Raw genomic sequence first — 52,684 nt, 5'->3', positions numbered from 1 at the left:
GGCACAGTCACCGACCGTGACGATCGGCTCTGCTCGTGCCTCAGCATCGTATCGAACGATCCTCGACGGCAGCCGCAGCGGGTGACGCCTGTTCCCTTCCGCCACCGATGGGTGAAGGATGGGCGCATGCCCACGACCGCGCAGCCCTTCGAGAGCCGCCCCGCGCCGCGCCGACTGCGGCCTGGTGCGATCGCCGTGGGAGCCATCGTCGGCGTCGCCGGAGTGCCTCTCTGTTACCTGATTCTCAGCGCACTCGGAGTCACCATCTCTGACACCGGGCTCATCGCCTGCCTGGTCGCACCCACGGCGACGCTGCTTCTCGTCAGTCTCGTTCCACGAGCGCGCGGCTGGGCCCTGCAGGCAGCGGTAGCGTCGGCGCTGGCATCCGTCGCTCTCGTCGCGTTCGTCGCGGGCGGCATCGCGCTGATCTCAGGTGTGCTGTCGGATCCGGCCTAGGCCCAGTTTCTGATTACAGGACGATGTGGCCCGGTCGCGGCGTTTCCTCTAGTGACACGCCGCGACCGGGCCACATCGTCCTGTAATACGGAAACCCGCTGAGCTAGGCGCGCAACGACGCCGCACAGGTCGAGAGCATCGCGCGAAGAGCGTCTTGATCTTTCGGCGACAGGTGCGACTTCATGCGGTCTTCGACCCCCTTGACCGCGGCACTCGCCGTAGCGAGCTGGGCGCGACCCGCTGCGGTCAGCTGCGTTGGCAGCGCTCGCCCGGAAGCGGGCTGCGCGGAACGCGTCACGAGCCCGTCAGCCTCGAGCGCCTGCAACAGAACGTTCATCGCCTGACGGGTCACGAAGGTTCCGCGGGCGAGCTCGGAGTTCGAGAGCCCGGGCCGTTGGGCGAGCAGTTCGAGGCACGAGTAGTGGGTCACACTCATCCCGAGCGGGCGCAGCACGGCCTCCATCGCCGCGCGCAAGGCACTGGCGACCTCTTTCATCAGGTACCCCAACGACGTGCCCAATTCGATTCCCGACGCACCTTGATTCATGTCAATATTCTGACATACTGGATATGTCAACTAACTGACATCGACAAGGAGAATCTCATGACCGCATCCGGCCCCGGCTTCATCTCAGTGCAGGTCCGCGACATCGAGGCATCTGCCGCCTTCTACGAGAAGTACCTCGGCTTCACCCGACAGCCGGGCCCGCCCCATGCCGTGGTGTTCGCCACCACTCCCGCTGCATTCGCGGTACGCGACGCACTGCCCGGCGTCGACCTGCACTCGGGCGCCCAGCTCGGCCTCGGCATCGGCGTCTGGATGCACGCGCCCGACGCACAGCAGATCCACGACACCCTCGTGACCGACGGATTCACCATCACCTCGGCACCCGTCGACGGTCCCTTCGGCCGCACGTTCACCTTCTCCGACCCCGACGGCTACGCCATCACCCTGCACGATAAGGTCTGATCCATGACTCGACTCGAGACCGTTCACGACGTTGTCGGGCCCTGGTCGCTCGCCACCACCAAGCGATTCTGGGAGGGTTTCGCCCCCGGCAGGCTTGCATCCCAGACGCAGACCGAGGGCATCCACACCGCCTTTCTCTGCGACACCGACTGGCAGCGAGTAGATGCCGTCATCACCCAAGACGGGCCGTCGGTGCGCATCGTGGTCGAGGGCCCGGGCGAGCTGGATGCCGCGACCGAGCAGGTGCGCCGGCTGCTGTCGATAGACATCGACGGGCGCGGCTGGCCCGATGTCGCGGAACGCGATGACGTCATAGCGGATGCGCAGGCTCGGCTCCCGGGGTTCCGACCGTGCGGCTTCTACTCGCCCTATGAGGCAGCCGTGTGGTCATTGCTGTCGCAACGCACGAACATGCGGCAGGCCGCAGCCATGAAGACGCGGCTCACTCAGCAGCTCGGCGATGACGGAGCCTTTCCGTCTCCGGCCACCCTCCTCGGAGCTCAGCTCAGTCTGCCCGGACGCAAGGCGGAGTACCTGCGTGCTGTCGCCGAGGCTGCTCTCGACGGCCGACTCTCCGGCTCCTACCTGCGCTCGTTGCAGCCGACCGACGCTTTTACCCAGGTGCAGAGCATCCTGGGCATGGGACCGTTCTCGGCAGAGCTCGTGGTGATTCGCGGTGCGAACTTTGCCGATGTGCTGCCGCGCAATGAGGGCCGACTGAGCGACGAAGTCACGAAGCGCTACGGCTCCGACCGCTCGATCGACGAGATCGCCGAGGCGTGGAAGCCGTTCCGTTCGTGGGCAACGGTGCATCTGCGCGCACTGCAGGGCATCGCGGAGTAGCTGGGCTTCGCTCCCGCGCGTCAGGCGGCGGCCTGCTCCACGACGTCTCTGATCTCGGCGGCGCTGAGGTTCGCCCCGAAGAGCTCGCGACCCGGCTGCAGCACGGCGCCTTCCGCGAGCGGGCCCAGATCCACAGCATCGAAACCGAGAGAGTCGATGAGGTCGGCGGCCACCTCGTTCGCCGCGACGTCGTCTCCCGAGAGGGCGATCGCCTTGCGATCCGGGTCACCTGACGGGCGAGGCCCCTCGTCGAGGTCGTGATAGCCCATGTGATTGAACGCCTTCACCACGCGAGAGCCGGGCAGCAGGGCGGCCACGAGCTCGCTTGTCGTCGCCCCGGAGTCGGTGAGGTCGGGGCGCTTTCCGTCGACCTCCCACCAATAGTTCATGGCGTCGATCACGATCTTGTCGCGCAGTTCGCCAACCGGCAGCGCCTGGTGCCCATCCCGCGGCACCGCCTTGCCCAGCGGAAGAGCCAGGATGACGAGATCGGCCCGGCCCGCAGCATCCGAAGCCGTGGTCACCTCGGCGCCGTGCGCCAGCACGTCGATCGTCAGTGCGATCGCGGCGGGCGGCCGCGAGCTCGCGATGAGCACGCGGTAGCCGGACGCGACGGCGAGGCGGGCGAGCACGGTGCCGACCTTACCTGCACCGAGGATTCCGATGGTCGTCGGACGAGAATCGGACCCGGAGTTCGTGAGAGTGTCCATCGATCCTCAGATTAGCGAGCAGCCGTTCGACAGGGCGAACCGAGGCTCAGTCGCGCACCCCGAACAGGCCGTAGCCGTGCTTCACCAGCACGTCGTAGGCGTCGGCGTAGTTGTCGGGCACCGGGGCATCCGGCTCGTACTTGGCGAGCAGAATGCCGATGAGTCCGAGGGCGGGCGGGGTGAGGGGGCGCCTGCGGTCCTTCTCTTTGTCGGAGCGCGGCTTCGCCTCGGGATTGGGCGGAACGTATGCGGGCGTGACCGTGGGCCAGAGCGCGGGCTGGCGTGGCTTCTTGAGATTCACGGCGTTGAAGATGGGGGTCGCGGATGCGTCGCGCTCGGTCAGCGGCTCGAGTCCGTGCAGCTCGGCAATGGTCTTGGCGAGAGAGCCGTGGTGCATCTCGTCGTTGATGACGGTTCCGGCCTTCGTGTAGGCCGACACCACGATGGTGGGAACCCGCAGACCGAGACGGTCGAACGCGAAGCCCATCTCACCCGGAGCCTCATTCTTCACGGGAGGAACAGCAGCCGGCGGCGCAACGTGGTCGTACAGGCCACCGTGTTCGTCGAAGGTCACGAGCAGCACGGTGTTCATCGCGTTCGATCCGGTGGTCGAGGGCCCGTCTTTGATCGACGTGTAGACCTCGCCGAGGAGCTGCTCGCCTGCCCGCATATCCGAAAAAGCAGACTCCATCTCCGGCGTCTCGGGGTCGGTCTTGTCGCGCGCAGGCCGCACGACCGGCGGATGCATGTCGTTGTGGTCGAAAACCATGCGCGGCTCGACGAAGGCGTAGTCGGGCAGATTTCCCTTGGCCGCGTCGTCATGGAACTGCTCCATGCTGCGGAAATTGCTCTTCCAGTACTTCTGCAGCGACGGCGCACTCAGCAGCCCGGTGAGCGAGACCACCTGCTGGGCGTCGTAGTACACGCGCCACGACTTGCCCGCCTCTTCGAGCCGACTGAACACGGTCGGCACGGCCGGAGCATCCAGCCATTTGCCGATGCCGCCACCCTCGACGTTCGTGACGAAGCCGTGCGAGGTGCTCGCGTGAAAGAACGAACGATTGCAGAACGTCTGCGACGGAACCGCTGCGTGCCAGTGATCGTAGACACCGAAGCTCTTCGCCAGGGTCGACAGCACCGGAAGCATCGCGGGCGAGAACCCGCCCATCACCACCGCATACTCCTCGGGCGTCGGCGCACGCCCCCGAGAGAGCGTGGAGTTCACGATGTAGTCCTTCACGAAGCCGTCATTCTTCGGCTTCGATGGATCTGTCGGCAGGTTCCACGGCTCCTGCAGGGGGTTCTTCAGATCGGAGTTGCTCTCGGGGTCGATCGTTCCGAACAGCTGCGTGTTCACATGCGGATAGAACTCGCCCGGGTCGGGATCGGGCTGGGCCATGATGCGATCCGTCGCACCGCTGTAGACATGAGCCGGCACGGTGTCGCCCGAGGGCCCAGGGTTGCTGTACTTCCCCTGATGCAGGCCGTCGAACGTCTGCCCCGCGGGTTCCTGCCCCGACTCGTAGAGCCAGCCCAGCATGTGATCGAACGACCGGTTCTCGAACATGATCACGACCACGTGGTCGAAGCCGGGCTCATGCCGCACCGGCAGCGGCGAGAAGCCGAGTTCGTCGTCATCGGTGTCAGACGATCGGATGCCGGCGGTCACGCCGCCGACCGCTGCGCCACCCACCGCAAGACCTGCGACCCCGATGCCGGCCGTGCGCAGAAAGTTGCGTCGCGAAGCGCCGCGCGCGGCCTTCTCGCCGTCGCTCTCGTTCTTTCTGGCAGCCATCTCGGTCCCCTCCCGATCTCGCCAGAATACCTCTGCGCAAGCACGCTCTCGAGTGATATAGTAAGCGCACTTACTACCTGCACCTACTACTAGGAGGATTGCCATGTGGACCACCAACTACGAGCAGACGACCGCGGCCAGCCCATCGGCGGTCTGGGGTGCGCTGGAGAAGCTGCACTCCGGCACGCCGCTCGGTCCCGCCTCTGACGCTTTCGAGCTGCACGGCCCGTTCGCCGTCGGCACGACGCTCACGATCACGCCGCAGGGCCAGGAACCGATGCAGTCGACGATCGTCGCACTCGTTCCCAACGCCGTGTACGCCGACCGAACTGTCTTCGGCGAGCTGCAGCTGACCTTCCGGCACGACCTCGCCCCGACGGCAGACGGTGGAACGACGGTCACTCACACCCTCGTCATCGATGGACCCGGCTCCGACGATGTGGGACCGGAGCTCGGGCCACAGATCAGCGGCGACTTCCCCGTGGCAATGGCGGAGCTACTCTCCGCGGCAGAACATCCCGCAGAGTAGTCACATGCCTGGCGACCTCGACACCCAGTACCCGGATGCACAATCGAGTCCCGGGCTCGCTCTGTGGCGCGCGAGCAACGCGTGGCAGAGGCGGATCCGAGCAGCTCTCGCCCCTCACGACTTGACGCACGTCCAGTACGTGCTTCTGGCTTCGCTGACGTGGATGGATCGCACCGAGCCGGTGACCCAGCGCGATCTCGCGCGGCACACCGAACTCGACGTGATGATGACCTCGCAGGTACTCCGCACTCTCGAAACCAAGGGCTGCGTTCGCCGCGAACCCCACCCTCACGACAGGCGGGCGATCGCGTTGCACCCCACTGCCCAGGGCATCGAGCTGGCGAACCAGGCCACCCACGACGTGGAGTCCGCCGACGCTGCGTACTTCGCCGCGCTGACTACGACTCAGCGCGAATCGCTCACCGACGGTCTCCAGCAGCTGGCCTCTCGAGCGCGCCTCCCCTAGAAGGGAGTCCCCGGGTGGGTGGTCTCGGTACGCCGACTCGTTCCTCAGGCGGCTACTCGACCGACGCATCCGCTTCGTCCCACACATGAAACTGTGAGCTTCTCCTCCCGTCGTCGCTGGTAGCCTCGCTCCCGAGGGCCACCGCGCCGACTACACCGAGAAGCACCGCCTTCGGAGTGATCGCGACGAGAGGCATCCCATGACTAACTCCAACACCCGCACCCCTCAACTCGGCCGTTTCGCGCCGACACTCGCTGTCACCGACATCGATCGTTCGATTTCGTTCTTTCGAGAGTTCCTCGCCCTCGAGGTGCACTTCACGAACGGCCAGCCCACGGGCTTCGCGATCGTGCGCAACGGGCCTGCGGAGCTGCATCTCACGCTCGTCAAGAACCACCGCGGGGGCAGCCACAATGTCGCCCATCTGCTCGTCGATGACGCGGCTGCGCTCTATTCGACGATGGATGCTGCGGGGGTTCGCATGATCAAGGGGCTCCGCGATGCCGACTACGGCTTGCGTGGATTCGTCTTCTGCGACCCCGACGGCAACCGCATCGATGTCGGCCAGTCGATGCCTTGACCGCTTATTCGCGAGGCATCAGCCTCCGCATTCGAGGGTATTCTTCGTCCCGCCCGTACGAACGGGAGGAGATACGCGCATCCGACGCGAATAGTGCATTGATGTGCCACATCTCCTCCCGTTCCGGCGATAAAAGGCCGTCTTCTAGAAGGGAGCGACGCCGTCGCGGTTGACGAATGTGCCCGTCGGCCCAGCGCCACCCCGAGTTGCGAGCTCGACGATCGCATCCGTGCCCTCGGTCACCGTCTGCGGACCTCTGTGGTTGTTGAATTCGGTGGCCGTGTAGCCGGGGTCGGCGGCGTTGACACGAATCTCGGGAAACGCCTTGGCGTACTGAACGGTGAGCATGGTCACCGCCGACTTCGACGCTTGGTAGAGAGGCGCGACGATCTGCGACTCGACGTGCTCCGGATCGAGCACGAACGAGAACGAGCCCATTCCGCTCGTCACATTCACGATCGTCGCCTCGTTCGAGCGCAGCAGCACAGGGCGGAACGCCAGCGTCATGCGCACGATCCCCAGCACGTTCGTGCCGAAGACGAAAGCGGCGTCGTCGGCGGTGAGATCCTCGGCGGCAGCGAAGGGGCCGCTGACTCCCGCGTTGTTGATGAGCACGTCCAGACCACCCGCGGCCTCGATGGCCTTGACAGCGGCCGCGACGGAATCATCGCTCGTCACGTCGAGCTGAACGAACCGGCCGCCCAGCGCGTCGGCGGCGGCTCGGCCGCGGGTCTCGTCTCGTGCGCCCATCCACACGGTGTGCCCGGCCTCGATGAGTCGACGGGCGGTTTCATAGCCGAGGCCTTTGTTGGCCCCGCTGATCAGTGTTGTTGTCATGTTCAGAAGTTTGCGGCGGTCGCGGCGCGCTGTCGTGGCCCGCCTCGGCGTATGGACGCGCAGTACCACCCACGACGCGTCGGCCACTGGCACACTGAATGAATGACGGATGCGCACGGCGATCTCGGAACGGTCCTTCGGGCGTGGCGCGACCGCTTGTCGCCGCTCGACGTCGGCTTTCCCGCCGGCGACTCCCGCCGGGCCGCGGGGCTTCGACGCGAAGAGCTGGCCGCTCTCGCCGGACTCAGCGTGGACTACATCGTTCGCCTCGAGCAGGGCCGCGCCCGTCACCCCTCTGAGCAGGTCGCCTCGGCTCTCGCCCGCGCGCTTCAGCTCACCGATGCCGAACGTGATCACCTCTTCGTACTCGCCGGCCTCCTTCCCCCGTCGCCCCACGAGGTTCCCGCACACATTCCTCCCGGAGTGCAGCGCCTGGTCGCGCGACTGGGCGAGATCCCGGTCGCCGTCTTCACGGCATCATGGGATCTACTGAGTTGGAGCCCTCTCTGGGTGGCGCTTCTCGGCGAGCCCGTGCGGCCCGCCTCGGGCCGACCCAATCTGCTGCGCGCGCACTTCGGAAACCTCTCGCTCGGCGATGGCGGCGGGCGCATCGTCAGCCGGTCCGGCAGCGTGGATGCCTTCGGCGCATCTCTCGTCGCCGACCTCCGTCGCGTGGTCGGCCGGTATCCCGACGACCGCGGGGTGCGGGCCCTCCTCGCCGAACTCCTCTCGACGAGCGAGGAGTTCCGGGTGCTGTGGGAGAGCGGAATCGTGGGCGAGCACCAGTCGGAGAGCAAAGTCGTGAGCAACGAGCTGGTCGGCGACATCGAGCTCGACTGCGATGTGTTCAGCGTTGCTGGCACCGATTTGCGCATCGTCGCCTATACCGCTCCGGCAGCATCGGAGGCGGCCGCGAAGATCGACTTCCTCCGCGTGGCCGCTCCCGCGGCCGTCGTGCCCTAGGGACCAACATGGCGCTGGTCGAGTAGGCCGCCCGCGGCCGTATCGAGGCCACGGGTGGTCTCGATACGCCGGCTCGTTCCTCGCGCGGCTACTCGACCGGCGGAGTGACGCGGCTACTCGACCGGCGAAGGCGCGCGGCTACTCGACCGGCGCAGAGATCAGCGCGGCGAGCGGGTTCGTCGGCAGGGCGGTCCAGCCCTCGCGGCGCGCGCGGGCGAGGTGCTGTGCTGGCGGCGGTTCGTAGTGGCCGAGAGCCGCACTCCGCGAAGCGAGAGCGGCGATCACCGCGTCGAACGCGTCGCCCGAGCGCACCATGAGCTCGGCGTGACCCTGCAGATCGAGCCAGGGTGCGGCATCCAGAACCCGTGTCAGAAGCAGCTCGCGCGCTGCCGCGCTCACGCGATAACCGGTCGTATCGAACCCCCACAGTCGGAGGCTCGCGCCGGGATAGATCTCGACGACGACGCCGGAGCCCGAGCGGTCGACCGCGACGCCCCGCGCTTGAATGCGTGCAAGCAACCCGGCGCAGCGCATCGCAGTGAGACCGAGCCGATCGGTCGACACGCTGAGCGGCCAGCGACCTGTCTTGGCCCGCACGTCGCGATCGGTCTCGCGGTAAGCGAGGGTGCGTCGCCAGTCCATGCCGCCATCGACGGAGAGCGCGTCGATCGACTCGTGGTCGGCGTGGGCGACGACGAAGCTCACGAACTCGTCGGGCCAGCCGAGGGCGCAGTCGATTCCGAGCTTGTCGACCGTCGTGGCGGCCTCGGCAATGGCGTCGTCGCCCACGCCGAGTCGGAGGTCTGTCAGGGTCGCAGTAGGCCCAGACCAGTCGACGACCGCGAGCGCCGTGCCCTTGTTCTCGGCGGCAAGGTCGACCCCGGCAGTGAGCATCAGGCCAGCGTAGTCGCGAAGGTGGACCGCAACCTCAGGGAAGTAGCGCACCTCCCGCGACCAGCAGTCGGTACCACTCCGGCCTGGTGAGCTCGATCTCTGATCCTGCGGCCGCTTCACGCAGTCGCGAACCCTTGGTCGTTCCGAGCACGACCTGAATACGTGCCGGATGCCGAGTGATCCACGCCGCCGCGATCGCGGTGGGCGTCACGCCGTAGCTGGCCGCGAGCTCGTCGAGAATGTCGTTCAGCTCGGCGTAGTTCTCGCGGTCGCCGATGAAGACGCCCCCTGTCGCGCCCGACTGGAACGGAGACCACGCCTGCACGGTGATGTCGTTGAGGCGGCAGTAGTCGAGCACACCGTTGTGCCGGTCGACGGACTGCTCAGCGTGAGCCATGTTCATGGCGAGGCCGGAGGTGATCGAGGGAGCGTGGGTGATGCTCAGTTGCAGCTGGTTCACCACGAGAGGCTGACGCACCGACCTCTTCAGCAGCTCGATCTGCCCGGGCGTGTGATTCGAGACACCGAAGTGGCGAACCTTGCCCTCGGAGTGCAGCTGGTCGAAGGCGGAAGCCACCTCGTCGGGTTCGACGAGCGCATCCGGCCGGTGCAGAAGCAGAAGATCGAGATAATCGGTCTTCAGCGCCTTCAGCGAGCCGTTCACCGAGTCGAGGATGTGCTCGGCAGAGAAGTCGAAGTACCCGGGGCGGATTCCGCACTTGGTCTGCAGAATCATCTGCTCGCGCTCGGCAGAGGTGTAGTTGAGAGCGTCGGCGAACAGGCTCTCGCACACATGTTCGGGGCTGCCACTCGACCCGTAGATATCGGCGTGGTCGAAGAAGGTGATGCCTTCGGCCTGGGCATCGCCGACCAGCGTTCGAATCTCGGATGCCGACAGCTCGGTAATGCGCATCAGCCCCAGAATGTGCTGCGAAACAGTCAGATCGGTTGTTCCGAGGGTCACGTTTTTCATGCTTCGCAGGCTATCGCTCCGCACTGACAGCCGACGTGTGACGTGAGTCGCTGGCGAGGCGTATCGTCGAAGCACACCATCCGATTCTCACGAGGAGCCGCCATGACGAAACAGCTCGACAAGCCCGCATCCAAGGGTCGCACGGCGGCACGCATCGCTCTGGGCGCCATCCTCGTTCTCGCCGGAACGAGCCACCTCACCTTCGGCCGCGAAGACTTTCGGGCCCAGGTACCCGAGTTCGTTCCCCTGAAAGAAGACACCACCGTGCTGTTGAGCGGCGTCGCCGAGATCACGCTCGGTGCCTCGCTGCTCTTCGCCCCGCGCTCGCAGCGGGCGCGCGTCGGTGGCCTCGCCGCCGCATTCTTCACCGCGATCTTCCCGGGCAACATCGCGCAGGCGATTCACCACAGGGATGCGTTCGGTCTCGACACCGACGCCAAGCGCGTCGGGCGTCTGTTCGGCCAGCCCCTGCTGGTGGCCTGGGCGCTCTGGTCGACCCGCACCGCGGCGAAGTGAACCGAGGCCGCGTAGCCCTCGCGGTAGGCGGCGTTCTTCTTGTCTCGGCCTACGCGGCTCTGATGGCCGTGGAGTCGCTCGTCTTGGATCCGCTCGCCGCCGTTCCCGGGGCGACTCTCGGTGAGATCCATGCGCGACTCACGGCTGCGGGCGAGGACGTCGCCAGCGATATCGCGTGGGTCATCGTTACGGCGTCTGTGGGCGTGGTACTTGCTGTGAGCGCCTCGATCATCGGGCTGTGGCGGCGGTTCTCGCTGTCGACGATGGCGATGATCTTTCTCGCCATCGTCGCGGCGGGCGCAGTGCCCGCATTCCTCGACGGCTTCCGTCTGGGCATGGACATCGCCGACACCTACGGCATCGGCGGCGGAGCGCACACGATCTGGGCGGGGGTGCTCTACCTCACGAGCCTCGCAGCCGTTGGCGGAATCGTCACAGTGGGGATCTACAAAGTTCGCAGGCGTGCCCCGCTCGATGTTTGAGAGAGCGGGAGCGACGGCTAGGACTTTTGGCTAAAGGTTCATGCTTAGGACGATTCGGCGGATGCTTCCGCCGCGGTCGTCGTCGACTCGGTGCATCCCGATCTTCTCGGCTACCCGCTCGGATGCGCGATTGTCCGGGTGAATGATCGCAATCAGTTCCTGTGCGCCGATGCGCTCGCGGGCGAAGTCACGACAGGCCGCAGCAGCCTCGGTTGCCATGCCGTGGCCTTGCCACGCAGTGGCGACGTGGTAACCGACCTCGAGCTTGCTGACTGCGTTGACGTCCTGCCAGGTCAGCCCGCAGTCTCCGACGAAGTCGCCCGCGAGTGTCTCGACGATCCAGAGGCCGTAGCCGTGCTCGGCGTAGTTTCGCTGGTTCCATGCGATCCAGGCGGCTGCCTGATCGCGAGTCTTCGGCGCGGGGTAGTAGCGCATGACTTCGGGGTCGCCCAGCATGCCAGCCATGGCGTCGAGGTCCGAGGTCGTCATCTGGCGGAAGCGAAGCCTTGCTGTATCTCGAGGAAGCACCTCAGTACGATAACCGAACGGTTTTAGCAACACGCCCTAGTAAGCCGCGCCCTCGGGCGCTGCCTCTGCGAGCGCGGCCCGGTCTTGTTTCAACCACTTTCGACCGAGCGTCACTCGGTAGATGGCGGCGACCGCCACGACGATGAAGAGAAGCCACGGACCGACCCCGCCGAACACGGTAAGGGCTACAGCGGCGACCATCGCAAGCATCAGAACCACAGACAGAGCAACTCGAGACGGACTGCCCCACAGAACGGTCGAGGGAACCCACCAGATCTGGTCGATGTCTGCCTCTCGTTCATTGTGCCGCTCGACGACCAACTGAATGAGGCAAAAACCCAAGACGAAGGAGATCGTCACGAGCCCCGGCCAGTTTTGGTACGCGCCCATGACGAACAGCACGACGAACGACGCGGCGAGTCCGGTCGTAAGCCACCAACGGAGCGGAAATCTCTTTGCAGCCATACTCAACACGCTAACAAAGTCACTTTTGCGGCTAACCCGTGAGAGCGATTCTCACTCACACATTCGAACACCAGTACGATAAGTCGCGTGGCCACGTCGCTCCTTCTGCACGTCGACGCCGACTCGTTCTTCGCCTCGGTGATCCTCCGCCATCGGCCCGAGCTCGTCGACAGGCCCATGGCGGCGATCGCCCATGTGTTCATCGCCAGCGCCAACTATCCGGCCCGGTTGCGGGGCGTTCGGGGAGGCATGCAGGTGCACGAGGCCCAGCACCTCTGCCCCGAGCTCGTCATGATCGAGACTCCGCGCGACGAGGTAGAAGAGGTCAGCGACGCCCTCTTCGACATCTTTCGAGACAGCGCCCGCGCGGTGGAGCCGGGGTCGATGGAGGAGGCCTTCCTCGATATCGGCACCACCGACATCCGGGTCGCCGTCGATGCCGCGCAATCGCTGCGGCGCCGCGTGGCGAGAGAGCTCGGCATTCCCATCAGCGTCGGAATCGGGCGCACCAAACTCATGGCGAAGCTCGCCTCGCGCGCCGCGAAGCCCGACGGCCTGCACGTCATCGACGACGCCGAGGCGGCCGAACTGCGCATCTCGCTGCCCATCTCCGATATCTGGGGAATCGGCGCGCAGACCGTCGAGCGATTGCGTCTCATCGAGGTCGCCCACCTCGCAGATCTCGATCGCATCTCACCCGAAGAACTCCGCCGCGTATGCGGAGCCGGCATGGCACATCGACTCGATCGCATCCGCGCTGGCACCGACGATGCGACGCTCAACCCGGTCGAGACGAGGTCGAGTCTCTCTTCCGAAGGAACCATCTCGGGCTACAACCGCCCCGACTGGACTCCCTCCGAACTCTTGGAAGCCTGCGTCACCCGCGTCTGCGGGCGAGCATCGAAGGCCGATCTCGCCGCGGGCGGCCTCACGGTCGCGCTGCGCTTCGACGGCGGCGATGCGCCCGTCATACTCAAACACCGGATGCCGTCGGCGACGTCAGACCCGCGGGCCTGGCTCCCCGAGATGCTGCGACTACTGGCCGCCGCCCAACAGCCCGGGCTCATCGCTGTGAAGGCCACGCTCACCGCGCTTGTTCCCCCGGAACGCGTGCAACAGACCCTGTTCTGACGCCGTAGTTGTTCCCGCTGCAGACAAGAGGTACTGGCGCACCGGGGCACACTGTCCACAGCAGACACAGTTGGCGGAGGTCAGTCCATGCCGTCGAGGCGCTCCCGCAGTCCGGCCACGATCTGCGCCTCGCTGTCGTAATAGGCGAGGCCCCAGTCCGCGACCATCGCAGCGTAGCGAACCTGGTGCTCGTCGCCGAGCATGTCTCGCACACCCTGCAGATCGGCACGGCGCGCCGCCAGGTCATCCAGATGCCCTTCGAGCATGCCGCCCAGCTGCTCGGGCGTCGACAGGCGACCCATGAGGAGGCGCAGTGCGACGGGGTGTTTGAGGATGGGAAAGCCGACCTCGCCATGAAAGAGCCATGTCTGCAACTGCTCCTCGCCGAGCTCGGTGACGCGGTAGCGGGCAGGCCCGTCGGAGGGCGCACTCTCGACGAACTCCGCTTCGGAGAGCTTGCGGAGCTCGGTGTAGATCTGGCTCATGGCGGGGCTCACCCAGTAGTAGCGAAGGGTGAAGTCGGCTCGCTGCTTGAGTTCGTAGCCCGTCATGCCCTCGGGGTTCTCGCGGTCGAAGACGAGCAGGCCCAGCAGCGCGTACGCCGTGGTCGATAGAGCGGAATTCACCATGGACATAACCATAGGTTCCTGGTAGATATATTCCTACTAGGAATATGTCTCGACGGAGAGAAAGCAGGACAGCACATGCCCCTCGAATCGACCCCGGTGACCACTCTGTTCGAGAACTACACGTCGGCCGTGCTGGCCAAAGACGTCGAGCGCTTCCTCAGCCTCTACGCCGACGACACCCTTGTCTTCGACGCGTGGGGCATGTGGGAGTTCGCCGGCGTCGACGCGTGGCGGCCAATGGTGACGATGTGGTTCGAGAGCTTGGGAGACAAGCTGTGCGAGGCGCGGTTCACCGAAGTCGTCACCTCCGTTCGTGATGACCTCGCCACCGCCCACGCCGCCGTTCGCTACGCCGAGGTCACTGCGGAGGGCGAACAGGTCGACTCCATGATGAACCGCATGACCGTGGTGCTCGAGAAGCGCGACGGCGAGTGGAAGATCACCCACGAGCACACCTCGATGCCCCTCGATATGGAGACGATGAAAGGCCTCTTCGACGCCTACGACAAGCGTGACGCGGACTGATCGAGAGTCGTTAGAACCTTGGCTTGTTCGATTCGGCGCTCGGCCAGGATGAGCTCTCAATCGACCTGATCTCAAGGCTCTTCCTCGAGGCGGCATAGAAAGCTTCCCGCGCCATTCCGGCCGTCTTGTAGAGATCGTTGAACGTCGTCGTTGTAGGGACAGCCTTCTTGGATACGTAGAGGTACACATTCCAGGTGGCCTGCGCCCACTGCCTTCCAGCCTCGATCGAAGCCGAGTCACCGAGAAGTAGAACCGCTTCGAATAGCGTCGACCTTCGATGCTCAGCGGCGACATAGAGTCGCTTTCCTTCCGCCAGTTCGAGCGGGTCGGTGGCCGGGCCCGCTTTTCGACCTGCCGCGATTCTCATGGCGATTCGACTCTCGTCTTTGAGCGCTTGAGCAAAATCTACATACGAGTTGAAACGGTTCTGATCCCACCTGGCCGATCGCTCTCGCCTCCATCGACTCCGTTCCATCATCGCGCCGCCGACGTACGACGTCACACCGCCGATTACGACGGCGAGCAGGGTGAAGAGCTCAGGAGATAAGTCGCGCATTCCGTCAGTGTGACACGCCTGGCAATGACAACCGACCTAGTCCAACGACGCAGCCAAGAGGATTGCAACCGTCCGTACGGCTGGCGTCAAGGCCTGTCGACGCGACGATATGCGCCGTTAGCCTGGGGCCTCGTTCACGACAAGGAGAACCATGAACACGTCGTCACTCATCAATCAGGTCAACGAATCTCTCGCCACACTCGGAGCAGGTCCCTTCATGACCGACAGCTCGACCGACAGCGAGACCGGAGCTGTAGTCACTGGCCGACTCGACGGACGCGTTCTGCGCATCGAGTTCGTGGAGGAGGGCAGCGGAGACGGGCCCGAGAAGGGCCACCGCGTCGATGTGGTCGACGATGTATCCGGCGAGAAGCTCGGAACCGGGCGCGGAGACTCGACCTTCGCCGACGCGATCTCGAGCCACAACTGGGGTGGAACCGTCGAGGCCCTGAAGCAGCTCGGCTAGCTTCGGGTTCTCGTTCAACAGGATGGATTGCGTCATCGCCGACGTGTCAGGCTCCCGCGCGCGGCGAGCCGCCAATCCATCCTGTTGAACGCGTCAACTCGACTCAGCCCTTCGGGCCGCCGCGCAGTTCGAGAGCGATCTGCGACGCGTCGAGAATCTGCAGCGCGTAAGCGAGCACATCGGCGTCGAAGGTGCCGTGGTCTCTGGCCTCGAGCAGCGCCGCCCTTTGGGCACCGATCACCGCCAGCTCATGCTCCTTTGCAGACACGAAGCCCTTGATCGACTGTTCGACCGGCGGTGCCGGAGGAACAGCCTCGGCACTCGTTCTCATCAACTGCATCAGTCGGGTCCGCTCGGCGTTCGTCTGCTCATCGATCGCCGTCTGGTCGACCTTCGGCGCGACGGCACGCAACAGCGGTCCGATAGTTCCGCCCTGCACGAGCAGCGACATGACCGCCACCGCGAAGGCGATGAGCACGAGCACTGACCGCTGCGGCGTGTCCTCGGGAAGTGTCTGTGCCGCGGCCACCGTCACGGCCCCACGCATGCCGGCCCATACGACGGCCGTGCCATCCCGCCACCCGAGCGGCGCGTTGCGAAAGTACGTGATGTCGGCGAGCGATTGCACGATGCGGCGACCCAGCCGCTCGATCTGATTGTCGGATGCGCGGCGTCGACGCCCGTTCGCCTCGCCGAACATCTGCTCGGCCCCCTCGGGCGTGCTCATCTTCTCGTGCATCTCGAGCAGCCTGTCCTGCATCTTCGCATTGCGGTTGCGCAGGGTCGAGAGCCACCACAGCAGCGGAGCCACGTAGGCCGCGCGAACGACGATCGTCAGCAGCAGAGCGCCGGCCGCGATGAGAACTGCAGGCCCGACTCCGGCATGATCACGCTCGACGTTCGCCACGATCGACGAGATCTGCACCCCCATTGTGAGAAAGACGGCGCCCTCGAGAACCAGCTCGACCGTGCGCCAGTTCTGCGAGTCAGACAGCCGGTTCTGCGCCGAAAGATAGCGCGGGGCGCGGATGCCGGTGACGAGTCCGGCGACGACGGCCGCCACGAGACCGGATGCGCCGAGCAGCTCGGCGGGAACGGCCGCAACGAAGGGAACCACAAACGAGATCACGGTATTCACTGTGGGATCGGTGACCCGCTTGCGCACGACAAGGTTGCCCCACCCGACGAGGATGCCGATGATGGCGGCGACCACGACGGAGTAGGCGAAGGTGCCGACCGCTCCCCAGAACGAGAACGACGCCGCCGTGGCGACGATAGCTGTGCGCAGCAGCACCAAGGCGGTGGCATCGTTCAGCAGACTCTCGCCCTCGAGCATCGCGACGACCCGCTTCGACACCGACGTCTGCTTGACGATCGATGTCGCCACCGCGTCGGTCGGGCTGATGATCGCGCCGAGCGCCACGCCCCACGCAAAGCCGAGATCGGGGACGACGAGTGTAAAGAACACGCCGAGTACGAGTGAACTGGCTACCACCAGCGCCACGGACAGACCGCTGATGGCACCGAATTCACGGCGGAAATTCATGGCCGGCATCGACACAGCCGACGAGTACAGCAGCGGGGGAAGCACCCCCGCCAGAATCCACTCCGGTTCGATCTCGATGCCGGCGAAGACAGGCAAGAAGCTCGCCCCCACACCGATCGCGACGAGCAGCAGAGGAGACGCCACGCCCAGCCGCGGTCCGAGCACGGTAGAGGCCGCGATTGCCGCGAAAGCGAGCACCAAGACGACGAGAAGTTCGGTCACGACTCCAGATTGGCACGGAGGTCGCGCTGCAACTCAGGCCAAACTGCCCAAATCAGTGGTTTTCGCCCGCGCCACATCTATTTTTCCTGACTTGCAGCGCAGGGAGTTGAAGCTAGTCGCGCCCGAAGAGGCTTCCGAGATCGCCTAGGCCAGGAATCTCGATGTTGGAGCCGAGCCCGGAGAGGTGCTCGCCGATGCCGCTCGCGTACTCGCCTGCGCCGGAGGCCACGTCGCCGAGACCGCCCTCGAGCCCTTCGAGACCACCCTCAAGACCACCCAGAGCGGCGAAGTCGATACCCATGCCCGAGGCCTGCTCGAGCAGAGGTCCCGCGACGCTGCTGAGCACCGCTCCCCCTGCCACGGCGGCGAGAAGTCCTCCTGCCATGCCAATGCCTGCACCCGCGACGGCGCCCACTCCGACTCCGGCGGCAGCTCCCGCCGCACCCGCCGCGGCGGGCTTCGAGAAGAGTCCGCGCAAGAAGCCCGGCTTGTGCGCCTCGCCGCGCACGGCGGAACGCGCCAAATCATCGGGCGAAGACGAGACCGGCTGCTCGGATGCGGGCAGTTCATCGCGCAGACGCGACTCGACCTGCTGGCGCTGCGCCGGCGTCAGCCTCGCGAAAGCGTCGCGATGCACCTGCTCGAGCTGCTCCGGCATCGCGGTCTTCAGCAGGTAGTCGTAACGCGCGATCGCGGCCCGGTCTTCGGGCGTCGACGCGGCCGACCCGGCCGCATCCTGAACGGGCGCGCCCGACGGAGTGCCGTAGACGGGAACATCGTGAGGGCGCGACGCGGGCGCGTCACTCACCGGCGCATCCTGAACCCGTGACGGCGTCGGATGCGTGTTGCCGGGCTGAGCGGATGCGTTGCGGCCGTCGCCTGTCACCTTGTCGGCCGCGGTGCGCACGAGGTCGCGCCAGTCGGTCGAACCGGAGCCCGAGGTCTTGCTCTGCCCCGAAGCGTCGAGCGCCTTCGACGCCATTTTCATCAGTCGCTGGAGGGTGCTCATCTCGGGCCTTTCAATAGAACGGTCTGGCCTCACAGCATGCACGACTGCTCTGGGCAGGCCCCCTGAGAAGCCTGATGAAACCCCGGTCGACGCTCGTGGGTCTCGACAGGATACGGATGCGTTTGCATCATCCGTCCAGTGACACCGCGGTGGACCGCCGGTAGTTTTCTGGCATCCGGGCGGTCGGCGTCCCGATTCAGACGAGGCAAGAGGAGAGCACCCATGAACGCGATCGAGAAGTCTCGAAGCGCCAATCACGTACTGGACATCGTGTCGTCGGCCGGAGTCGAGTACATCTTCGGCATCCCCGGCGCCAAGGTCGATGCCGTCTTCGATGCCACGAACGACGAAGGTCCCGAACTCATCGTGTGCCGTCACGAACAGAATGCGGCATTCATGGCCGCTGCCATCGGCCGGCTGACCGGTGTTCCCGGCGTCGTGCTCGTCACATCGGGGCCCGGCACCACCAACCTGGCGACGGGCCTGCTCACGGCGAATACCGAGCAGGACCCGGTGGTCGCGCTTGCCGGAGCAGTTCAGCTTTCCGACCGCTTGAAGCGAACGCACCAGTCGATGGACGCAGCCGCCTTTCTCTCGACAGTGACGAAGTCGACCGTCGAATCGACGGATCCCGACGATGTGTCGGAGGCGGTGGTCAACGCATTCAGAGTTGCGACGACAGCCCCGCGAGGCGCTACCGCGGTCGTGTTGTCGGCGAGCGTCATGGCAGCGGCGACATCCGCCGCCTCGGCCGGAGGAAGCGCCCTCCCCGTGCCGAGACTCGGACCCGCGTCGCAGACCGACATCGATCTGGCGGCGGCGCTCATCAGGTCTGCCGAACGTCCGGTGCTGCTCGTGGGCCTCCGCGGGGCGGACATCGCGGAGACCCGCGCTCTTCGGGCTTTGCTCAGCGACACCGAGCTTCCTGTCATCGAGACGTTCCAGGCTGCGGGACTCGTGTCGCACGAACTCGAGGAACACTACCTCGGTCGAGTCGGCCTGTTCAAGAACCAGCCTGCAGACCTCGCGCTCGACGAGTCCGATCTGGTCATCGCTGTCGGCTACGACGCCGTCGAGTACGACCCGGTGATCTGGAACTCCGACGTGAAACGGCGGATCATCCACATCGACTCCGTGCCCGCCCAGTACGACAACCACTACCGTCCGACCCTGGAACTCCGTGGGGATGTCGCTGCGACGATCGACGCGCTGCGCCCGACGATCGCGGGCCTCACGCTGTCGGAGACCGCGGCGGCCCGAGCCGAGGAGCAACGCCGGGAACTGGCGACGATCGATGAGCGTGCACGCAATGCCGAGGCCGCCCCAGGGTTGGTCGATCCGTCTCGCCTCGTGCTGCTGTTGCGCGACATTCTCGACGACGACGCCACGGTCGCGTGCGACATCGGATCGAACTACATCTTCATGGCACGGCACTTCAGGGTCTACGAGCCACGGCACCTTCTGTTCTCGAACGGCCAGCAGACCCTCGGTGTCGCCCTCCCCTGGGGGATCGCCGCGGCATTAGTGCGACCGGGCACGCAGGTGGTCTCGGTCTCGGGCGACGGAGGCTTTCTGTTCTCCGCCCAAGAGCTCGAGACCGCGAAACGCCTCGGCGTCTCGTTCACGCACATCATCATGCGCGACAACACGTACAACATGGTCGCGTTCCAGGAGCAGCTGAAGTACGGCCGCACCTCGGGAATCGAACTCGGTGACTACGACATCGTGAGCTTCGCCAAGGCATTTGGAGCGACAGGCCGACGGGTGACCGGCTACGACGAATTCGAGGCGGCACTGCGCGAGTCGCTCGCCGAAGACGGCGTATCGATCATCGACATCGCCGTCGACTACAGCCGTAACGCGGATATCGCGGCTCACCTCGACGAGGACTCGTTCGAATGAGCGTCGCCACTCACCGGGTCGACACCCACGACGACTACGCCGTCTACCAGACCTCGACCATGGCCGCCCTGCTCGCCGGCCTCTACGATGGCGACGTCACCATCGGCCAACTCCTGACCCACGGTGATTTCGGCCTCGGCACCTTCAATCACCTCGACGGAGAAATGGTCGTCATCGACGGCGTCTGCTACCACCTCCGCGACGACGGGAGCGTCGAGGTCGCGTCCGCCACCGACAAGACCCCGTTCGCTGCCGTGATGACCTTCGTCGGCACACAAGGCTTCGACGTGAGCAAGACCACAACCCTGGCCGACGTGACGCATCAGATCGACGAGCTGACGGGAGGTGAGAATCTTCCCGTCGCCATTCGGATCGATGGACGATTCACGTCGTTGACAACCCGCACCGTGGGCGAGCAGCACAAGCCGTACCCGCCGTTGACGGATGCGACGGCGCATGAGGCCATCAATACGCTGGAGACGACTCAGGGCACGATCGCGGGTTTTCGCACCCCGCAATTCGAGGCGGCGATCTCGGTCGCCGGCTACCACCTGCACTATGTCGATGACGCGCGGAAGAATGGCGGCCACCTGCTCGACCTCAGTCTCACGGCCGGCCACGTCTCCATCGCGCCCATCTCGGAGCTCCGTCTGGTTCTGCCTGATACTCAAGCGTTCCGCGATGCGCACTTCGATCTCACAGATCTCGAGAATCAGGAGCACACGGCAGAGGGAACGTCCAACTGACCCAGCCCTCGCAGGCGCAGGACACAGAAAAGGGGCGGGCATTCAGGCCCGCCCCTTTTTCTCGTCGGTTCTTGTCAGACGGTGAGAGTCTTCTGCTCGTCGGCAGTCTGTGCCGCCTTGACCTCGATCTTGCGCGGCTTGGCCCTCTCGCTGACCGGGATGATGACGGAGAGCACGCCGTTGTCGTAGCTCGCCGAGATCTTCTCGGAGTCGACGCCGTCGCCCAGGCTGAACTGGCGCAGGTAGTCACCGTTCGATCGCTCCTGGGCGAGCCACTTGACGCCCTCGTGGGCCGCGCCGGTTCGCTTGGCCCTGATGGTGAGCAGCTGGCCGTCGACGTCGACATCGACAGAACCCGGATCGATGCCTGGCAAGTCAGCGCTGAGTACGTACTGATCACCATCGCGATACAGGTCGACGGGCATGAACTTCGGCCCCGGACGGAACGTGAGCAGGTCGCCGGCGATGCGGTCGAGCTCGCTGAAAGGATCGAAAGACATTGCCATGAGGATTCCCCTTTCTGTGAACCTGAGTCGACTTGACTCAACTTGTGAAAGTTAAATTAGCACTCGACCACCGAGAGTGCCAACCAGTTCGCCGGGAAATTTCTCGGCATCGGCCTACGAGAGGTGAGCGACCGCTTCCAGGATCAGCTCGGCCACGGCATCAGGGTGCGAGACCATGCTGGAGTGCGATGCGCCGTCGAGCTCGACCGTCTTCAGCGAACCGGCACGCTCGGCCATGAAGCGCATTCCCTCGACGGGGATGTTCTTGTCACCCGAACCGAAGATGAACCACGACGGCAGCGTCTTCCACGCGGGCGTCTCGGCCGGCTGGGGCTCTCCCAGTGCGAAGTCACGGATGGCGCGCTGCGTCGCCGCAGAGATCTTCGCCACGTCGAGGGGCACGTCTCCGGCGAACTGCTGCGGGAACAGCTCTCGGTCGACGATGAGGTCGTTCGTTCCGTCGCCGAGAGGATACGGTCGAACCGTCTCACCGAGGGTCGAGCCGGGGAACTGGCCGGTGAGTTGCAGCGAGTTCTCGCCATGATCGGGAGCGAACGCCGAGACGTAGACGAGACCCTTGACCACGTCGGTGCCGACGGCCGCCTCGGTGATCACGGCTCCGCCGTACGAGTGGCCCACGAGAACGACCGGGCCCCCGACGGATTCGACGGCCCGGCGCACGTTGTCGGCATCCGTCGTGACGCTGCGCAGCGGGTTGGGCGTAGCGAACGCGTCGACGCCCTTCGCCTGCAGGGCGGCGATGACACCGCTCCAACTGGCGGATTCCGCGAAGGCTCCGTGAACGAGTACGACAGTCAGGTTGTCAGTCATGATTTCTCCTTTGTGTGGATGGGTTGTGGTCAGTGGAATTCGACAATGAGCTCGACCTCGATGGGCGAGTCGAGCGGCAGCACGGCTACCCCCACGGCACTGCGCGAGTGCACGCCGGCGTCGCCGAAGATGTCTCCGAGAAGGTGCGAGGCGCCGTTCAGCACGCCTGCCTGCCCCGTGAACGACGGGTCGGATGCAACGAATCCCGTCACCTTCACGACCCGCGTGATGCGGTCGAGCGAACCGAGCACGGCGGCGATCGCCGCGAGCGCGTTGATCGCGCTGGTGCGGGCCAAGCCCTGCGCATCCTCAGCGCTCACGGCCCCGCCGACCTTGCCCGTGAGCGGGAGCTTCCCGTCGATGAAAGGCAGCTGGCCGGCCGTGTACACGAGGTTTCCGCTGATGGTGGCGGGAACATAGGCACCCGCGGGAGCCGCGGCTTGCTGGGGGATCTCAATACCCAAGGCGGTGAGTCGTTCGTCGATCTGTGACATGGTTTCGCTTCCTGAATCAGCACGGCGGGATGCCCACGGCCGGGTCCACAGGTCAGGCTAGGCCCGGCGAAGTGGATCGCGGGTGGCCCTGAGAATGCCACCCTGCATTCATCACCAGCACGAGCACAACGACATTTCTTGCATGACGACTCCAGAATTCTTCTATGCTGGAGTCATGACGGCAAAGCAGGTGGTTCTCGCGGAATACCTCCGCGCGAGACGCGCCGCCTTGAAGCCCGAAGACGTCGGATATCCGCCGGATCCTCAGCGCCGCGTGCGAGGTCTTCGGCGCGAAGAGGTCGCCGAACGAGCGGGAATCAGTCTCGAGTACTACGTGCGGCTCGAGCAAGGGCAGAACCACCGCGTGTCCGAGCAAGTGCTCGAGGCATTGGCCCGCGCGCTCGACCTCGACGACAGCGGTCGAAGCTACCTCTACAGACTCGCTCTTCCGTCACCCTCCGATGCACGTCCACAGACACCGCATCACGAGGTCGGCGAGCTCCTGCGTACACTGCTCGACCAGTGGGCAGGAACGGCAGCGGTCATCTTCGACCGCAATCAAGACATCATCTTCGTGAACACTCTCGCAGCCGCCCTGTCGCCCGGCTACGCCGTGCCCGGCAACAACTACGTCGTGATCATGTTCTCGACTCCTGTCGAGAATCGAACGAACGAACGCTGGCGCGACACAGCTCGCGACACCGTGGCGGCGCTCCGCTTCCACGCCGACTGCGATGACCCTCGTCTGCAGCAGATCGTCGACCAGCTCATGCCCGACGCCGACTTCCGCGAGCTCTGGCTGGCCCACGAGGCGCGACCCTTCTCCTCGGGACTCGCTCCCAATTTCGTTGAGGGCTACGGCTGGGTCGAGCTTCCGTTCCAGGTACTCGATGTGCCCGGTGGCCTCTTTATGAACGTGATCGTGTGCGAGCCGGACTCTCCCGCCGGCTTCGCCATCGAACATCTCCTCGCCCGACTGCGTGCCCCCGACGACACCAACGAGCTCGACGAGCCTCAGACCGAGGAGATCGCCGAAGCCAGCACCGAGCCGAGCGCCGCGGCCAAGTAGGGCGCGGTGCGGCTGTCGCCGTTTGCGGCGACCACCTCCGGAGTTCCCGCCACCACGACCCTCCCGCCCTTGTCACCTCCGGCCGGGCCCATGTCGATCACCCAGTCTGCGTCGGCGACCACGCTCATCTCGTGCTCGACGAGCACGACCGTGTTGCCGGCATCCACGAGCGAGTTGAGCTGTGCCACGAGCAAGCGCACGTCGGCCGGGTGCAACCCGGTCGTCGGCTCGTCGAGAACGTAGAGCGTGTGGCCGCGCCGGGCACGCTGCAACTCGGTCGCGAGTTTGATGCGCTGAGCTTCGCCTCCCGACAGCTCGGTGGCCGGCTGGCCGAGGCGAAGATACCCGAGCCCCACCTTGCGCAGGGTGTCGAGACTGCGCGCCGCGACGGCGACATCGCCGAGGAACTCTGCCGCCTCGTCGACGGTCATCGCCAGCACATCGGCGATCGACGCGTCGCGGTACCGCACCTCGAGGGTCTCCGCGTTGTACCGGGTGCCGCCGCAGTCTGGGCAGGGCGCGTAGCTTCCCGGCAGAAAGAGCAGCTCGACCGAGACGAAGCCCTCTCCGAGGCAGGTCGGGCAGCGCCCGCCGTCGACGTTGAACGAGAAGCGACCGGCGTCGTAGCCGCGTTCGCGCGCTTCGTCGGTCGCGGCGAAGGTCGTGCGCACGGCGTCGAACAACCCCGTGTAAGTGGCCAGGTTCGACCTCGGCGTGCGCCCGATCGGCTTCTGATCGACCTGCACGACGCGATCGACGGCGTCGTCGTGCAGCGCTTTTTCGGCAAGCACGCCGCCCACGAGACTCGACTTGCCCGAGCCCGACACCCCGGTGACCGCCGTGAGCACGCCCAGCGGCACATCGACATCCAGATTCTGGATGTTGTGCCGCGAGACCGCGCGCAGGCCCAGCCAGCGCTGGGGGTCGCGTGCCACCCGCCGCGGCGGCGCATCAGCCGACGAGGCGAAGAGGAACGGTCGCGTAACCGATTCCTCGATGCCGGAAAGCCCGCCGACGGGCCCGCTGTAGAGAACGCATCCGCCGTTCGACCCGGCCCCGGGGCCGACGTCGACGACCCAGTCGGCCCGGCGCACGACATCCATATTGTGCTCGACGACGAAGACCGAGTTGCCCGACGCCTGAAGCTGTTCGAGCACCGTGATGAGAGGTTCGGCGTCGGCGGGGTGCAGCCCGGCCGACGGCTCGTCGAGCACATAGATCACGCCGAAGAGCCCCGACCGCAGCTGGGTGGCGATGCGCAGACGCTGCATCTCGCCGGGCGACAGGGTCGGAGTAGCGCGGCTCAGGCCGAGGTAGTCGAGGCCGAGGCCCACAAGCACCTCGATGCGAGCGAGTAGGTCTGAGGCGATCGTTACCGCGACCTCGGTGAGTTCGCCCGACGAGCGGTCGGACCGTGCGGCACCCGCCGTCTTCAGTTCAGCGGTGGGGCGCAGCACGTCGGCCAGACCCGCGAAAGGCATGTCGTTCAGCTCTGCGATGCTGTGCCCGGCGAAGGTGACCGCGAGTGCCGCCCGTGTGAGGCCGCTGCCCCCGCAGAGCGAGCAGGGCGCCGTCTCTACGAAGCGCTGTGCCCGGTTGCGCTGGGCCTCGCTCTTCGAGTCGGCGAGGGTGTGCATGATGAAGCTCTTGGCACTCCAGAAGCGCCCCTTATAGGGCTTCGCCACTCGATCGCGCTGCGGAGTGACCTCGACCACGGGCTGCTCGTCGGTGAAGAGCAGCCAGTCTCTGTCTTTCTGCGGCAGTTCTCGCCACGGCCGATCGATGTCGTAGCCGAGCCCCGCTGTCACGTCGCGCAGGTTCTTGCCCTGCCAGGCCCCGGGCCAGGCTGTGATGGCTCCGTCTCGGATGCTCAGGCCCGGGTCGTGCACGGCCGTCGCCTCGGTCACGTCGTGCGCGATGCCGAGTCCGTGGCAGCGCGGGCATGCGCCGGCCGCCGTGTTGGGAGAGAACGAGTCCGAATCGAGCCGGCCCGTCGCATCCGAGGGGTAGCTGCCAGCCCGGGAGTAGAGCATGCGCAGCAGATTCGACAGCGTCGTGAGAGTGCCGACGGTCGAACGCGAGCTGGGGGCGCCACGCCGCTGCTGCAGAGCCACGGCGGGAGGCAGACCCGTGATCTCATCGACGTGAGGAGTGCTGCCCTGCGCGATCAGACGTCGCGCGTATGGAGCGACCGATTCGAGAAAGCGGCGCTGCGCCTCACCGAAGATGGTGCCGAACGCCAGCGACGACTTGCCCGATCCCGAGACCCCGGTGAAGGCGACGATGCGGTCGCGCGGCACATCGACGTCGACGTCGCGCAGGTTGTTCTCGCGGGCGCCGCGTACGCGAACGAACCCGGGTTCGGCGGATGCGATGGGCTGGTTCGGTTCTGTCTGCACCATTTCAATCGTATGCGGGGTATGGGGAGTTCTCCCCCTGTGAAGCTTTTTCGACCGCTGTTAGTGTCCTTTAGGTGCCCGATTCAGCCTCGCAGACCTCACCCGCCGCCGAGACTTCACAGCCCGAACGCTCCCCTGAGGCGGCTCGCGACGCGGCTCGCCGCATGTACGGTCCGCCCCGCGCATGGGCCCTGGTCTTCCTGTCACCGTCACCACTGCTGACTTACGGCGTTCCCGTGATCTTCGCCGCCGTCGTGGCCACGGTCGTGGGCTTGACGATCGTGCCGAACGAGGCGGTGGTGATCGTGAATGGCAACCTCACCCAGCTGACCTCGTCGACTGCAGGCCTCGTGGCCGCAGTGGTCGCCGCTGTCCTCCTGTGCGCGGGCCACGCGTTCGGTATCACCGCGGCCACACACTCCCTCATCGCGAACACCACCGACTCCAGCCTTCCGGCGCGCGCAGCGTGGGGCCGTGCCGCCCGTCGCCCCGGCCTGGTTGTGCTGGCGTTTGTCGGCGCGCTCGCTCTCTTCGTCGCGGCCGTGGCCGCATCCGTCGCGCTGGCCATCGCACCGCTATGGGCGATCGGCGGCCTCGTTCTAGCCCTCATCGTTCTGATCGTGGTCGCGCCGCTCTTGCTGGCGTGGCCGCAGCTCTTTCTGCGCAGCGCGTCGTGGGGTCAGGCTCTGGCGCGCGCATGGCGCTCCGGCAAGGTCGTCGTCTCTGGGCGGGCCGAAGACCGCACGCCCAGGGTCAACCTCATCATCGCGACCGTGGTCGTCGGCGGTCTCGGCGTGGGTCTCAGGCTGCTCGCCGGGCTCATGCCCCAGTCGCTGCTCTCCGCCATGGTCGCCGTCGCGCTCGGCATCGTCGTTCCCGCCGTGTTCGTTCTCGTGCTCTCTGCCGTTGCGGTTCGCGCCGTGGTCGTTCGTGAGGAATCCCGCGCCCGCATCGCCACCCAACCCATCGTTCCGATGTCTGCGCCCTCGTGGGCAGAGAAAGAATCGGATGCCGGAACCCGCGGGGGCGCGCTCGTCGGGCTTGCCGTGTTGCTGGTTCCCGCGCTGCTCGCGGCGCCGCTCGCGCTGGTGAACCCGTGGGGATTCGCGTCGTACTCGGCCGTCACCATGCCCACGATCGAGGATTCGGCAAGCATCGTGCCTGTGGGCGATGACGGCACAGCGGTGCTGAGCGCGAACGTCGGCTACGACCGGTTCTCAATGCGACTCTGCAAGGGCGCGAGCTGTTCGCCGATCTCCACCCTGTCGTCGTATCTGTCGACGGACACCGTCGAGACCGACGACGGCGGCCTCTTCACCGCGCAGTGGATGTTCGTCGGAGACGAGGAGGACACCGCCGACAATCGGTTCGAGCTCGACGCGGTGTCGACGAGCGCCGACGAACTGCGTCGATGGGACGACACGAACCGCAGCGGTGGGCCGTCCTCGTCGATTCCCCCCGGAGACCGCACGACGGTCGCCACGCTCGATTCGACGTTCAGTGAAGACGACGAGGTCGACGCCCGAACCGTGACCGACCGCAGCGCCGTGGCCGTGTCGAACGACGGCGAGTATCCGGTGATCGCCGCAGTGGCACGGCGAACCGGTGGCCCGCCCGAGGCGACGATGTGGATCGTCTTCTGCGACGACGACGCCTGCTCGTCGGCGACCACGAAGACGACGCAGCTCGAGTGGATCGGGGGAAGCCCGAGCAGCGCATCGATCGACCTCGTCGTCACCGAGGATGGCACAGCGGTCGTGACCCTGGCCGACCGTGAGGACTCTCGAAGCCCGGAACCGATTCCCGCCCTGCGAGTGTTCTCGACGAAAGCCGATAGTGCGGAGTTCCGCGTCGAGGCGCCCTTGCTGGCCGACATCACCGAGACCGACGAAGCCCGCTACAGCGGCTACGACGAGACGTTCGGCGCGCGGATCGAGCTCGGCGCCGATGGGCTGCCCGTCCTTCTGTCCCGCCCCGAGGGAAGCTCCGAGTTGCGACTGATCAGCTGCGCAGACGCATCATGCGCATCTGCGGGCACACGTGATCTGACGGGCTTCGACTCGTGGTCGCGGACTCCCGCCTTCGCCATCGACGAGAGCGGTCGCCCGCTCATCGCCGTCGCCGACAAGCGGCGCGCATCCCTCGATCTGATCGACTGCCTCGACGCGGCCTGCTCCGATCTCGAGTCGCGTTCGATCGCGAAGCTGGCGCTGGATGACGATCTCTCGTCGACCGAGGCACTCGCCCTGAGCCTCGATTCGCGGGGTAATCCGATCATCGCCGTGGGCGACAGACTCGCGGGCGATGTCAGAACAGACGTCGACACCTTCGACTACGAACCCGGCGAGGCCAGGCCACCCAGGAACGATCAGAGGTGGGCCGGCACCGTGCTGAACTGCAGTGACGCACGCTGTGGCCTGAAGTGATCAGCGACGCGACGCCCGGCAACTCCCGACTCAGGCGCCGGTGAACACGATCCGGTTGCCGTCGGGGTCGACGACCGGCAGTATCCGAGACGATGTTGCCGCCCTGATGCCGCCGTTCTCGATACCGGCGCCGTCGAGCAGCTGAAGCCGGGCATCCAGATCGTCGTCGTCGAGCACCATGCACGAGGTGCCGGCCCTCTCGGGCTCCACCCACACCTGCACGCCGAACGTGTCGGCGAGATGCCACTCCACGAGGCCGTCCATCGGACGCGCGTCGGGGCCGCGCCCGAACAGCAGCGAATACCAGGGAATGGACTGCGCGGAATCGCTCACCGTCATCTGGGCGAGCAGGCGCGATACCGTCACGGCGACCTCCTTGTCTCGTGCAGCAAGGGTACGTCTGGCGGCAGCCAAAGCTCTAGGCTCGTGGGCATGAATATCGTGGATTCCGACGAGCGCGACAGCACCTGGGAGCAGCATTCCTCGCACTTCCGCGTCTACTTCGCGACCGTTCCTGATCGTGCGGTGCGCACGGTCGATGTGTCGGATGCGACGTTCACCGAGACGCTCGCCTGGGCGCGCGGCAAGGCAAAGCAGAACGAGACCATCTCGATCGCCCTCATCGGCATCGACAACCGCGGGCTTCGCGGGCTCACCTGGATCTTCGGCATGGACCCGAACGACTCGTCGGAATCCGAGCTGCACGACCGCATGATCGCCGAGATGCTCGAGGAGCGTGAAACCCGCGCCTGATCTCCGCAGCAACTTGGCACCCAGCGCGCACGACTTGGCGGTAATCGACCCTCCTCGCCGAATATGGGTCGATTACCGCCACATGGATGCGCCGGGCCGCGTCAGTCGTCGGCGCGAATGTCGTCGGCGAAGGCGGCCGCGCGCTTCTGCAGCGACGCGATGCGCTCGAGCCGCGCGGCCTCCACATCGAAGCCGATATACGCCATCGCGGGCAGCTTGCGCACATTGCGCGAGCACTCGAACTCAGAACACACGAGCGTGCCGACGGTGTCGCCGTTGCGCCCGGCCGCACCCGCGCGACGCGCACTGAAGAAGACCACGTCGTTGGGCAGCTGCACATCCTGGCACCACGAGCATTGGGCTCGGGATGCGGGCTTCGTGTCGGCCCTCCGCAGCAGCACGCCGACCGCGACGTCGCCGACCGGAACGACGACGTACGCGCGTCGGGGGCGCTTCGGGTCGTTCCAGCCGACGTAGTCGAGTTTCTGCCAGTCGATCTCAGCGAACCCGGCGGGCAGGGTGAGGTCGGAGAGTTCTTTGCGGGACGCGTTCACGAAGGATTCGCGGATGGTCTTGTCGTTCAGAGAAAACATGGTGAGTCGCCAATCAGGGTCGGCCCGCGGCTCGGTGCCGTCGGGCGGATGTCGGTTCGGACGTTGTGCGCGCACAGAACGTGCCCGGCGTCGGCCGGCTCGCACACCGCTGGGCCGCGCGCGATGGTCGCGTGCGGCTGGAGAGCGGGGTTATCTGATGCCGGCGAGAGAACTGCCGACAACCCCCTCACGCCCGAAGGGCGACGCCGATGAACAGGAGAGACTCACGAGATCCACTGTAGCCGCCGGCTGGGGGCTCGCCCAGGGGGGCCAGAGCCCGGCTCGATCGAGCATGTCATCCCAGTGGGTCTCGGCGGCGGTCTCACTCGTACTCCAACCGTCCTCAGAACGGACTAAGCTAATCGGACTAAGTCCTGAATAGAGGAGTGAGATGCGAACCGTGAACATGCACGATGCCAAAACGCATTTCTCGCGCCTAGTGTCGGCGGCCGAAGCAGGCGAGTCGATCATCATCGCCAAGGCTGGTCGTCCTGTCGCGAAGCTTGTGGCATTGACTCCCGCCGAGCACGTCATTAAGCAGCGCATCGGTTTTCTTTCCTCAACAGCCGTATTCCCCGACGACACCGACACTCTCCGCGCGGACGAGATCGCAGCGATGTTCTCAGCCGACGAATGAGACTTCTCCTCGATACGCATGTGGTGCTCTGGGCCGCGACCGGCAGCCCTCGGCTGACATCACCACTACGCACGCTGCTTCAGTCCGCCGAGAACACCCTCGTCGTCAGCGCCGCCACGCACTGGGAGATCTCGATCAAGAATTCGCTCGGGCGACCCGATTTCGACGTCGACTTGGTCGCACTGCGTGCAGGCCTGCGAGCAAACGGATATGTCGACCTGCCCGTCACCGCCGAACACGCTGCCGTGCTGGCGGGCCTGCCCGATCTGCACCGCGATCCATTCGACCGAATGCTCGTCGCTCAAGCGCTTTCCGAGGGACTCACGCTGGTTACCGCCGACACCAGGATTCTCGGCTATCCAGTGTCGACAATCGAGGTCTGACGCACGGGTCTAACGACCCGGGTTCAGCTCACGAATGAACGACTCGGGCAGTCGAACGTTCAGCGGCACACGGGCGAAGAGGGGCGCGACGTCGGTCGGCGCATAGCCGGCGATGCCGCAGCCGATCTCGGTGACCAAGAAGGTGAGGTCTGGGCGCATCTCGGCGAACTCGACGAAGATGGCGATCTCGTCGCCCATCGCCTCGAGCCCGCTCATGGTGTCGATCGCGTACGACTCCCCGTGCAACCCGTGGCCCTCGCCCCAGACCGCACCGAAGTCACGCTGCGCCTGGGCCGCCGCGCCGGCGCCGTGATGCCCGCTCGAGTTGGACCCGAAGACGAAGATCTCGCCCGGCTGCAGACTCGTGATTCTCATGGCGGAAGACTACGTCGCTCGCGCCGACCGCACTACCCGGCGAACACCCGCAGAATCACCGTTCCGATGACGATCACCAGAACTCCGACAATCGCCCAGATGAACCACGTGCCGTTCGTCTTTGTGGTTCCCGGCGCGCCGATCTCGCCCGCGAACCACTGCGACGAGGGAGGGCTGTACTCCAGCTCGGGCAACTGATTCGGCTGAAGCACGGTGCTCGCGCTGCCGTAGCTGCGCACGAATGGCATCTCGCACTGCACGTGCACAGGGCGGTCGGCCGGAATCGTGAGCTCATTCGGTCCCCACACCAGAGAAAACCGGTGCCCGTCGAGAAGCACCACGGGGGCAACCCAGCTCGTCGCGATGGTCGGTTGCTTCCTCGTGATGAGATTCAACCGTCGAGTGGGAATCTGCTCAGGCGAGGCGTCTTCAGTCATGAGCGGCAGCTTATCGCCGGGCGTCAGCCGGCGATATCCCTTGATGTCGGAACCGGGGGCATCCGCTACCGTCGAGAGCATGCCCGATGCGTCCTTCATCTACACGATCTACATTCGCGCGACGCCGGAGCGCATCTGGCAGGCGCTCACCGATCCGTCGCTGACCAGCCAGTTCTGGTTCCTCACCCACAGCACCGATTGGGCGGTCGGGTCGACGATGACCTGGCACGTCGCGGGCGTCGACATCGTGGATGCGGAGCAGGTGGTTCTCGTGTTCGACGAGCCCCGCCGGCTCTCGTTCACCTGGCAGACCTTCACCCCCGAGTTCGGAGAGGCAGTCGGAGACGATCCCGAGTTGCTCGCGAGGCTGGCCTCGGAAGAGCGTTCGACTGCGACGTTCGACATCGAGCCCGCGGGAGCCCAGACGAAGCTCACGATCACCCACACCGGCTTCGAGACAGGCAGCGCGGTTCTGGCCGGCGTGACCGACGGCTGGCCGATGGTGCTCTCGAGTCTCAAATCACTACTCGAGACGGGCCAGGCCCTTGCCTTCCACTGACGAAGAGCTTCACGGGGCGATCGCCGAGGGGTACGCGCGCCGAGACCGCAGCAACATGGCCCCGACGATCGAGTACTTCACGGCGCTGCTCGCTCGATTTCCCGACAACCCCGAGGCCATCTACGAGGTCGGCGGCGCATACGACACCGCTGGCGAAGAGGATCGCGCTCGTGGTTTCTACGAACGTGCCCTCGCTGCGGGTCTGCAGGGCGACACGCGGCGCCGGTGTCTGCTGCAATACGGCAGCACCCTGCGCAACCTGGGCCTCTTCGATCAGTCGATAGCGGTTCTGCGCGAGGCGTGCTCCGACTACCCCGACTCCGACTCGCTGCGGGTGTTCCTTGCACTGTCGCTGCATGCGGCGTCGAGAAGCGATGCCGCGGTCGCCGAGCTGCTCACCCTGGCGGCCGACCGCATCCACTCGCCCGATATCGATCGCTACGAGCCGGCCCTTCGCGGCAACGCCGACTATCTGCGCACCCTCGACGCCGCAGCACAGGAACGCGCACAACAATAGTGCTCATGGTCACCGTTCCAAGCGGCATCGTCGCTCCCGCGCTGCGACTCGCGCGCGCCAACCGCACCTTCGTCTCTGCAGACGAGGCCCGACGCCATGTGCGGGCCCGCTCGCTCAGGCCGACGTCGTACGCACCGCCCGGCCGGCTGCATCCGGATGTTCGGGTCGACGTCGCCGAGCATGGCGGCTGGCCCGTGTATACGGTCGCGCCTCGCATCGGAACGCCGGTCGGCAGCCTCGTCTACGTTCACGGTGGCGGCTGGGTGAACCAGATCGTGAGCCAGCACTGGCACCTCGCAGCCCAGATCGCCGCAGAAGCCAACACCACGGTCACCGTGCCGATCTACCCGCTGATTCCCTTCGGCTGTGACTGTTAGCGCTTCATGGCGGTGTTCTGTGATCGCTTCGTGTCGCTAGTTGCCGATGACGAGGATGCTGGCTGCGGCTTCGACGACGTCGTCGGTGATGGTGTCGAGCTGGTTGATCTTGAGTACCCGGTTGATTTGGGGGAAGAGTCTTTCGAGGAGGCGGAAGTTGCCGCGGGTGATGCGTTCGATGGCGGCGATTGCTTGCGAGTCGGTGAAGTCGTCAGGGTCGAGAGTCCTGCCCAGTCGCTTCCAATGGCGGTCGAGAACGAAGAGGAGCTCGTCGCGTCCGAGGGTGCGGTAATGGTGTGAGAACCCGAGCCGGCTGTAGAGCTGGGGGTAGTGGCGAAATCGTTCGTCGATGCCGGGCATGCCGATCAGGATCATCGCAAGGTGGGTGCGGTCGTGTTTGTCGCGGAGCAGTTCCAGGGCGGTGGGAGTGAGCCGTTCGGCTTCGTCGATGATCAGCAGCTCCACAAAACGAGTGACGTCTTTCTGCTTTGCGGCCGCGGCCCCTGGGGTCAGGGATCGGAGGTGCTCGTCGGCGCAGATCCCGACTTTGATCTGCCAGTGCATGATCTCGTTCATCAGCGATTTGGGACTGCAGAGCACTTCGGGTGTGTAGAAGACGGTTCGGGATCGGTTCGCCAGAGCGTAGTGCGGAGCGTCTTGGTCGCCGCGGGGTCCCCAATCATTGATGTAGGCCTCGAGGGCGTCCCAGTTCGCGTAGCGGCGGGCGGAGTTGGTTTTGCCGACGCCGGCGGCCCCGTGGCAGATCCCGATGGTCTTCTCCTTCCGGACAGCGTTGGCGAATTCGGTGAAGCGCCGGTGTTCCTTGGTGACGATGAATGCTTGATTCATCACTCGTCCTCTTCGTAGGTGCGAAGCCGCGGCCGCTGCTTCGTGGGTTCGGGGGTGCGCGGTTCCTCGCGGGTAGCAACTGTTGGGATGCGATCGTTGATGACGCGACGCAGCTGCTTGCGGCGGGCGCGGCGGGCCGTTTCAATGTCGCGGAGGCTGAGTCGGAGGTTGGGGTGGGCTTCGTCGATGGCGGTGCAGATGAACGTGTCACGGTCGTAAACGCGGATCTCGGAGATGTCGCGTGGATCGTACCGGATCGTGATGGTGTGCCCAACAAAAGGCGCAAGAGTCGGGGCGAGGTAACGCTGGCCTTGGAAGTGGATGCCATCACGTTGCACCACCCGGCTCTTCGGAACAGTAAGGAGCAGCCCGTCGAGTTCTTCGAGACTCTCTGGCATTCGGGGTAACCAGCCGTCGCCAACCCAGGCGTCCCTCGGTGAGATCCCCAACTCGCTATGGATTCTGTCGTTATAGGTGCCGATGAATTCACCGATCGCGCGATCGAGCCCTGCCAGGTCGAGAACTGGTTGTGGTGTCCGGCTGCCGGGTCCGAGATGTCCGGGGAGGGTGCTGAGGAGTTCGGTGTTGATAGTGCCGAAAAACCGTTCGATCTTGCCCCGCCCCTGGGGTCGTCCGACGGTCGAGTGGATGATCCTGACGTGCAGGGCAATGGCGGTCCGCTCGAGGTGGTGGCTGATGAAGTCGGAGCCGTGGTCGACGTGCAGGATGTCCGGGATGCCGCACATCGCCCACGCCGGGTCTGTTTTTCGCCAGATCGCCTGCCGAAGGGCCAGGGCAGTGTTGATTGCTGAGGGGGCGCCGGTGAAGACCATGTACCCGCAGATCGCGCGGGAGTAGTCGTCCATCACTGTGGTCAGCCAGGGCCGGTCGGGTTTCCCATCGGCGCCGGCGATGAGGATGTCGAGTTCGGTGTGGTCGGACTGCCAGGTCTGGTTGGGGTGTTCCGCACGGCGGCGGAACACGAGCTCGTGCTTGTCCCGGTACGAGACCGGTCCCTCGAGAGCGAGTGCGACCAGCGCCGGATCGAGGGCTTGGACGATCTGCCTGACGGTCGCATAGCTCGGCGCCGGCAGCTCTCGTGCCCGCGCATCGATGACGGCAAGGCGATGCAGCGTGGCGATACTCGGGCGAGGTCGGGTGAGCGCCAACCGTTCGACAAGCTGGACTGTCTCGGCCGAGGTTCGGCGGACACCCTTGTCTGTGCGTGGATGAGGATCGAGGGCTGCGACGCCGCCTACTCGGTAGAGCTGGTGCCAGCGTTGCAGTGTCCGTGCGGAAATCCCGGTCTCTCGGGCGAGGTCAACTAGCGAGATCTGGTCTTCGACATGCAGCCGAAGAACACGCCAACGCTCGGCTGCGTCCACGAGTCACCTACACGGTCGCGCTCTCGCGAGCCGCGAAGGCCTGCTGGTGGCGGTACAAAGTGGCCCGGCTCCACCCGACGAGTTTCGCCGCGTCCTCAGCGGTCCGTCCCTTCGCTCGAGCTTCGGAAACAAGCTTGAGCTTGTCGGCAACTACGACGGGGTCCGACAGCGGCCTCCCGAACCTGGTTCCGCCTTTCCGGGCAGCCGTGATCCCGGCGTTCACGCGTTCCGTGATCAGCTCACGTTCGTACTCGGCCAATGTGGCGAGCATGTTCAACATCAGCCGGCCCGAGGTCGTCGACGGGTCGATGCCATCCGAGATGCTCTTCACCTGCACGTCCCGCTCTCGAAGCAACTTCACCGTGTTGAGAACATCGATGAGGGATCGTCCAAGACGATCGACCCGCCACACCACGACCGTGTCACCTGGCTTGGCGTACTCCAGGAGCTTCTTCATCCCGGGGCGCGAGATCGCGGTCCGACTGCCCGAGGTGACGTCGGCGAAAATGTCCCGCTCCTGCACGCCGGATTTGACGAGGGCGTCGACCTGCAGCTTCGCGTCTTGGCTCTTGGTGCTAACCCGTGTGTATCCGAGATGTCTCACTAGGCCATTGTGCCTCAGAAACTGCTAGAAGCGGTGGAAGAAAGACACTTTGCGGTAAGACATGTTTCCGGGACAGATGGTGCCCCGGAACTCCGCCACTTCTTCCCGCGGCTCGGGAGAGGTTTCGCGTGCCTCGGAAAGCTTTAGTTAGATGAGGCACAAAGCCAAAGCCTGAATATCAGCCTGCAGCGGGTGTGATTACCTTTTCGCCCGCGGGTGTGAGCGCGTGCCAGGTGCCTTTGACACCTTGTCCTTCGACGTCGCCGGGGGCGGCGTCTTTAGAGAAGGTGTAGATCGGCATGCCATTGACGGTGATCTGTTTGGCACCGTTCACGCCGGTGATCGTGCTTATGGTGCCGGTGATGCCGGTGACGGTCGGGGTAGCTGAGGTGGTGGTGATGGCGGGCCAGGTAGTTGCGCACACGTCGGTGCAGCTGCTGGTTCCGGAATTGGGTACATCGGTGTCGAAGGCGTAGGCGGTGAGTCCTTCGCCGTTGACGATGATCGTGCCGAGGCTGCTTGTCGCGGTTGCAGCGTCCGACTCCGCCACTGTCGGCACAGATGAAGTGGGGATGCTCGATGGTGCCGAGCCTGAGGCCGCGGAGGTATTGCTGGCCGAGCAACCTGCCAGTGCAAGCGTGGCGAATGTGGCTGCCGCAAGGGTGAGGGCAATCTTCGATTTCATCGGGAGGTCTCTTTCAGAGTGAGGTGAGGTGTGGTGCGGGGTGGTTCAGACGGTCTTCGCTGCAGGGGGCATGAAGAGAACGCCGGTGAGGGCGCTGCCGTGGAATGTGCGGACGGCCACGACTGCCCAGGCGGTGAGAAGTGCGGCGAAGGCGAATACGGCGGCGACCTGGAACGCGACTGATCCGGTGTGCAGGGCTACCCCGGTGAGGCCGGTGACGCAGGTACCGACGGGAAAGGTGAACGACCACCATGTCAACGAGAACGGGAGGTGTTCGCGTGCGGTTCGCACGGTGATCGCTAGGGCGAGTGCTGCCCAGAGGGCTGCGAAACCGAGTACGGGTACCCCGTAGATCACGCCGAAGGCCTGAAGGGCGTCGGCGAGGGATGTGGTGGTAGCGAGGTGGGCGTTGCCGCCGAGCAGGTTCACGGCGGTGACGGATTGGCCGAGCGGGCCAAGCACGATCCAGAGCGTCGGAACCATCGCGGCCGCACCGATCTTGTGCGTGGTGAGGCGCGACCAGATGAGGGTGATGACGATGAGAGAAGCGAGGAGGCTGAGGCCGAACATCCCGTAGCAGGCCAGCAGCATGGTGAGCCTGGCCTGGCCCTCGGGCAGGTACGGGATGAGCAGGGCGCCTGTCGACGCAGAGACCATGGGCGGCACGATGGGCATCAGCCAGCCGCCAAACGCGCTGTCGGCCGAGACCGTGAACTTCGTGAAGGTCAGGTACGGCACCGCGACAGCGGTTGCCAGGCCCATGATCGTGCCGAGGGCCCAGAGCACGGCGTCGATGGCGACGGCGGTCTGTTCGCCGAGAACGTCCCGGCCGAGGAGGATGGTTCCGGCCCCGACGGTGAGGAGGGCCATCGCGGGCGCCCCGTAGAAGTGGGCCATGACGGGGTTCAAGTGGTGGGTGCGGGCCGTCTCCCTGTTCGTGACCCAGTGCATGACCGTCGCGGCGGTGAGCGCGACGAGCAGCACGCTGGCGATGACCCACACCACTGTCGCCGCAGCGCGAAGGCCGGCGAACTGCAGGGGGAGGGTGGCGGCGGCGTTGGCTACGATTCCTGTGCCCATGACCGACGCGTACCAGTTCGGCGTGATGTTCCGGAACATGTGCATCGGGTGTTCGAGCTCGCGCATAAGCATCCGTGACGGGGTGGCGGGTCGGACGGCCTGGGCGGTTGACATGCTTCAACCCTCCTCTTCGCGGGGCGACCGCAGAAGACCGTTAGGCTTGTGGGGTCACAAGCAGAGCTTGTGGGAACGGGACGATCGTGAGCGACTTCGAACTGCCTGATCTGAAAAGTCTGCAGACTCTCGCGGCCGTGGCAGAGTTCGGCAGTCTCACGTCTGCTAGCACGAACCTCGGGGTGACCCAGCAGGCGGTCTCCTCGCGCATCCGCGCCCTGGAAGTCCGCACCGGATCCGAGCTCGTGACCCGGTCGGCCCGTGGTTCCCAGTTGACCGAGGCGGGCATGCTGGTGGCCGGTTGGGCGCAGGATGTGCTGGATGCTGCCGACCGGTTCGAGATGGCGGTCAGAGCTCTCCGAGACGCACGTCATTTGCAGCTGCGGGTCGGCGCGAGTCTGACGGTCGCCGAGCACCTCATGCCGGAGTGGTTGGTTGCGTTCCAGGCGGGGAGCGGGCATCCGGCTGCCGTCGATCTGGCCGTGGCGAATAGTCGTAGTGTTGTTGAGCAGGTGCGCGCGGGTGCCCGCGACATCGGGTTCATCGAGACCCCCGACGTGCCTTCCGACCTCGAATCGCGGGTCATCGGGTTCGACGAGCTTGTTGTCGTGGTCGGGGTGAACCATCCATGGGCGCGGCGTCGACGCGCGGTCAGCGCAGCAGAGCTCGCCTCGACCGCCCTGGTGGTCCGTGAAGAGGGTTCCGGCACGAGGCGCACGCTCGAACTCGCCCTCGGAGCGCTCGAGTCACCGCTGGTTCCGGATGCTCCCGCTTTGGTGTTGCCAACAACGACCGCGATCCGTTCCACCGCCGCCTCGGGTAGTGCGCCCGCGGTGCTGAGCTCACTCGCCATCCGCGACGACGTGACGCTCGGTCGCCTCGTTCGGGTTCGTATTGCGGGACTGGCGCTGAAGCGTCCGCTCACGGCGGTGTGGGCGCGCAGCACAACCGGCCTGCCGGAGAACGCCGAGCGACTGCTTCTGATCGCCCGGACGCATGCACGCTGAAACGACAGGGGTCGCGGGGAGAGCATCGAAGCTTGATCGCCTGGAAGAACCGCATGTGGCAGCCCTGAACGCACTCGTTCGACGGCTGCGCACAGCCGACCACGGCGCCCGGGTAGTGCCATGGGTCGACCCCGACAGTGGTGGAGTGCAAGCACGAGTGCTGGTGCTCTTCGAGAGCCCGGCGAATCTGACGGCGAGCGCCAACTCTTCGGCTTTCAGTTCAGAAGACAACGTGAACCCTACGTCGCGGTCATTCAAAGCCGCGCGTCTAGAGGCTGGAATGTCGCGTGGCGACTACGTGCGGTGGAACGTGGTCCCTTGGCCACTGTTCGACGCAGCCGGCGGGCGCCGCGTACCCAACGCCGACGACCTCAACGACGCGCAACCTGCTCTTGCTGCCATCATCGCTTTGATGCCGAGCCTGACCTCGATCGTGACGTTTGGTGCGACAGCGCTGACCGGGATCATGCGGTACTACACCCTGCATGCTCAACCGGTCATCGTGCCCGTGTTGGCGGCGCCGCACCCATCACCCGCGAACGGGCACCGGCGGGCCGAGAACCACGTGCGCGCGGTCAACGCGCTGCGCCGATCACTTCGCTGAGTCGACGCCATCGGGTCTGCTGACGATTCGGTTTCTGTCGTCGCGCGGCGCGCGGAGATACCCAACGCGGACGCCCTCGCCCGCTCGAGATGTCTTCAACCAATGCGTGTCAAAACGCATGCGATCCAAAACAGCCCGACTCCTGATCCCCGCCACCGAGCGACCACAGAACACCGCCCTGTACCGATCAACTCCACACCGCTAGATGGAGCGGTTTCCACGAACTCGCTGCGACTGTGGATTTGATCGATACGTGGCGGTGTTCTGTGATCGATAATTGGCGCGTGGGGCCAGTGACTACATGTCGTCCTTCGTGACGGGTGGTCGCCTTGCCCGCGTGCCATTTCGTCCACGCGAAGCTGTCCTGGTGGGAAAACAATTTTCTACTTGACGGTCAGGTGTCAAACGTGACAATTTATTTACATACGGTGAGACTCCTGTCCCACTGTCGGGATCCGAGCCCTAAGCTCGGTTTTTTTGTGCCGATTTCATGGGTCTGAGCGCGCACAGTGCCCTCACCTGCGCTGTGGCCGACTGAGGCGGATGGCTATCCCGGGAGTCCTGGACGTAGGGCTTGTGCTGCTCGATCGAGAGCGTCATCCAAGACGCGGAAATAGGCCCAGCGACCGCGTTGCTCACGCATGGCCAGGCCGGCGTCGACGAGTTGCTTCATGTGGTGCGAGACGGTCGGCTGCGACAGTCCGACCGGTTCTGTGAGATCGCAGATGCAGGCCTCCCCGTCCTCGCTTGCAGCGATCAGGGACAACAGGCGGATGCGCGTCGGGTCACCGAGGGCCTTAAATGTGCGGGCGAGCTGTTCAGCTTCTTCCGCACTCAACACCCCGCCTGTCACCGGGCTGCAGCACGCAGCGCCGGCCTCGGTCGCCAGCAGGGGAAGAATGATCGTCATGACCCGATCTTCTCACGTCGTATTGACATCTGTCGATAGATCGATCAGTCTCGATGCATCGAACATTGTCGATCTATCAGGAGTTGTCATGCAGAAGAACGAGCTGCCCGTCGTCGTCATCGGGGCAGGCCCCCAGGGTCTCGCCGCCGCCGCGCACCTGGTCGATCGCGGCCAGGCCGTGCTGCTCTTCGAAGCAGGCAAAACCGCAGCTGCAGGGGTTTCGGAGTGGGGGCACGTGCGATTGTTCTCGGAGTGGGGTGAGCTTGTTGACGCGGCAGCGGCACGGTTGCTCGGGCCCACCGGCTGGCAGACTCCGACGGCGGGATATCCCACGGGTGCGCAGTGGATCAGCGGGTACCTCGCCCCTCTTGCCGCGGTCCTCGGCGAGCACATCCGATACGACTCTCGCGTGGTTGGCGTATCTCGTCGTGGCCGCGACCGTTTGGTCGACGCGGGCCGGGCAGAGCAGCCCTTCACCGTGCATATCGAAGCTGCCGATGGCACCGAGTACCGGGTGGATGCACGTGCGGTGATCGACGCATCCGGCACCTGGTCAAGTCCGAACCCCGCCGGGGCCGATGGATTGCCCGCGCTCGGAGAGAAAGCGGCCGCAGATCTGCTTGACTACCGCATCCCGGACTACCGAATGCGGACGGAGTACGAGGGCCGACACAGTGTCGTCGTTGGATCTGGCCACTCGGCAGTCACCTCGGTAATCGCGCTCGGCCGGATCGCCCGTCGCGACCCGGCGACGAAGGTCACGTGGGTTCTACGCCGAGGGGTGGTCGGGAACACCTTCGGCGGTGGTGCGGCTGACGAACTGCCGGCCCGGGGTCAGCTGGGCATCACGGCGAAAGAGTTCGTCGACGCCGGCCTGATCGACATGGTGACCGGCTTCCGCGTCGAACAGATCGCCCGTGACGGTGACCAGGCGGTACTCACCAGCGAGGACGGCCGCAGCCTGGCCGCAGCCGATCACGTCGCCGTGCTCACCGGTTTCCGCCCAGACCTCTCGTTCCTATCGGAACTTCGCCTCGAGCTGGATGCGACCCTGCAGGCACCGATCCGGATCGCGGCAGAAATTGACCCGAATCTTCACTCGTGCGGTTCAGTCGCAGCGACCGGGGCCCGTGACCTCGCTCAGCCCGAACCCGACTTCTACCTGGTCGGTGCAAAGTCTTATGGGCGCGCCCCGACCTTCTTGGCCATGACCGGGTACGAGCAGGTGCGCTCCGTCGTGGCCGCGCTGGCCGGTGACCATGAAGCGGCCGCCCGGGTCGAGCTGCAGCTCCCGGATACCGGGGTCTGTGGCGGGGCGGGCTTGTTCGACTCAGCCGGCACCGGAATCGGCGGGAGCTGCTGCGCCCTGCCGGAGAAGCAATTGATCCAGCTCGGCCGCGCCCCGGCATCCGTCTAGCGGGTCAGCAGTTCCGCCTCGATGCGCGCCGCGACCGCCTCGCGCATCGGGCGCACCGCCTCGGCATCCCAGGATTCGGGATTGGCGAAAGACCACTCCAGCACTTCACCGCGGGGCGTCGACGGCAGCGCCAGTCCGGGCTTCATGAGCACCACAATGTCTGCCTCGTCAAGGTCGGCCGGCGTGACGGCGCGCGGCACGTTGCCGGAGATATCGACTCCGAGCTCCGCGACCGTCGCGGCCACCGCCGGGTTGACGACGTCAGCCGGCGCAAGTCCAGCTGAGCTCGCGTTGAACCGGTCGCTGCCGAGGTGCCCGAGAAGGGCTGCGCCGAGTTGGGAGCGGCCGGCATTGTGCTGGCAGATGAACAAGACGGTGGGTGTGGCGGTCATGATTTCTTCCGGGTTAGGATGCGACCAGGCGGGGCGCCAGGTCGTCAATTCGGTGCTGCAAGTCATCGAGGACGGCGTCGAATGCGGCATCGGTGCCGATCCGAACAGGGTCAGGGATCGACCAATGCGCCCCCTCGCGCAGGCCCAATTCTTCGTGCGCGTTGTCGCACACGGTCACCACGAAGTCGCCGGCAGCGAGCACATCGGGCAAAGCTTGGGGACGTACGCCGGGAAGGGTCAATGAGTGGCGGGCGGCTGTGGCGATCGCGCCCGACGCGATCTGCTCGGCCGGGTGAGTGCCGGCCGATGCGGCGGGGATGCTGCTGACCCTGTTCCACAGGGCAACGGCGAGTTGCGAGCGGGCCGAGTTCGCGGTGCAGACGAACAGCACCCTCCGCGCTGACCCCACCGCACCAGGCACGAGCCCCTCCAGAGCGTGCTCGGTCAGCCGCACATAGGAGCGCCGCTTGTCCGCCTCGGAGCGGTGCCGGGTGAGCATACCCACCGACTCGAGCACGTTCAGGTGGTGGGTGACGAGGTTCGAGCGCATGGTCAACGAGTCGCTGATTTCCGATGGGGCCAGCTCGCCGACGGTCAGCAGGTCGACGATGCGGAGGCGCGCAGGATCGCTGAGCGCGGCGTGCTTCGCAGCACGCCACTGCAACTCGTCATTTCGCTCAATATTCATTGTTTCAATCTTGACTGAACTACCCTGCGCGAGTCAAGATGAGGTCGACATGAAAACCTCTCAGACCCACACCCCGCACTTTCGGCCGCATCTGGCGCGCCGGGTCGCTGCCGAATTCGTGGGCACCGCGCTGCTGGTGACCGTGGTTGTGGGATCCGGGATCGCCGCGCAGCAACTCTCGCCCCGCGACGTCGGCCTGCAGCTGCTCGAGAACAGCATCGCGACCGCCCTCGGCCTGGCCGTATTGATCCTGATGCTCGGCCCGGCGTCGGGTGCGCACTTCAACCCCGTCGTCTCGCTGGTTGATTGGCTCATCGGTCGCCGCACGAAGACCGGATTACCGACCAGAGACCTTGCCCCGTATCTGTTGGCGCAGATCGGAGGAAGCATCACGGGCACACTTTTGGCCGGCATCATGTTCGACACCGCGCCCGCCTTCTCGACCACCGTCCGGGCATCGGGCGGGCACCTGGTGGGCGAGGTCGTGGCCACGGCGGGCTTGGTGCTGCTGATCTTCGCTCTCGCCCACACCGGTAAGGGTCACGTCACCGCGGCCGCGGTCGGTGTGTATATCGGGGCGGCGTACTGGTTCACCAGCTCGACGTCGTTCGCGAACCCCGCCGTGACGATCGCCCGCATGTTCACCGACACCTTTGCCGGCATCGCTCCGGCATCCGTCGCCCCGTTCATCCTGGCGCAGCTGCTCGGCGGAGCCCTGGGGCTCGGTCTGCTGTTTGTGTTCTACCCGGCCGCCACCCACACCGCTCGCGATGTCGTTGTTACTCATCCTGTCAAAGCCCACTGAAAGGCACCCATCCTCATGCATCTTGTAGCAATCGGCGGAAGCGACGCCGGAATCTCCACCGCACTCCGCGCCCGCGAACTTGACCCCAGCGTTGACGTGACCGTCGTCGTCGCGGACTCCTACCCCAACTTCTCCATCTGCGGGATTCCGTACTACTTCTCCCGCGAGGTGAACCCGTGGCAGTCCCTCGCACACCGCACCCACGCGGACCTGGAAGCGACCGGTATGCAGCTCCGGCTCGACACCCTCGCCACCGGCATCGACGTCGCCGGCCAACAGCTCACCGTTCGGGACGCGAACGGGCAGGAATCGACCATCGCGTACGACGAGCTGATGGTCGGCACCGGAGCATCCCCGTCGACCGCGGGCATCGCCGGCGTCGGCCCCGGCGGGCTCGGCCCAGACGACGGTGTGCACGTGCTGCACTCAATGGGCGACACCTTCACCCTCGAGCGCTACCTCGACGGGCACCAGCCCGAAACCGCGATCATCGTCGGCGCCGGCTACGTCGGCCTCGAAATGGCCGAAGCCCTCACCATCCGCGGCCTCCGCGTGACACAGCTACAGCGCGGCCCCGAAGTGCTCTCCACCCTCGACCCCGAACTCGGCTCCCTCGTCCACGACGAACTCGCCCGACACGGCGTCGACGTCGTCACCAACGCCCGCGTCGAAGCCATCACCCGCACGGACGGCCGCCTCACCGTGACCGGCTCCGAAAACGGCCAGGGCTACGCCCGTAACGCGGACGTTGTTCTCCTGGTCGTCGGCGTCCGCCCGAACACCAGCCTGCTTACCGGCGCCGGAGCTACCACCGGGCCCGGGGGCGCTGTCGTCGTCGACGAGCAGATGCGCACCGGCCTGCCCCACGTGTTTGCTGCAGGTGACGGTGTGGTCACCCACCACCGTCTTCTCGGTATCACCTACCTCCCGCTCGGCACAACCGCGCACAAGCAGGGCCGCGTCGCCGGAGAAAACGCGATCGGCGGCAACACGCGTTTTGCTGGCAGCCTCGGAACTCAGGTGGTGAAAGTCTTCGACCTCGTAGCCGCCCGTACCGGCCTCCGGGACCATGAGGCCATCGCTGCCGGCTTCACACCTCTCAGTGGCACCGCAATCGCGGATGACCACAAGGCGTACTACCCGGGATCGAAACCGCTCAGCATCCGCATCACCGGCGACGCTGACACCGGGCTCCTGCTCGGGGCGCAACTCGTCGGAGCGCGCGGCGCCGAAATCGCCAAACGCGTCGACACCTACGCCACCGCCCTGCACCACAGCATGACCGTCGACGCGATGAGCGACCTCGACCTCTCCTACACGCCCCCGCTCGGCTCACCATGGGATGCCGTCCAGGTCGCCACCCAAGCATGGACCCGAGAGCTCCGAGCCACGACCCTAGCCCGGACCTAACAGCGGCAGTCAGAAACCCCCGATATTGCGCAGGACCAGAGGAAGCCGGATACTGGTCCTGCGCCTTTGTTGCGCGGAAAAACCTTGGTCGGCCATCGAGCCGGCCTTTTTTGTTCCCGGCTCAACCACAGATCAGCGGAGAACCGTTCGCAGTATCGGGCGCCGCCTCATGGATGGCATCGAACCCGAGCTCGTCGAGCGAGCGCGGCACACGATCGAACACACCCCGGGGTTTCTTGCCGTGCCTTCATTGCAGCTGCGATGGGTCGGCCACCGACTCCAGGGCGCTGCCACGATAGCTGTCGCTGACATGCCGATCTCAGCCGCCGAAACGATCGTGCACGACATCAGGCACGAGATCTCACATACCCTTCCGAACCTGGATCATCTGACCATCTCGACGACAGTGGAGATCACGAGGTAAGGTTCGTGGATCCAATTTGGTCGATAGCCCTCAGCGCAGCCAGCAGCGTCCTGCTGCGGTCTCAGTCTCACATTTGAGGCGATTATGCTGCCTCTCGTGATGACCACCAACGTGCTGGGACTGGTCCCAGCGTCGATTCCAAGCCCGCCGCCGGAATGGGCCTCGTTCTCTTTGGGCCCGTTGACCGTTCACGTGTACGCGCTGTGCATTCTCAGCGGCATTGTGGCTGCCCTATTTATTACCCAGCGGCGGCTCTCTGCCCGAGGTGCAGGGAACGGGGTCGTGCTCGACATCATCATGTGGGCCGTACCGATCGGCATTGTGGGTGCACGTTTTTACCATGTGTTCACTCACCTCGGCGACTACTTCTACCCGGACGCGAACTTGTGGTTGGTATTCGCCATCTGGGACGGCGGCAACGCCCTCTACGGTTCGCTGCTGGGCGGGGCAGTCGGCGCCTACATCGGGTGTCGGCGACACAACATCCGCTTCTGGTCTTTCGCCGACGCCGTCGCCCCGGCTTTGCTCGTAGCCCAGTCGTTGGGACGCATCGGAAACTACTTCAACCACGAATTGTTCGGGCTCCCGACCACGCTGCCGTGGGGGCTAGAAATCTTGCCGACCGACACAATGTTCCCGGACGGTCTGCCGGCCGGGACCCTGTTCCACCCGCTGTTCCTCTACGAGATCATCTGGAACCTGACCGGATTCGCCGTCCTCCTCCTGCTTGAGCGCCGACTTGCCCTCCGCTGGGGCCGCACTCTCGGCCTTTACCTCGTCTGGTATGGACTCGGCCGCAGCTGGCTCGAAGCGATTCGCATCGACCCGACCAGCGATGGGTTCCTTGGGATCCCTGCAAACATCTGGGCATCCTTCGCTGCCATCGCTGTCGGCACGATCATCTTCATCATCCAAGGCCGACGCCACCCCGAGACCGAAAAGTCCATCTTCCGAGTTGAACCCGCGCTGGCTACAAGCGACACGGACCCCGCCGCAGAAGCCTCACCGCGAAAATTCGGCACTGACACTCACATCCTCAGGCCCTAAACCGCATACCCAAGTGACGGAGTATCTCCTGTGGCAACTCCCGCCTGGTAGATGCGTTCGATGTCTGCCCCAGCCGGTGGTGCGCATGGGGCGGAGGTTCACCGACTCGCTCGGGTCGGGCGAGTTTGAATCGGCTATTGCGTGAGACCAGAAAGGGACGCATACTGGTGTCACGCCTTTTGTGCGTGGAAAAACCTGGTCGGCCATCGTGCCGGCCTTTTTTGTGCCCTCCCGGCCGCACGTCGACGGCGCAGAGAACCTGCTCAAGATGTTTGACTTCACGGCGCTGCCACCCCTCCAGCCACAATGAGCCGATTGGTCATCGACGATCACCCGCCGGCCGATGCCGGCTTTTTTGTGCCCGGCCGGGCTATGAGCAATCTGATGCTCCCTGGCCCCCTCCTTGCTAGCCACCGCTCCTTTCTGGTCGTTGGCTTCTCAGCTCACCTCGCCACTCGGCGAGGTGCCATCAGGGCGCGTTCGCGCGTCCGTTCTCGCGGAGGTCTCGCATGACGAACCTGCTGCCCGAGTCCACGGAGGAGGTGAACCTTTTGATCGCTTTTGTCAGCGCAACTCCCCAGCTGTTGACGATTGTTGTCTTTGCCCCACTTGTCTATGTCGTCGTCTTCGGTAAGAGCAACAAACCGGCTAAGCGCATCGAGAAGTTCATCAAGTCGTGGAACCGCACGCCCAAGGCGTAGCGCAACTCGAAAAAGCACCCTCCTCCGCGAGGGGAGAGCTCTGTCCAAAAACGTCTCGAAAAGCAATAGCTTTTCGAGACATGTATTGAGTGCTCGAATGGCGAAACTAATCGCGCGACTTTTCGCGGCAGGTTTTGTCTTAGAAAGATGTCTCGCCGCACAGTGTCTCAGCGCAGTGACCGACAGGGGTTTTTGAGTCAGAATGGAAGCATGAGACTTCTTGGGTACACGCGGGTGAGTACGTCGAGTCAGGACGCGCAACTGCAGCTCGATGCTCTCGTCGAGGCTGGCGTTCAGAAGCGAGACGTGTTCGCCGACGTCACCTCCGGGAGCAAGACCGCGATCGAGCGTCGCGGGATGAAGAAACTCCTCGAGCACGCAGAGTCCGGTGACACGGTCGTAGTGTGGCGGGTCGATCGCCTCGGTCGCTCCCTGATCGATGTGCTAAACACAGTGAACTTGCTACGAGACCGCGGTATCCACGTGCGCTCCATATCTGATGGCATCGACCCCGCGACATCGACTGGTCGGCTGATGCTCAACATGTTGGCCACGCTCGCCGAGTACGAACGTGAACTGATCGTCGAACGAGTCAATGCCGGCATTGCTGCCGCCAGGCAGAACGGGACTCGCTTCGGCCGACCTCTGTCGGACCCAGCCGTCATCGCCGACAAGCTCGCGATCGCAGCCGACGCTCGAGCCAGAGGACGCACGGCCGAAGACGCCGCCCGGCTTGTCGGCTGGAGTCGAGCAACTCTCTACCGCCACCAGCAGGTTGTCGCCGGACGCGAAAGCACCGTCGTGTAGAGATGAAATGAACGACGAAGAGCGGTGGCGGATTCTTCGGCTCCACGTCGAAGACCAGATACCCCTCGCTGTCCTCGCCCGAAATACGGGAGTCGCCCTTCGAACGCTGCAGCGCTGGCACCAGCTGTACCGTGACCGCGGCAGCGCCACCTTCGATTCCCGCCCTCGAGCAGACGCCGGCACCCGCCGCACTGCACCCGAGACAGTGAAGTTCATCGAACGGCTCGCGCTGACCAGGCCGCGCCCCGCCCTCGCGACACTGCACCGCCTCTCCGTCAACGAAGCAGAACGGGCCGGCAAACCGGCGCCGAGCTATGCCACCGTCCGGCAAATCGTCCAGGCACTGGATCCGGCCCTCGTCACCCTCGCGCTGGAAGGCCCGACCTCATATCGCGACAAGCATGAGCTCGTCTTTCGTCGCCGAGCTGAACGTCCGAATCAAATCTGGCAGGCGGACCATACCGAACTCGACGTCCTGATCACCGGCGTCGGCGGAAAGCCGGACCGGCCCTGGCTGACGATCGTGATGGATGACTGCTCAAGGGCAATTTGCGGATACACAGTCTTCACCGGCGCACCCTCAGCGCTCAACACGGCCCTTGCTCTGCGCCAAGCGATCTGGCGAAAGACCGACCCGGCGTGGGCGATGTGCGGCATCCCCGACATCCTCCACGTCGACCATGGATCAGACTTCACCAGCCACCACCTCGAACGCACCGCCATCGAGCTGCGCATCCGTATCATCCATTCCACAGTCGGGCGACCCCAGGGCCGAGGCAAGATCGAGCGCTTCTTCCGAACGATCAACACCGAACTCCTCGTCACCCTCCCGGGACACACCCGCCCCGGCGACAGAAAACCTCAGCCCGTACTCGATCTCGCCACCCTCGACCAGGCCATCGGCGCGTTCATCTCGACATACAACGCCCGCTCGCACCGCGAACTTGGCCTCTCGCCGCGGGATGCCTGGGTCGCTGAAGGCTGGCTCCCGCGCATGCCCGACAGTCTCGAAGAACTCGACGGGCTCCTGCTCACGGTCCCCAAGAGTCGCGTCGTGCAACGAGACGGCATCCACTTCCAAGGCCAGCGCTACCTCGCACCGACACTGGCCCCCTTCGTCGGGCACACCATTACCATCCGCTACGACCCCCGCGACATCTCCGAGATCCGCGTCTACGACCGCAACACCTTCGTGTGTGTCGCCGTCGACGAAGCCCACCCCAATCTCCGGATGAGCCTCCGCGACATCGAAACGGCCCGACGGGCCCGCCGCAAACAGCTCCGGCACACGATCAACGACCGCATCCCCACAGCCGTCACTCGCGACGAGCCGCGCGACACCGCGGCCACTCCACACCGGCGCCGGCTCCGCACCTATGAAGAGGACGAGTGATGAACCAGACATTCATCGTGACCAAAGAACACCGACGCTTCACCGAGTTTGCCAACGCCGTCCGGAAGGAACGAACCATCGGCATCTGCCACGGCGATGCCGGAGTCGGCAAAACCAACTCCGCCCGCCGCTACGCAAACTGGGACAGCCTCGAGCCATACATCAACGAATGGGGGCCTCGAGGCGATCACGATGCCAAGCACTACGCTCTTGCTAATCGTTCCCGCACCGTCTTCTACACACCTGAAGTGCTGAGCAGGCCCAAAGAACTTATGCACGACATCGACCATTGGATAATCAGGGTCGGTCTCTGCGCAGACGAACATCTCAGGACACTCGAGGCCGAGCCTCGCACCAAAGCTGGCGCCGTCACCCGTCTAGTAGAACTACTCATCATCGATGAAGCAGAGAGACTCAACGCCACGGCCCTTGAACTGCTCCGTGACCGACACGACCGCGAACACCTCTCGATGATCCTCATCGGCATGCCCGGCATCGACCAACGATTCCGGCACTACCCCCAGCTGTACAGCAGACTCGGGTTCTCCCACCACTATCGCACCCTCGGCCGCGACGAACTCCTCTTTGTGCTCGACCGCCACTGGAAACGCCTCGGCCGAACCCTCGACCCCGACGACTTCACCGATGCTCAGGCCATCGCCGCGATCGAACGCATCACGCGCGGCAACTTCCGCCTCCTCGAACGACTCTTCCCCCAGATCGCTCGTGTGCTCAAGATCAACGAGCTCGAAACCATCACGGACGACGTCATCGAAGCCGCGGCCAGCATTCTCGTCATCGGCAACTAACGCCACAAAGCGATCACAGAACACCGCCACCGAGCGATCAAATCCACACCCTTCGGCACGGCCTTCGAGGTGGCGTCGCACATCGGCGACCTCGTTCGAGACAACATCGATCGCTACGGCAGCGCCGGCATCGGCGGAGACTCGGCGGGCGGCCAGATCTCGTTGTCGGTGGCGCTCTCTCTACGCGACTCCCACGGCATCGTGTTGCCGCAGACGATGCTGATTTCTCCAGCGCTCGACCTCACCTGGAGCAACCCGCAGATCCCGCGGGTTCAGCCCACCGATCCGTGGCTGGCGACGCCGGGTGGCAAGGTCTTCGCCGAGTACTGGCGTGGCGACAGCGACCTGCTCGATCCCGTGGTGAGCCCACTCTTCGGAGACCTCGCCGGGCTCGGGCCGATCACCCTCTTCTCGGGAACGCGCGACGTGCTCAACCCCGACGCCCACCTACTCGTAGAGAAGGCGGCGGACGCCGGGGTCGAACTCGATTTTCACGAGGGCGTCGGCCAGGTGCACGTGTTCCCGTTGCTGCCGACCCGTATCGGGCGTGACGCGCGCGCGGTCATCGTGTCACGCATCCGGAGCTCGCTAAGCGCTTAGAGCTTGCCCTCTTTGACGTCTTCGGCGACGGCGACCTCGTCGCGGCGGGCGTCGCCGCGCGTCTTGCGCAGGCTGAGCACGGTTGCCACCGTGATAGTGAGGCCGATGAAGACGAGCGAGAACCAGATCGGGATCTCGGGAACCCACAGCAGGGGCTCTCCGCCGTTCACGAACGGCAGTTCGTTGACGTGCAGGGCATGGAACACGAGCTTCACGCCGATGAACGCGAGGATGACCGCGAGGCCCTGAGCGAGGTAGACGAGGCGCTCGAGCAGTCCGCCGATGAGGAAGTACAGCTGGCGCAGGCCCATGAGCGCGAACGCGTTGGCGGTGAAGACGATGTAGGCCTCGTTGGTGAGACCGTAGATCGCAGGAATCGAGTCGACCGCGAACACCAGGTCGATGAAGCCAATCGCCACGATGGTGAGAAGCATCGGGGTGAAGAAGCGCTTGCCGTCGATCTTCACCGCGATCTTGTCTTCGTGGTAGTCGTTCGTGATCGGCAGCACCCTGCGCGCGAACTTCACGATCTTGCCGTTGGCCGGGTCTGACTCGTGGTTCGAGAACGCCTGGCGGTAGGCCAGCACCAGCAGCAGCGCGCCGAAGATGTAGAAGATCCACGAGAAGTTGTCGATCAGCGTCGCACCCACGGCGATGAAGGCTCCGCGCATGATCAGCGCGATGATGATGCCGATCATCAGCACCTTCTGTTGGAACGCCTTGGGAACGGCGAATCCGGTCATCACGATCAGGAAGACGAAGAGGTTGTCGATCGACAGCGCCTTCTCGGTGAGGTAGCCGGCGAAGTACTCTCCGCCGAAATTCCAGCCGGAGAACATGCCGATGCCGACTCCGAAGAGCAGGGCGAGGCTGATGTAGAACACCGACCAACGGGCCGATTCGGCGATGGTCGGTTCGTGCGGCTTGCGCACATGCACGAAGAACTCGAAGACGAAGAAGGCGATCGTCACGGCGATGGTGATCAGCCAGACGAGAGGTGTGATCTGCATAGGGGTTGCTCCACGGTCGGGTGTAGAAGAACCAAGGTCTCTTCCACCCTCACGATGTGAAGGCCGGCTGCCCGGAACCCGTCGATGGGTCCGTACTGACGAGTCAGCCGCGCGGGAATACTCCCCTTGCACGCACAAGTCTATCCCCTGTCGCCGACCAGCGTGCTGCCCGAAGGTTGAGAGTACCCAGAGAAGGAGAAGAAATGTCTGATTCCTCAGCCGACGTCGCCAAGGTCGCCGAACTCGTCCGCGAGTTCCGATTCGCGATGGTCACGACCGTCAACACCCTGGGCGAGCTCGTCGCCCGCCCGCTCACTGTTCAGGAGGCCGAGTTCGACGGCGACCTGTGGTTCATCGTCGCCCGTGACTCGCACGAGGTCGCCGAACTCGCCGTCAACCCGATCGCCGGAGTCTCGTTCGCATCGAACGACACGTGGGTTTCACTCACCGGCACAGCCAAGCAGGTCGACGACCAGGCACGAGTCAAGGAGTACTGGAATCCTTTTGTGGAGGCCTGGTTCCCTGACGGCCCCGAAGACCCGAACGTGACACTCGTCAAGTTCTCCGCCTCCGGCGCGGAGTATTGGGACAGCCCCGGGGGCCGCATCGCCTCGGTCATCAGCTTCGTGAAGTCGAAGGTCACGGGCTCGGCTGGCGGTGGCAGCGAGAACGCGAAGGTCGATCTCGACTAGAGCACGCCACGAACGCAGAATGGCCCGCCACGTTTGTGGCGGGCCGTTCTGGTTGTGCTGGTCTGGTTGTGCTGGGGTGTTACTTGGTGTTGACGGTGATCTTGGCGATTCCGACGAGGAGGCCGGCCTTGACGGCGTCGGTCTTGAAGGTCTTGT

Annotated in this window: 64 protein-coding genes and 1 pseudogene; 35 read left to right on the top strand and 30 right to left on the bottom strand. The window is 65.1% G+C overall.

The features are described from left to right. Window positions 1-126: 126 nt before the first annotated feature. Window positions 127-456: a hypothetical protein gene (locus tag B9Y86_RS05700; RefSeq protein WP_139824763.1), complete on the top strand. Its 330-nt coding sequence runs from the start codon at window positions 127-129 to the stop codon at window positions 454-456. 103 nt (window positions 457-559) lie between these two features. Here the strand turns inward: B9Y86_RS05700 and B9Y86_RS05695 are convergent, their stop codons facing one another. Further along, a complete protein-coding gene (locus B9Y86_RS05695) occupies window positions 560-1,003 on the bottom strand; it encodes a MarR family winged helix-turn-helix transcriptional regulator (RefSeq protein WP_085483954.1) in 444 nt (147 codons plus the stop codon). Window positions 1,004-1,060: 57 nt separating this feature from the next. Here B9Y86_RS05695 and B9Y86_RS05690 point away from each other — a divergent pair, with 57 nt between their 5' ends. Next, the gene (locus tag B9Y86_RS05690; RefSeq protein WP_085483952.1) at window positions 1,061-1,426 is read left to right on the top strand and encodes a VOC family protein; all 366 of its coding nucleotides are present in this window, start codon (window positions 1,061-1,063) and stop codon (window positions 1,424-1,426) included. Window positions 1,427-1,429: 3 nt separating this feature from the next. Continuing rightward, window positions 1,430-2,269 (top strand): DNA-3-methyladenine glycosylase family protein, encoded by an 840-nt coding sequence (locus tag B9Y86_RS05685; protein WP_085483950.1) that lies wholly within the window; start codon window positions 1,430-1,432, stop codon window positions 2,267-2,269. Window positions 2,270-2,289: 20 nt separating this feature from the next. On the opposite strand, the gene B9Y86_RS05680 is transcribed toward B9Y86_RS05685, so the two are convergent. Beyond that, window positions 2,290-2,979: an NADPH-dependent F420 reductase gene (locus B9Y86_RS05680; RefSeq protein ID WP_085483948.1), complete on the bottom strand. Its 690-nt coding sequence runs from the start codon at window positions 2,977-2,979 to the stop codon at window positions 2,290-2,292. 46 nt (window positions 2,980-3,025) lie between these two features. After that, on the bottom strand, window positions 3,026-4,774 hold the full coding sequence (locus tag B9Y86_RS05675) for an alkaline phosphatase family protein (RefSeq protein ID WP_085483946.1): 1,749 nt from the start codon (window positions 4,772-4,774) through the stop codon (window positions 3,026-3,028). Between the two features lie 103 nt (window positions 4,775-4,877). On the opposite strand from B9Y86_RS05675, the gene B9Y86_RS05670 reads away from it, so the two are divergent. The 3 genes from B9Y86_RS05670 (at window position 4,878) to B9Y86_RS05660 (ending at window position 6,349) form a co-directional block, all read left to right on the top strand. Further along, a complete protein-coding gene (locus B9Y86_RS05670; protein ID WP_085483944.1) occupies window positions 4,878-5,303 on the top strand; it encodes an SRPBCC family protein in 426 nt (141 codons plus the stop codon). A gap of 4 nt (window positions 5,304-5,307) precedes the next feature. Beyond that, complete coding sequence (locus tag B9Y86_RS05665; protein WP_085483942.1) at window positions 5,308-5,769, top strand: MarR family winged helix-turn-helix transcriptional regulator; 462 nt, start codon at window positions 5,308-5,310, stop codon at window positions 5,767-5,769. Window positions 5,770-5,968: 199 nt separating this feature from the next. Then, the gene (locus B9Y86_RS05660) at window positions 5,969-6,349 is read left to right on the top strand and encodes a VOC family protein (protein WP_085483940.1); all 381 of its coding nucleotides are present in this window, start codon (window positions 5,969-5,971) and stop codon (window positions 6,347-6,349) included. Between the two features lie 144 nt (window positions 6,350-6,493). Here the strand turns inward: B9Y86_RS05660 and B9Y86_RS05655 are convergent, their stop codons facing one another. Beyond that, the gene (locus B9Y86_RS05655) at window positions 6,494-7,186 is read right to left on the bottom strand and encodes an SDR family NAD(P)-dependent oxidoreductase (RefSeq protein ID WP_085483938.1); all 693 of its coding nucleotides are present in this window, start codon (window positions 7,184-7,186) and stop codon (window positions 6,494-6,496) included. 102 nt (window positions 7,187-7,288) lie between these two features. Here B9Y86_RS05655 and B9Y86_RS05650 point away from each other — a divergent pair, with 102 nt between their 5' ends. Next, complete coding sequence (locus B9Y86_RS05650; RefSeq protein ID WP_085483936.1) at window positions 7,289-8,149, top strand: helix-turn-helix transcriptional regulator; 861 nt, start codon at window positions 7,289-7,291, stop codon at window positions 8,147-8,149. 138 nt (window positions 8,150-8,287) lie between these two features. Here the strand turns inward: B9Y86_RS05650 and B9Y86_RS05645 are convergent, their stop codons facing one another. Then, window positions 8,288-9,043 (bottom strand): DUF429 domain-containing protein, encoded by a 756-nt coding sequence (locus B9Y86_RS05645; protein WP_085485223.1) that lies wholly within the window; start codon window positions 9,041-9,043, stop codon window positions 8,288-8,290. A gap of 34 nt (window positions 9,044-9,077) precedes the next feature. Then, the gene (locus B9Y86_RS05640) at window positions 9,078-10,016 is read right to left on the bottom strand and encodes an aldo/keto reductase (RefSeq protein WP_085483934.1); all 939 of its coding nucleotides are present in this window, start codon (window positions 10,014-10,016) and stop codon (window positions 9,078-9,080) included. Window positions 10,017-10,118: 102 nt separating this feature from the next. On the opposite strand from B9Y86_RS05640, the gene B9Y86_RS05635 reads away from it, so the two are divergent. Both B9Y86_RS05635 and B9Y86_RS05630 read left to right on the top strand, forming a co-directional pair. Continuing rightward, a complete protein-coding gene (locus B9Y86_RS05635) occupies window positions 10,119-10,532 on the top strand; it encodes a DoxX family protein (RefSeq protein WP_085483932.1) in 414 nt (137 codons plus the stop codon). After that, a complete protein-coding gene (locus tag B9Y86_RS05630) occupies window positions 10,529-11,014 on the top strand; it encodes a hypothetical protein (protein ID WP_085483930.1) in 486 nt (161 codons plus the stop codon). Before B9Y86_RS05635 ends, B9Y86_RS05630 begins: the two co-directional genes overlap by 4 nt. 30 nt (window positions 11,015-11,044) lie before the next feature. On the opposite strand, the gene B9Y86_RS05625 is transcribed toward B9Y86_RS05630, so the two are convergent. Next, a complete protein-coding gene (locus B9Y86_RS05625) occupies window positions 11,045-11,542 on the bottom strand; it encodes a GNAT family N-acetyltransferase (protein WP_085483928.1) in 498 nt (165 codons plus the stop codon). 36 nt (window positions 11,543-11,578) lie between these two features. After that, a complete protein-coding gene (locus B9Y86_RS05620; protein ID WP_085483926.1) occupies window positions 11,579-12,007 on the bottom strand; it encodes a hypothetical protein in 429 nt (142 codons plus the stop codon). Between the two features lie 87 nt (window positions 12,008-12,094). Between B9Y86_RS05620 and B9Y86_RS05615 the strand changes: the two genes are divergently transcribed. Then, complete coding sequence (locus B9Y86_RS05615) at window positions 12,095-13,138, top strand: Y-family DNA polymerase (protein WP_176223273.1); 1,044 nt, start codon at window positions 12,095-12,097, stop codon at window positions 13,136-13,138. Window positions 13,139-13,218: 80 nt separating this feature from the next. On the opposite strand, the gene B9Y86_RS05610 is transcribed toward B9Y86_RS05615, so the two are convergent. After that, window positions 13,219-13,767: a PadR family transcriptional regulator gene (locus tag B9Y86_RS05610; RefSeq protein WP_176223272.1), complete on the bottom strand. Its 549-nt coding sequence runs from the start codon at window positions 13,765-13,767 to the stop codon at window positions 13,219-13,221. A gap of 75 nt (window positions 13,768-13,842) precedes the next feature. Between B9Y86_RS05610 and B9Y86_RS05605 the strand changes: the two genes are divergently transcribed. Further along, the gene (locus B9Y86_RS05605) at window positions 13,843-14,292 is read left to right on the top strand and encodes a YybH family protein (protein WP_085483920.1); all 450 of its coding nucleotides are present in this window, start codon (window positions 13,843-13,845) and stop codon (window positions 14,290-14,292) included. Window positions 14,293-14,302: 10 nt separating this feature from the next. Here B9Y86_RS05605 and B9Y86_RS05600 read toward each other — a convergent pair whose 3' ends face one another. Then, a complete protein-coding gene (locus B9Y86_RS05600) occupies window positions 14,303-14,659 on the bottom strand; it encodes a hypothetical protein (RefSeq protein WP_139824761.1) in 357 nt (118 codons plus the stop codon). Between the two features lie 340 nt (window positions 14,660-14,999). Here B9Y86_RS05600 and B9Y86_RS05595 point away from each other — a divergent pair, with 340 nt between their 5' ends. Then, window positions 15,000-15,314, top strand: coding sequence for a hypothetical protein (locus B9Y86_RS05595; protein WP_085483916.1), 315 nt, complete (start codon window positions 15,000-15,002; stop codon window positions 15,312-15,314). A 103-nt stretch (window positions 15,315-15,417) separates the two neighbouring features. Here the strand turns inward: B9Y86_RS05595 and B9Y86_RS05590 are convergent, their stop codons facing one another. Both B9Y86_RS05590 and B9Y86_RS05585 read right to left on the bottom strand, forming a co-directional pair. Then, on the bottom strand, window positions 15,418-17,082 hold the full coding sequence (locus B9Y86_RS05590; protein WP_085483914.1) for a cation:proton antiporter: 1,665 nt from the start codon (window positions 17,080-17,082) through the stop codon (window positions 15,418-15,420). A gap of 112 nt (window positions 17,083-17,194) precedes the next feature. Next, a complete protein-coding gene (locus tag B9Y86_RS05585; protein ID WP_085483912.1) occupies window positions 17,195-18,091 on the bottom strand; it encodes a hypothetical protein in 897 nt (298 codons plus the stop codon). A 222-nt stretch (window positions 18,092-18,313) separates the two neighbouring features. On the opposite strand from B9Y86_RS05585, the gene alsS reads away from it, so the two are divergent. Together alsS and budA are read left to right on the top strand one after the other, a co-directional pair. Continuing rightward, window positions 18,314-19,993, top strand: a complete 1,680-nt coding sequence (gene alsS, locus B9Y86_RS05580; RefSeq protein ID WP_085483910.1) for an acetolactate synthase AlsS — start codon at window positions 18,314-18,316, stop codon at window positions 19,991-19,993. Further along, window positions 19,990-20,739 carry an acetolactate decarboxylase gene (gene budA / locus B9Y86_RS05575; protein ID WP_085483908.1) on the top strand — a complete coding sequence of 250 codons (750 nt, stop codon included), beginning with the start codon at window positions 19,990-19,992 and terminating at the stop codon, window positions 20,737-20,739. The genes alsS and budA overlap by 4 nt, the downstream gene beginning before the upstream one ends. A gap of 74 nt (window positions 20,740-20,813) precedes the next feature. Here budA and B9Y86_RS05570 read toward each other — a convergent pair whose 3' ends face one another. From B9Y86_RS05570 to B9Y86_RS05560, 3 genes are all read right to left on the bottom strand, one after another. Next, window positions 20,814-21,245, bottom strand: coding sequence for an Hsp20/alpha crystallin family protein (locus B9Y86_RS05570; protein ID WP_085483906.1), 432 nt, complete (start codon window positions 21,243-21,245; stop codon window positions 20,814-20,816). Between the two features lie 114 nt (window positions 21,246-21,359). Further along, entirely contained in the window at window positions 21,360-22,076 is a 717-nt protein-coding gene (locus B9Y86_RS05565; protein WP_085483904.1) for an alpha/beta fold hydrolase, read from the bottom strand. A 29-nt stretch (window positions 22,077-22,105) separates the two neighbouring features. Next, window positions 22,106-22,570: a RidA family protein gene (locus B9Y86_RS05560; protein WP_085483902.1), complete on the bottom strand. Its 465-nt coding sequence runs from the start codon at window positions 22,568-22,570 to the stop codon at window positions 22,106-22,108. A gap of 142 nt (window positions 22,571-22,712) precedes the next feature. Between B9Y86_RS05560 and B9Y86_RS05555 the strand changes: the two genes are divergently transcribed. Further along, the gene (locus B9Y86_RS05555) at window positions 22,713-23,639 is read left to right on the top strand and encodes a helix-turn-helix transcriptional regulator (RefSeq protein WP_176223271.1); all 927 of its coding nucleotides are present in this window, start codon (window positions 22,713-22,715) and stop codon (window positions 23,637-23,639) included. Here B9Y86_RS05555 and B9Y86_RS05550 read toward each other — a convergent pair. Then, window positions 23,585-26,041, bottom strand: a complete 2,457-nt coding sequence (locus B9Y86_RS05550; protein WP_085483898.1) for an ATP-binding cassette domain-containing protein — start codon at window positions 26,039-26,041, stop codon at window positions 23,585-23,587. The two genes, B9Y86_RS05555 and B9Y86_RS05550, sit on opposite strands and share 55 nt — an antisense overlap. 71 nt (window positions 26,042-26,112) lie before the next feature. Between B9Y86_RS05550 and B9Y86_RS05545 the strand changes: the two genes are divergently transcribed. Beyond that, complete coding sequence (locus B9Y86_RS05545; protein WP_085483896.1) at window positions 26,113-28,464, top strand: hypothetical protein; 2,352 nt, start codon at window positions 26,113-26,115, stop codon at window positions 28,462-28,464. A gap of 30 nt (window positions 28,465-28,494) precedes the next feature. Here the strand turns inward: B9Y86_RS05545 and B9Y86_RS05540 are convergent, their stop codons facing one another. Continuing rightward, on the bottom strand, window positions 28,495-28,830 hold the full coding sequence (locus B9Y86_RS05540; protein WP_139824760.1) for a VOC family protein: 336 nt from the start codon (window positions 28,828-28,830) through the stop codon (window positions 28,495-28,497). Between the two features lie 66 nt (window positions 28,831-28,896). On the opposite strand from B9Y86_RS05540, the gene B9Y86_RS05535 reads away from it, so the two are divergent. Then, entirely contained in the window at window positions 28,897-29,217 is a 321-nt protein-coding gene (locus tag B9Y86_RS05535) for a hypothetical protein (protein ID WP_085483894.1), read from the top strand. A gap of 101 nt (window positions 29,218-29,318) precedes the next feature. On the opposite strand, the gene B9Y86_RS05530 is transcribed toward B9Y86_RS05535, so the two are convergent. Then, a complete protein-coding gene (locus B9Y86_RS05530) occupies window positions 29,319-29,810 on the bottom strand; it encodes an FBP domain-containing protein (protein ID WP_085483892.1) in 492 nt (163 codons plus the stop codon). A 391-nt stretch (window positions 29,811-30,201) separates the two neighbouring features. Here B9Y86_RS05530 and B9Y86_RS05525 point away from each other — a divergent pair, with 391 nt between their 5' ends. Then, window positions 30,202-30,447, top strand: a complete 246-nt coding sequence (locus B9Y86_RS05525) for a type II toxin-antitoxin system Phd/YefM family antitoxin (RefSeq protein WP_085483890.1) — start codon at window positions 30,202-30,204, stop codon at window positions 30,445-30,447. Beyond that, window positions 30,444-30,830: a type II toxin-antitoxin system VapC family toxin gene (locus B9Y86_RS05520; protein WP_085483888.1), complete on the top strand. Its 387-nt coding sequence runs from the start codon at window positions 30,444-30,446 to the stop codon at window positions 30,828-30,830. Before B9Y86_RS05525 ends, B9Y86_RS05520 begins: the two co-directional genes overlap by 4 nt. A gap of 9 nt (window positions 30,831-30,839) precedes the next feature. Here B9Y86_RS05520 and B9Y86_RS05515 read toward each other — a convergent pair whose 3' ends face one another. Together B9Y86_RS05515 and B9Y86_RS05510 are read right to left on the bottom strand one after the other, a co-directional pair. Next, the gene (locus B9Y86_RS05515) at window positions 30,840-31,205 is read right to left on the bottom strand and encodes an A1S_2505 family phage non-structural protein (RefSeq protein ID WP_085483887.1); all 366 of its coding nucleotides are present in this window, start codon (window positions 31,203-31,205) and stop codon (window positions 30,840-30,842) included. 32 nt (window positions 31,206-31,237) lie between these two features. Continuing rightward, entirely contained in the window at window positions 31,238-31,741 is a 504-nt protein-coding gene (locus B9Y86_RS05510) for a hypothetical protein (RefSeq protein WP_139824759.1), read from the bottom strand. On the opposite strand from B9Y86_RS05510, the gene B9Y86_RS05505 reads away from it, so the two are divergent. The 3 genes from B9Y86_RS05505 to B9Y86_RS05495 are packed head-to-tail and all read left to right on the top strand — an operon-like array spanning window position 31,722 to window position 33,095. Further along, entirely contained in the window at window positions 31,722-32,201 is a 480-nt protein-coding gene (locus B9Y86_RS05505; protein ID WP_085483883.1) for an SRPBCC family protein, read from the top strand. The genes B9Y86_RS05510 and B9Y86_RS05505 overlap by 20 nt on opposite strands. Then, window positions 32,188-32,718 (top strand): tetratricopeptide repeat protein, encoded by a 531-nt coding sequence (locus tag B9Y86_RS05500; protein WP_085483881.1) that lies wholly within the window; start codon window positions 32,188-32,190, stop codon window positions 32,716-32,718. Before B9Y86_RS05505 ends, B9Y86_RS05500 begins: the two co-directional genes overlap by 14 nt. A gap of 5 nt (window positions 32,719-32,723) precedes the next feature. Further along, entirely contained in the window at window positions 32,724-33,095 is a 372-nt protein-coding gene (locus B9Y86_RS05495) for an alpha/beta hydrolase fold domain-containing protein (protein WP_139824758.1), read from the top strand. 36 nt (window positions 33,096-33,131) lie between these two features. On the opposite strand, the gene B9Y86_RS05490 is transcribed toward B9Y86_RS05495, so the two are convergent. The 6 genes and pseudogenes from B9Y86_RS05490 to B9Y86_RS05470 all read right to left on the bottom strand — a co-directional run bounded on the left by B9Y86_RS05490 (window position 33,132) and on the right by B9Y86_RS05470 (window position 37,812). Next, entirely contained in the window at window positions 33,132-33,944 is an 813-nt protein-coding gene (locus B9Y86_RS05490; RefSeq protein ID WP_085483877.1) for an AAA family ATPase, read from the bottom strand. Next, entirely contained in the window at window positions 33,944-34,927 is a 984-nt protein-coding gene (locus B9Y86_RS05485) for a Mu transposase C-terminal domain-containing protein (protein ID WP_342351718.1), read from the bottom strand. The genes B9Y86_RS05490 and B9Y86_RS05485 overlap by 1 nt, the downstream gene beginning before the upstream one ends. Before the next feature lie 216 nt (window positions 34,928-35,143). Further along, window positions 35,144-35,329: pseudogene (locus B9Y86_RS17855) on the bottom strand (helix-turn-helix domain-containing protein); the annotation flags it as partial. Window positions 35,330-35,336: 7 nt separating this feature from the next. Further along, on the bottom strand, window positions 35,337-35,933 hold the full coding sequence (locus tag B9Y86_RS05480) for a recombinase family protein (RefSeq protein WP_085483873.1): 597 nt from the start codon (window positions 35,931-35,933) through the stop codon (window positions 35,337-35,339). 178 nt (window positions 35,934-36,111) lie between these two features. Further along, window positions 36,112-36,618: a COG4315 family predicted lipoprotein gene (locus B9Y86_RS05475; RefSeq protein WP_055944843.1), complete on the bottom strand. Its 507-nt coding sequence runs from the start codon at window positions 36,616-36,618 to the stop codon at window positions 36,112-36,114. Window positions 36,619-36,663: 45 nt separating this feature from the next. Next, window positions 36,664-37,812 carry a TDT family transporter gene (locus B9Y86_RS05470; RefSeq protein WP_055944841.1) on the bottom strand — a complete coding sequence of 383 codons (1,149 nt, stop codon included), beginning with the start codon at window positions 37,810-37,812 and terminating at the stop codon, window positions 36,664-36,666. Between the two features lie 86 nt (window positions 37,813-37,898). Between B9Y86_RS05470 and B9Y86_RS05465 the strand changes: the two genes are divergently transcribed. Together B9Y86_RS05465 and B9Y86_RS05460 are read left to right on the top strand one after the other, a co-directional pair. Further along, window positions 37,899-38,819, top strand: a complete 921-nt coding sequence (locus tag B9Y86_RS05465; protein WP_217809177.1) for a LysR family transcriptional regulator — start codon at window positions 37,899-37,901, stop codon at window positions 38,817-38,819. 55 nt (window positions 38,820-38,874) lie between these two features. Then, the gene (locus B9Y86_RS05460) at window positions 38,875-39,423 is read left to right on the top strand and encodes a uracil-DNA glycosylase family protein (RefSeq protein ID WP_244894646.1); all 549 of its coding nucleotides are present in this window, start codon (window positions 38,875-38,877) and stop codon (window positions 39,421-39,423) included. A 547-nt stretch (window positions 39,424-39,970) separates the two neighbouring features. Here B9Y86_RS05460 and B9Y86_RS05455 read toward each other — a convergent pair. After that, window positions 39,971-40,333: an ArsR/SmtB family transcription factor gene (locus B9Y86_RS05455; RefSeq protein ID WP_176223270.1), complete on the bottom strand. Its 363-nt coding sequence runs from the start codon at window positions 40,331-40,333 to the stop codon at window positions 39,971-39,973. Between the two features lie 88 nt (window positions 40,334-40,421). On the opposite strand from B9Y86_RS05455, the gene B9Y86_RS05450 reads away from it, so the two are divergent. Beyond that, window positions 40,422-41,750, top strand: a complete 1,329-nt coding sequence (locus B9Y86_RS05450; protein ID WP_055944835.1) for an FAD-dependent oxidoreductase — start codon at window positions 40,422-40,424, stop codon at window positions 41,748-41,750. Here B9Y86_RS05450 and B9Y86_RS05445 read toward each other — a convergent pair. Next, window positions 41,747-42,142, bottom strand: coding sequence for an arsenate-mycothiol transferase ArsC (locus B9Y86_RS05445; RefSeq protein ID WP_085483871.1), 396 nt, complete (start codon window positions 42,140-42,142; stop codon window positions 41,747-41,749). The genes B9Y86_RS05450 and B9Y86_RS05445 overlap by 4 nt on opposite strands. A gap of 13 nt (window positions 42,143-42,155) precedes the next feature. Beyond that, the gene (locus B9Y86_RS05440) at window positions 42,156-42,830 is read right to left on the bottom strand and encodes an arsenate reductase/protein-tyrosine-phosphatase family protein (protein WP_055944830.1); all 675 of its coding nucleotides are present in this window, start codon (window positions 42,828-42,830) and stop codon (window positions 42,156-42,158) included. Window positions 42,831-42,879: 49 nt separating this feature from the next. Here B9Y86_RS05440 and B9Y86_RS05435 point away from each other — a divergent pair, with 49 nt between their 5' ends. The 9 genes from B9Y86_RS05435 (at window position 42,880) to B9Y86_RS05395 (ending at window position 50,826) form a co-directional block, all read left to right on the top strand. Further along, entirely contained in the window at window positions 42,880-43,635 is a 756-nt protein-coding gene (locus tag B9Y86_RS05435; protein WP_055944827.1) for an aquaporin, read from the top strand. A 15-nt stretch (window positions 43,636-43,650) separates the two neighbouring features. Beyond that, window positions 43,651-45,045 (top strand): FAD-dependent oxidoreductase, encoded by a 1,395-nt coding sequence (locus B9Y86_RS05430; protein ID WP_055944824.1) that lies wholly within the window; start codon window positions 43,651-43,653, stop codon window positions 45,043-45,045. A gap of 169 nt (window positions 45,046-45,214) precedes the next feature. Further along, the gene (locus B9Y86_RS05425; RefSeq protein ID WP_055944821.1) at window positions 45,215-45,469 is read left to right on the top strand and encodes a cation transporter dimerization domain-containing protein; all 255 of its coding nucleotides are present in this window, start codon (window positions 45,215-45,217) and stop codon (window positions 45,467-45,469) included. Window positions 45,470-45,568: 99 nt separating this feature from the next. Further along, window positions 45,569-46,516, top strand: a complete 948-nt coding sequence (gene lgt, locus B9Y86_RS05420) for a prolipoprotein diacylglyceryl transferase (RefSeq protein ID WP_082500838.1) — start codon at window positions 45,569-45,571, stop codon at window positions 46,514-46,516. 509 nt (window positions 46,517-47,025) lie between these two features. Then, window positions 47,026-47,217: a hypothetical protein gene (locus B9Y86_RS05415; protein WP_055944818.1), complete on the top strand. Its 192-nt coding sequence runs from the start codon at window positions 47,026-47,028 to the stop codon at window positions 47,215-47,217. 210 nt (window positions 47,218-47,427) lie between these two features. Continuing rightward, a complete protein-coding gene (locus B9Y86_RS05410; protein WP_085483869.1) occupies window positions 47,428-48,024 on the top strand; it encodes a recombinase family protein in 597 nt (198 codons plus the stop codon). Window positions 48,025-48,031: 7 nt separating this feature from the next. Further along, a complete protein-coding gene (locus tag B9Y86_RS05405; protein ID WP_085483867.1) occupies window positions 48,032-49,417 on the top strand; it encodes a Mu transposase C-terminal domain-containing protein in 1,386 nt (461 codons plus the stop codon). Next, on the top strand, window positions 49,417-50,226 hold the full coding sequence (locus B9Y86_RS05400; RefSeq protein ID WP_085483865.1) for an AAA family ATPase: 810 nt from the start codon (window positions 49,417-49,419) through the stop codon (window positions 50,224-50,226). The genes B9Y86_RS05405 and B9Y86_RS05400 overlap by 1 nt, the downstream gene beginning before the upstream one ends. 69 nt (window positions 50,227-50,295) lie before the next feature. Then, entirely contained in the window at window positions 50,296-50,826 is a 531-nt protein-coding gene (locus B9Y86_RS05395) for an alpha/beta hydrolase fold domain-containing protein (RefSeq protein ID WP_217809176.1), read from the top strand. Here B9Y86_RS05395 and B9Y86_RS05390 read toward each other — a convergent pair. Continuing rightward, a complete protein-coding gene (locus B9Y86_RS05390; protein ID WP_085483861.1) occupies window positions 50,823-51,836 on the bottom strand; it encodes a TerC family protein in 1,014 nt (337 codons plus the stop codon). The genes B9Y86_RS05395 and B9Y86_RS05390 overlap by 4 nt on opposite strands. A gap of 203 nt (window positions 51,837-52,039) precedes the next feature. Between B9Y86_RS05390 and B9Y86_RS05385 the strand changes: the two genes are divergently transcribed. Further along, complete coding sequence (locus B9Y86_RS05385) at window positions 52,040-52,528, top strand: pyridoxamine 5'-phosphate oxidase family protein (RefSeq protein ID WP_085483859.1); 489 nt, start codon at window positions 52,040-52,042, stop codon at window positions 52,526-52,528. Window positions 52,529-52,684 lie beyond the last annotated feature (156 nt).

Origin of the sequence: Agreia pratensis (assembly GCF_900177685.1) — a bacterium.
Lineage (GTDB): Bacteria > Actinomycetota > Actinomycetes > Actinomycetales > Microbacteriaceae > Agreia > Agreia pratensis.
The sequence above is the reverse complement of the archived record's forward strand: the minus strand, read 5'-3'. Positions and strand labels throughout refer to the sequence as shown.

Excerpts from the sequence above, each read along its gene's own strand:
- B9Y86_RS05555 (WP_176223271.1), top strand. The coding sequence starts at position 22,713 with ATGACGACTCCAGAATTCTTCTATGCTGGAGTCATGACGGCAAAGCAG.
- B9Y86_RS05685 (WP_085483950.1), top strand. The coding sequence starts at position 1,430 with ATGACTCGACTCGAGACCGTTCACGACGTTGTCGGGCCCTGGTCGCTC.
- B9Y86_RS05425 (WP_055944821.1), top strand. The coding sequence starts at position 45,215 with ATGGATGGCATCGAACCCGAGCTCGTCGAGCGAGCGCGGCACACGATC.
- B9Y86_RS05530 (WP_085483892.1), bottom strand. The coding sequence starts at position 29,810 with ATGTTTTCTCTGAACGACAAGACCATCCGCGAATCCTTCGTGAACGCG.
- B9Y86_RS05610 (WP_176223272.1), bottom strand. The coding sequence starts at position 13,767 with ATGGTGAATTCCGCTCTATCGACCACGGCGTACGCGCTGCTGGGCCTG.
- B9Y86_RS05680 (WP_085483948.1), bottom strand. The coding sequence starts at position 2,979 with ATGGACACTCTCACGAACTCCGGGTCCGATTCTCGTCCGACGACCATC.
- B9Y86_RS05620 (WP_085483926.1), bottom strand. The coding sequence starts at position 12,007 with ATGGCTGCAAAGAGATTTCCGCTCCGTTGGTGGCTTACGACCGGACTC.
- B9Y86_RS05470 (WP_055944841.1), bottom strand. The coding sequence starts at position 37,812 with ATGTCAACCGCCCAGGCCGTCCGACCCGCCACCCCGTCACGGATGCTT.
- B9Y86_RS05600 (WP_139824761.1), bottom strand. The coding sequence starts at position 14,659 with ATGAGAATCGCGGCAGGTCGAAAAGCGGGCCCGGCCACCGACCCGCTC.
- B9Y86_RS05650 (WP_085483936.1), top strand. The coding sequence starts at position 7,289 with ATGACGGATGCGCACGGCGATCTCGGAACGGTCCTTCGGGCGTGGCGC.
- B9Y86_RS05400 (WP_085483865.1), top strand. The coding sequence starts at position 49,417 with ATGAACCAGACATTCATCGTGACCAAAGAACACCGACGCTTCACCGAG.
- B9Y86_RS05560 (WP_085483902.1), bottom strand. The coding sequence starts at position 22,570 with ATGTCACAGATCGACGAACGACTCACCGCCTTGGGTATTGAGATCCCC.
- B9Y86_RS05640 (WP_085483934.1), bottom strand. The coding sequence starts at position 10,016 with ATGAAAAACGTGACCCTCGGAACAACCGATCTGACTGTTTCGCAGCAC.
- B9Y86_RS05665 (WP_085483942.1), top strand. The coding sequence starts at position 5,308 with ATGCCTGGCGACCTCGACACCCAGTACCCGGATGCACAATCGAGTCCC.
- B9Y86_RS05690 (WP_085483952.1), top strand. The coding sequence starts at position 1,061 with ATGACCGCATCCGGCCCCGGCTTCATCTCAGTGCAGGTCCGCGACATC.
- B9Y86_RS05670 (WP_085483944.1), top strand. The coding sequence starts at position 4,878 with ATGTGGACCACCAACTACGAGCAGACGACCGCGGCCAGCCCATCGGCG.
- B9Y86_RS05595 (WP_085483916.1), top strand. The coding sequence starts at position 15,000 with ATGAACACGTCGTCACTCATCAATCAGGTCAACGAATCTCTCGCCACA.
- B9Y86_RS05515 (WP_085483887.1), bottom strand. The coding sequence starts at position 31,205 with ATGAGAATCACGAGTCTGCAGCCGGGCGAGATCTTCGTCTTCGGGTCC.
- B9Y86_RS05435 (WP_055944827.1), top strand. The coding sequence starts at position 42,880 with ATGAAAACCTCTCAGACCCACACCCCGCACTTTCGGCCGCATCTGGCG.
- B9Y86_RS05585 (WP_085483912.1), bottom strand. The coding sequence starts at position 18,091 with ATGAGCACCCTCCAGCGACTGATGAAAATGGCGTCGAAGGCGCTCGAC.
- B9Y86_RS05415 (WP_055944818.1), top strand. The coding sequence starts at position 47,026 with ATGACGAACCTGCTGCCCGAGTCCACGGAGGAGGTGAACCTTTTGATC.
- B9Y86_RS05455 (WP_176223270.1), bottom strand. The coding sequence starts at position 40,333 with ATGACGATCATTCTTCCCCTGCTGGCGACCGAGGCCGGCGCTGCGTGC.
- B9Y86_RS05695 (WP_085483954.1), bottom strand. The coding sequence starts at position 1,003 with ATGAATCAAGGTGCGTCGGGAATCGAATTGGGCACGTCGTTGGGGTAC.
- B9Y86_RS05660 (WP_085483940.1), top strand. The coding sequence starts at position 5,969 with ATGACTAACTCCAACACCCGCACCCCTCAACTCGGCCGTTTCGCGCCG.
- B9Y86_RS05410 (WP_085483869.1), top strand. The coding sequence starts at position 47,428 with ATGAGACTTCTTGGGTACACGCGGGTGAGTACGTCGAGTCAGGACGCG.
- B9Y86_RS05510 (WP_139824759.1), bottom strand. The coding sequence starts at position 31,741 with ATGAAGGACGCATCGGGCATGCTCTCGACGGTAGCGGATGCCCCCGGT.
- B9Y86_RS05655 (WP_085483938.1), bottom strand. The coding sequence starts at position 7,186 with ATGACAACAACACTGATCAGCGGGGCCAACAAAGGCCTCGGCTATGAA.
- B9Y86_RS05385 (WP_085483859.1), top strand. The coding sequence starts at position 52,040 with ATGTCTGATTCCTCAGCCGACGTCGCCAAGGTCGCCGAACTCGTCCGC.
- B9Y86_RS05605 (WP_085483920.1), top strand. The coding sequence starts at position 13,843 with ATGCCCCTCGAATCGACCCCGGTGACCACTCTGTTCGAGAACTACACG.
- B9Y86_RS05445 (WP_085483871.1), bottom strand. The coding sequence starts at position 42,142 with ATGACCGCCACACCCACCGTCTTGTTCATCTGCCAGCACAATGCCGGC.
- B9Y86_RS05450 (WP_055944835.1), top strand. The coding sequence starts at position 40,422 with ATGCAGAAGAACGAGCTGCCCGTCGTCGTCATCGGGGCAGGCCCCCAG.
- B9Y86_RS05645 (WP_085485223.1), bottom strand. The coding sequence starts at position 9,043 with ATGCTCACTGCCGGGGTCGACCTTGCCGCCGAGAACAAGGGCACGGCG.
- B9Y86_RS05550 (WP_085483898.1), bottom strand. The coding sequence starts at position 26,041 with ATGGTGCAGACAGAACCGAACCAGCCCATCGCATCCGCCGAACCCGGG.
- B9Y86_RS05520 (WP_085483888.1), top strand. The coding sequence starts at position 30,444 with ATGAGACTTCTCCTCGATACGCATGTGGTGCTCTGGGCCGCGACCGGC.
- budA (WP_085483908.1), top strand. The coding sequence starts at position 19,990 with ATGAGCGTCGCCACTCACCGGGTCGACACCCACGACGACTACGCCGTC.
- B9Y86_RS05475 (WP_055944843.1), bottom strand. The coding sequence starts at position 36,618 with ATGAAATCGAAGATTGCCCTCACCCTTGCGGCAGCCACATTCGCCACG.
- B9Y86_RS05495 (WP_139824758.1), top strand. The coding sequence starts at position 32,724 with ATGGTCACCGTTCCAAGCGGCATCGTCGCTCCCGCGCTGCGACTCGCG.
- lgt (WP_082500838.1), top strand. The coding sequence starts at position 45,569 with ATGACCACCAACGTGCTGGGACTGGTCCCAGCGTCGATTCCAAGCCCG.
- B9Y86_RS05390 (WP_085483861.1), bottom strand. The coding sequence starts at position 51,836 with ATGCAGATCACACCTCTCGTCTGGCTGATCACCATCGCCGTGACGATC.
- B9Y86_RS05505 (WP_085483883.1), top strand. The coding sequence starts at position 31,722 with ATGCCCGATGCGTCCTTCATCTACACGATCTACATTCGCGCGACGCCG.
- B9Y86_RS05675 (WP_085483946.1), bottom strand. The coding sequence starts at position 4,774 with ATGGCTGCCAGAAAGAACGAGAGCGACGGCGAGAAGGCCGCGCGCGGC.
- B9Y86_RS05565 (WP_085483904.1), bottom strand. The coding sequence starts at position 22,076 with ATGACTGACAACCTGACTGTCGTACTCGTTCACGGAGCCTTCGCGGAA.
- alsS (WP_085483910.1), top strand. The coding sequence starts at position 18,314 with ATGAACGCGATCGAGAAGTCTCGAAGCGCCAATCACGTACTGGACATC.
- B9Y86_RS05440 (WP_055944830.1), bottom strand. The coding sequence starts at position 42,830 with ATGAATATTGAGCGAAATGACGAGTTGCAGTGGCGTGCTGCGAAGCAC.
- B9Y86_RS05430 (WP_055944824.1), top strand. The coding sequence starts at position 43,651 with ATGCATCTTGTAGCAATCGGCGGAAGCGACGCCGGAATCTCCACCGCA.
- B9Y86_RS05525 (WP_085483890.1), top strand. The coding sequence starts at position 30,202 with ATGCGAACCGTGAACATGCACGATGCCAAAACGCATTTCTCGCGCCTA.
- B9Y86_RS05490 (WP_085483877.1), bottom strand. The coding sequence starts at position 33,944 with ATGAATCAAGCATTCATCGTCACCAAGGAACACCGGCGCTTCACCGAA.
- B9Y86_RS05700 (WP_139824763.1), top strand. The coding sequence starts at position 127 with ATGCCCACGACCGCGCAGCCCTTCGAGAGCCGCCCCGCGCCGCGCCGA.
- B9Y86_RS05535 (WP_085483894.1), top strand. The coding sequence starts at position 28,897 with ATGAATATCGTGGATTCCGACGAGCGCGACAGCACCTGGGAGCAGCAT.
- B9Y86_RS05570 (WP_085483906.1), bottom strand. The coding sequence starts at position 21,245 with ATGGCAATGTCTTTCGATCCTTTCAGCGAGCTCGACCGCATCGCCGGC.
- B9Y86_RS05635 (WP_085483932.1), top strand. The coding sequence starts at position 10,119 with ATGACGAAACAGCTCGACAAGCCCGCATCCAAGGGTCGCACGGCGGCA.
- B9Y86_RS05405 (WP_085483867.1), top strand. The coding sequence starts at position 48,032 with ATGAACGACGAAGAGCGGTGGCGGATTCTTCGGCTCCACGTCGAAGAC.